This is a genomic window from Psychrobacter sp. 1U1, from assembly GCF_051847535.1.
In the GTDB taxonomy this organism is placed as follows: domain Bacteria; phylum Pseudomonadota; class Gammaproteobacteria; order Pseudomonadales; family Moraxellaceae; genus Psychrobacter; species Psychrobacter saeujeotis.
On sequence record NZ_JBPYDD010000001.1, the window covers coordinates 403,699 to 461,369 of the forward strand.

The following is a 57,671-nucleotide window of genomic DNA, read 5'->3' on the forward strand; positions in this document are numbered from 1 at the left end:
ACAGATTTTTATTGGTTTAGGGATAGTTATGGCAGGTAATAGTATTGGTCAGGTTTTCACCGTCACCACTTGCGGTGAGTCACATGGTGCAGGTTTGTTGGCTATCGTTGATGGCGTACCTCCAGGTTTAGTATTATCTGCAGAAGATTTACAGGTAGATTTAGACCGCCGCAAACCAGGCACCTCTAAGTATTCAACCCAGCGCCGTGAGTCTGATGAAGTTGAGATTATCTCCGGTGTGTTTGAAGGTAAAACCACGGGTACGTCCATCGGTCTGCTTATTCGTAATACCAATCAAAAATCAAAAGACTATAGTGAGATTAAAGATACTTTTCGTCCTGGTCATGCTGATTATACTTATAGTATGAAGTATGGCTTTCGCGACTATCGCGGCGGCGGTCGCTCATCAGCCCGTGAGACAGCGATGCGAGTCGCGGCTGGTGCTATCGCTAAGAAGTATCTCCAAGAGCGCTTGGGTGTGCAAATCCGTGGTCATGTCACCCAAATTGGTAATGAATATAGTAACGTCACAGACCCAAGCCAGATCGATTGGGATTTTGTGAATAGTAATCCGTTCTTCACTGCTGACAAAGAGGCGGTTGGTCGCTTTGAGACATTAATAGATAGCCTACGCCGAGAAGGTACTAGCTGCGGGGCGAAGTTAGAAGTTATTGCCAGTGGCGTACCAGTCGGACTTGGAGAGCCTGTCTTTGATCGTTTAGACGCTGATATTGCCCATGCGATGATGAGCATCAATGCCGTCAAAGGGGTAGAGATTGGCGATGGTATGGCTGTTGCTGGGCAGTTTGGTCATCGTTCACGCGATGAGCTGACTCCAGATGGGTTTACTGCCAATCATGCTGGCGGTATCCTAGGTGGTATCTCGTCAGGTCAGAATGTTAGCGTCAGTATCGCGCTTAAACCGACTTCTAGCATTACTACCCCTGGTAAGAGCATAAATACAGATGGTGAAGCAATTGATATGCTAACTAAAGGTCGTCATGACCCTTGTGTGGGGGTACGTGCCACGCCCATTGCAGAAGCCATGCTAGCGATTGTATTGCTCGATCATTATCTGCGTCATCGTGGTCAAAATGGGGATGTTGAGCCACCGGTAGAGTCGATTACATAACGTCGTCTCAACGTACACTGCAAAACTATCTGCTCTGTATCATGTTTAATGAAATATTATTAGATATGATACAGGGCTTTTTTGTGGACTCTCAAAGAGTAGTTAATCAGTTCATGATATGCTCTAGTTGGTAGGTTAATAGAGGTCTTAAACTGCCAATTGATAGTCATTAATAGTCACACATTGCTGATGACGAAAAACCAATAACAACCGTTGACTGGGAATGGCTAACCAATGACCGAATTCGATACTGTCGATACCTTGGTTTGATAAAGTCTGTATGCAATGATGGCGGTTCTGACCTAACAAGCTGTTAATAACAATATGTTGCATATAATTTCTCTCTTAAGTTTTATTTACGCATTTGAATAGCGCTATCGTAAAACAAGAAGATAGAAAGCATGTGTAGGAATGATGGAAAGTTGATGAACTGTAATAAATACTCGTCCTTTTTAATCTTTAGCTAAGGGTAGGGTAATGCTTACCATCACGCCAGAACTTTGTCTTATATTAGTATCATTAGCGCTACCATCAATATTACGAATGCTCACATGGCCTCCATGATGCTCAATCACCTGTTTGACCAAGGTTAGACCAAGACCAGTGCCTTTTTTTAGAGCGCCGCTAGACATAGAGGTATGCTCATTTTGACTTTGATGTGATAGGCTAAAATAACGGTCAAAAGCTTTATTAATCGCATAATCAGGTAATAATTTTCCGTCATTGAAGATATCGATGATTACAGTTTGCGTTGTGTTGTGAATATGAATACTGACAATGCTGTCAGCAAAATGAATGGCATTGTCTAACACGTTTTGTAGTACCTGCACCAACCAAAACTGATCAGCGAAAATACTGGTAGTTGCCAATATATCTGCTGATAAAGCAGTGGCTTTTGACATATCTTTATCATCAATATAAATGCTAATAGGCGAGAGCTGCTGCTGTTGTAACTTTGCCGCATTGTCTTTTGCTAAGCTCTGTAGCAATGGTAATAAAGGAGTCAGTTGTCGATTCAGCTTAAAGGTCGGTTGCTCAGTTTTGGCAAGCAGGAGCAGACGATCGATCAGCTGCTGCATTTTGATGCTCTGTTCCCCAACGGCTTGAACGAGCATCTGCCGATCCTCAGTATCTAGTTCGTCATCCTCTAACAGTTCGCTACTGGCACGAATTGCTGTCAAAGGGCTTTTGAGCTCATGAGTTAGGGTATGGACATAGTCAGTGACATACGCTCTATTTTCTAAGCGATGCTTCATGGTCTCAATCGTGTCTGTTAGGCTGTTGAGCTCATGACCTAAATAAAAATAAGGCTTTTTAGTATCCTCTGCTAAAGCCCCAGTGTATTGAGTAACTAAGGTAATACTCTGCTTCAGCCACCATGCCACCAGTCCTGCTAAAATAAGGGCGACGATACTAATGAGCAAGACCGTGAGAAGCATGCGATTGCGTGTATTGTCCAGATAAGGCAGCACGCTATCGACAGGCTTACCAACACTCACCGCCCCGATAATATTGCCTATCTCATCTTTGATAGGCTGTGCCACATACATAATTGAGCTACCACGCGTGCTATTAATATCTGGAGTACTTCTAACCCCGTATAGTCCTTTCAAGGTGAGATAAATATCATTCCAGCGGCTATAATCTTCACCTTCAGCATTTTTAGATGTTGGCAATGAGTCATAAATAACCTTACCATCACCATCTGTCACATAGATGCGAAAGCTGCTACCACTTTTATTTTTATCCGCTGGTTTTATAGGTTTATCAATGGCTGGTACGTCGATAAAAGCAGCATCAAGTTTGGCATGATAGGCATCATCGTATAGTTGCCCTGACGTTAATGGCACTTGTAAGCTTGCTGCGAGCAATTTACTGGTATCTAATAAAGTATCTTCGATGACTTGCTGCGCTGTCGGTTTGACATAACCAAATAGCTGAGTAAACACTACCACACCGCAAAAGATAAGTACTAAAGCAACCGCTAGCCAAATCCTGAAAAAAATACTCAAATTCAGTAATCGTTTAGGTTCAGTCGTTTGTTGATCAACGCCAATAGGATGCAGTTTTGCATACCAATTACTTTGATCAGTATGGACGCTTTTATTGGTATGGCTATTAACGTCTTCTTTAGCTTTAGGGTTCATATAGTTGGAAGCGCTATTTAAAGTTGTGAAATGCCATTATTAAGTAAGATATAGCTAAGCAGGGCACAATGCATAACCCAGTCCGCGATGCGTATGGATGACATCAATGCTTGGGTCGATGGTTGCCAGCTGCTTGCGAATCGACTTGACATGGCTGTCTATCGTCCGCGCTAGACGATGATCTGGATAATCGCTCACCGCATTTAACAGCTGTTCACGGCTAAAGACTTGATTGGGTGCTTGTAATAAGGTTAATAAAATTTTGCGTTCAGTATTGCTAAGCTCAAGTTTTTGCTGTTGCCACTTTAAAGAGTAATTGAGTGGTTGGTAATGCCAGATACCAGACTGGCATTTAAACGTTAATGCTTGCCCTGACATGTTATGAGAAGAGACTGTACTAGTTGAGGGGCTAAGTGAAGTGTCGTCAGTCGCATTATCTGTTGCTGTTGTATGAGCAGCAGTTTGCTCGTATAGTAACTGCTCACGTCGCCAGATGGCTTTTAGACGGGCGACTAATTCTCGCGGACTAAAAGGCTTGGCGCAATAATCATCACCGCCCATCTCTAAACCCAAAATACGATCGACTTCATCACTACGTGCGGTCAAAAACACCACAGGCACATCTCTTAACGTACCGATATCAGGCGTATGGCGTATTTGTTGGCATAAACTCAAACCATCACCGTCCGGCAACCCAACATCCAAAATAATAGCTGATAAGTCTTGCGCCTCATTACTATATAGCATGGGCAACACGCTACTGGCATTGTCTAGCCAAGTGATTTTCCAGTTTTCACGCTTACAAGTCACTTTGAGAGACATAGCAATAGCAGGGTCATCTTCTACCAATAAAATATGGGTCATAGGCTTTATATCGTTATATGAGAAAAAGTAATTTATGGTGAATTGGTGTAAATAACGCTCATATATATATGAACATTGAAAAATAATAATAGGGCGTCATAAAGTAGCTAGCACGCCACGTCAAAATTATTAAATTATCGTAGCATAAAAGCATGGTTATATTTTGCCATCTCCTATCAAACGATGTGAAAAATTGATGGAAATTGGATTGGTTAATCTATGAGTTTTTGATTAGCAGTTTCGGCTAAAGGCTGTAAAATAACGGGCATTATGATAATAAAGAAGAAACTAGAGGCATGGCAAATACCTCTACTATTGGAAGTATGAGTTTTTTAAATATGTGGTTTTCTATAAAAGGAATACAGAAAATATGAGTAATTATTTAGATGCGGTCATTGTTGAACATAACCCATCACAAAAGAATATAGACAAAGCAGTGATTTGGCTGCATGGATTGGGCGCTAGCGGCAATGACTTTGAGCCAGTGGTACCGCAGTTAGGCTTAGCGAATGACATGGCTGTACGCTTTATCTTTCCGCATGCTCCCAAGCGTCCAGTGACAGTAAACGGTGGTATGGTGATGCCAGCATGGTATGATATTTTAGAGATGAGCCTTGAGCGCAAAGTCGATCTGGCTCAGATAGAGACATCTTCTCAGCAAATCCATGACTTGATTTGTCGTGAGATTGAACGCGGCGTCAAACCTGAACATATCGTTATCGCAGGATTTTCGCAGGGCGGGGCAGTGGCTTATCATGTCGCGCTTGGCTATCCTGAGCGGCTGGCGGGATTGATGACCTTATCTACGTATTTGGCAACCGATGATCACATTGACTATAGCACTGCTAATAAAGAGATACCGATATTGATCGAACACGGTACTCACGATCCAGTCGTTCCTGTAATTTTGGGTCAGCAAGCACAGCAATTGTTATCAGACAAGGGATATGACGTTGAATATAATACTTATCCAATGGCGCATCAGGTCTGTATGCCGCAAATACAAAATATTGGTAAATGGCTAAATGAAGTCTTGGCTTAAAGGCCAAAAAGCAACAAAATATCAAAGCCAGTCAGGTAATTTGACTGGTTCTCCCTATAGTCATTGTGAGCTTGTGATTAATGAATTGGGCGAGCAACGTTACGATTGTATTAGCTCAAGTCATCGCGATGGTAGACTGCGACGTAAGACGATTTATATGGAGCCTAGCCACTGGGTGTTGATTCCAGTTATGTGTGATATTGACTATGCCATACGTTGGTTCAACAAACGTAAAAGCCTTAAATACGACTATTTGGCTTTGATTAGAACTATAATTCCAGGGTTTTATAATCCTGAGTACCGATTGTTCTATTCTGAAGCATGCGCTGATATGTTAGAGCTGGTCGATCCAGCAAGTTATGGTCTTAAAAAGCTCTATCGATGGGCAGTAGATAATCAACCTCTAAGATCAAAACCTATCAAAATTGTGTCATAAAAAAAGCCAACCACCTAAATGATTGACTTAATTTAATATATTTGGTGGAGATGGCGGGAGTTGAACCCGCGTCCGCCAGCATTACGCTCATGACTCTACATGTTTAGATTCTGTCTTTGATTTTAGTCCGCACCGATCCGACAGGCAGGATGGATTGGACGATTCTCTACTTTTGAACCCAAGCGATTGAGACAATCCCTTGTGGCGAACCTATATACGGACGCTTCAACTGGGCTGGTCAACTATAGGTAATCGGCAGCGCAGTAAGCAGGGTTTAAGCTGCTAGAGCGTAAGTTTCGTCGTTTGCGACTATAACAATATATGTTTGATTTACGAGAGGACATACACTCTCGACATGCATCATTGAGTTTCATCACCAGCGTCGAAGCCAGAACATCCCCAATAGAACGACGTATTATAATATATAATGGTGGTTTTGGCAATGGTCTTATATACGGACATTACACTTAATAACATACTATATTATACTAGCCTGATGAACACTATTGTTCGTTCATAGACCTATTATATGGGGCGTTTTTACGATAAATAAAGAGAGGTTGTCTACTTTCCTATTAATTCAAGAAGATGAATTGCTAAACCATAAATTCTCATGCAACTTACCATTTTTATGAGGCGTGGCAATATTAAGCGCGGTTTTAGCGAATATATCATGCGATGCCTTTGAAAAAGCCTGCCATTCAGCCCAGCGCTTTAGCACATAAACGGTCTTAGGTACATGCTCATCGAGACTATCGGTAGTCGCTTGCAAGGTCTGTAGCCACCAAGCTTTGTCATCATCACTTAGTTGATGGTTGTTAGATGTATTTTTATCTGCTTGCCACCTTTTAATAATAGCTAGCGTGTTTTTATGGTTAGGACGGTCTTGAATGATGAACGTTGCCACCAAGGCGCGAAACCAATAACCCAATGCATCGCGCTGTGCTAACTCGTTGAGATGGGGTAGTACGCATAAAACGCTGTGCAAACTGGTTAATCCATGAATGATAAAAAATTCATTATCACTACCGTACACTATGCTTGCTGCCATCACGGTTAGCGCTTCGATAGAGTTAGTCAAATTATTGCCAGTCTCAGGTAGCTTTAGTACAACCTTATCATTAAGAAACTGTGCCATTGGCTCATTAGGGTTATCGAAGGTAATTAAACGCTGCTGGAAGCCGCCTCTATTCAATTGCTTATAATCTTCAGTTTGACTCAGCTGAACAGCTCTTTTGGTTAATTGAGATAGGCTATCGTCAGCTAAAATTTGCTCAAGCATGTCAATAGGGTGCGGCGCATCAGGTGACCATAACTGATACAAGCTATGATGTGCGCCCGTCGCTAAGGGCTGGAAGGCAGTTGCCATATAGGCCAGTCCTTCCGCTGCCATATTATCGGACTCAACATCGACCGCCCAACCTGTATGTATTACTGGATGCATTGCCGCTCCTGCCATACCCTCTGATAACGCAGGGTAGTAGCGTTTTAAGCAAGTATTTAACCCAAGCTTTGCTATTTTCTTATCAAAAAAGTCACGATAGGCTTCAAATGCGATACGTGTAGACTGTATATTGTATAGCCAATTGACATCCGTTATCGCTGTGTAGTCAAGCGCATTTTGGCGCGGCGGCACAAGCATTTCAGACCCTTTTGCCGTACTTGTAGCACCTTTATCTATGACATTGTTAATATATACGTCTTGCCACCATTGCATTTTATTTTGACTGACACCTGCAGCATCAAGCGCAATCCAATTATGGGTAATATGATTGGACAGATAGTCGTCATATTCGATATGCCAATTGCGGCCACGTTTAAGCCAATCGTGTAAGTGCTTTGAATAATTTGGCTTTGAATAATATGTCATATGAACGTCTCAGTGCTTAGATCTATTTAGAGTAATGATTTATAAGATATAAGTTATACCATACTACGATAAGAACCAAACTGCTAAAGATTGTTCGTTATGATGGAGATGGCGGGAGTTGAACCCGCGTCTCCTAAACAAAAAAAGAGCCAGCAACTTAAAGTCACTGGCTCTTTTTGATCTAAACGAGATATTCTAAAACTTACTCTTCAGAGTAATCTTCGCTCTCGTCTTGTGTCTCATCATCTTCTACTGCAATGTTTTCTTCATCACCATCTTCAGAAAGAATGGTTACTAAAATGCTAGCAGTAACGTCATGATGTAGCTGAATATCAACATTATATTCGCCAACTTGACGCAGAGTGCCTTCAGGCAGCTTGATTTCAGCACGGTCAACTTCTAGACCTGAGTTAGTCAATGCTTCGGCGATATCGCGAGTACCGATAGAGCCGAATAGCTTGCCTTCGTCACCAGATTTTGCACGCATGATCACATTAACGTCAGTTAGTGCATCAGCACGCTCTTGAGCAACAGCGATCTCTTTTGCTTCTTCAGCTTCAAGCTCAGCACGACGTGCTTCGAACTTTTCAATGTTAGCTTTAGTAGCAGGTAGTGCTTTGCCCTGAGGGATAAGAAAGTTACGTCCGTAACCTGGTTTTACATCGACAGTTTCACCGAGTTTACCAAGGTTGACGATACGCTGTAACAAAATAATTTGCATGAGTCATTCCTAGTTAACGGTTAAATTACTGATGGTTGTCAGTATACGGAAGTAGCGATAAATAGCGAGCCTGCTTGATAGCAGTGGCTAGTTGACGCTGATATTTAGTAGATGTACCGGTAATACGGCTAGGTACAATCTTGCCATTGTCACTGATATACTGTTTTAGCAACTCAACATCTTTATAGTCAATGTGAGTGATGCCTTCAGCAGTGAAACGGCAGAATTTGCGACGGCGATAGAAACGTGCCATAAGTATTCTCCTTTAATTAGTCTTCACTGTTGTCGTTGTCGTCGTTTTCACGACTGTCTGGACGACGAGTAGTTGCTTTACGTGCACGTTTTTCATCGGCATTTTTAGCTAACTGTGACTCTTCAGTGATAGCATCGTCACGGCGCATAACTAGACTACGAATGATCGCGTCGTTATAACGGAATAACTCTTCAAGCTCAGCCAAAGTCTCACCGTCAGTTTCGATATTGAAAAGAACGTAATGAGCTTTGTGAATCTTGTTGATTGGGTAAGCCAGTTGACGACGGCCCCAATCTTCTAAACGATGAATAACACCACCGTTGTCTTGAACCAACTTAATATAGCGTTCAACCATGCCGACCACTTGGTCGCTTTGGTCTGGGTGTACGATTAACACCAGCTCGTAATGTCTCATTTGGACTCCTTACGGATTAGTAGCTATTAACCCTATGTTAATAGCAAGGAGATTTATAAGGTAAGCTGCCTCTCAAACAAATCATTAAAGAAAAGTTGAAAATAAGCTTAGGATATAAAGCGCCGTATTATAGCAGTAGTCGAGTCTTAACACAAAGGTTAATACTGTTGTCTGCCGATAAATAAAAAAGCAACGACTAAGCGCTGCTTTTAGTGAGTCTATATAGTTTTAAGTGGCTAAATATATTTATTTTACTACAGGTTGCTTAGCCAATTGGCTACTATCAGCTTTAACTACCAAAGTTTTAGCAATCTTATCATGCCACCCTATATTTTCAGGGCTTTTAGATGCTATAAAGTAGTGAACAGCAATGACGACAAATCCTAAGAAACTTGTAAATGAAAATAATAGGTTGTAGATAATAAAGAGTAGCAAGGTTCGCATACCGATAAGCTTAAGAAAAGAGGGTATACGATGTGTGGTTTGATCGACAACACGAATGCCAGTGATAAGCTTACCAAGCGACTGTCCACGTAATGTAATAAATACCAGTTGTAGCGCAAACAGTCCAAACACCATCACTTGTGACATCATTAAAGTAGAGCTAGGTAAGCTCTCCATGAGTGTCATTGAGTACTGGTATGCAGCGTCCATGTTTTGAATATCTTGAAACTTTGAATAGTCTATGTCCATTTTGGTTAATGCCAGTACCAGCGGAAAAATCGCTAATACATACAATAGGCCATTAAGCGCAGTGGCTAATACTCGTGACATGATAGGTGCCAAGACGACATTACCAATAACTTTATCTTTTTGAGACCCAGTCTTATTGACAGTTGACTTATTTAGTGACACGTTACTATGAGGCGTGTGATGACGGTTGGTTGTCATATCCGCTTTTGTGTTTTTGGCGGTATCTTTTGAGCGTTCAGGCTTACCATATAATCTATCTAGCGATACCGATTTACTACTTTGGGGGTTACTAGCATTGTCTTCTGGAAAGACTGTCACATTGTTGACAATAGAGTCGTTAGAAGGAGAAGAGATATCAGCAGGACGATAAGAATATTGGTTACCTGTTAAGTCACCAATACGTTGCCATTTATCTAAACCTTCATGCCATACCAAATCATCCAATACTACTTCACCAGATGTCAGCATAATATTTAACTGATCCAATGTATATGGACCTGCTTGTACGTTGTCTCGAGCAAGGAAAATCTGCATAGTTGCCTACATAATTAGTCATATCTTAAATCATTATATTAGGGTCTATTCGAAAAAATCAAATAGACCCTAATCAAAGTAACTTTAATGACTGTGTGAATTACTGCGGTGACTGAATACTGCAGTTTATTGTGCTTCTTCACCCGCTAAAAAGAACCAAGTGTCAAGGACTGAATCAGGGTTTAGTGATACAGAGCTGATACCTTGCTCCATGAGCCAAAACGCAAGGTCTGGATGATCTGATGGACCTTGACCACAGATACCGATGTATTTATCCGCTTTACGGCAAGCTTCAATCGCCATAGACAATAGTTTCTTAACTGCAGGATCACGCTCATCAAACAAATGTGAGACGATACCTGAGTCACGATCAAGACCAAGCGTTAACTGAGTCAAGTCGTTTGAACCGATTGAGAAACCATCAAAGTGCTCTAGGAATTCTTCTGCTAGTAAGGCGTTGGTAGGTAGCTCACACATCATAATAACGCGTAGACCATTTTCGCCACGTTTTAAACCATTTTTCTCAAGCAACTCGATGACTTCTGCTGCTTCACCAACGGTACGTACGAAAGGAATCATAATCTCGACGTTAGTCAAACCCATCTCATCACGTACGCGTTTTAGTGCTTTACACTCAAGCTCAAAGCAGTCACGGAAGTTGTCAGACACGTAACGACTGGCGCCGCGGAAGCCCAACATTGGGTTTTCTTCTGATGGCTCATATAATTTACCACCAAGCAAGTTAGCATATTCGTTTGATTTGAAATCTGACATACGAACGATAACGGGTTGATCCACGAAGGCAACAGCGAGCGTTGAGATACCTTCGACCAATTTATCGACATAAAAATCAACAGGTGATGCATAGCCTGCAATACGCTCATTGATCGCTTGTGATATCTCACGTGGCAAGCTATTCATGTTAAGCAGTGCTTTTGGATGCACGCCGATCATACGGTTGATGATAAATTCAAGACGTGCAAGGCCGATACCTTCGTTTGGCATTTGGGTAAATGAGAAAGCACGGTCTGGGTTACCCACGTTCATCATGACTTTAAATGCAAGTTCTGGCATAGATTCAATAGAGTTGGTCTGGATTTCAAAATCAATTTGACTCTCATAAATAAAGCCTGTGTCACCTTCAGCACAAGAGACAGTCACGTCTTGACCGTCGACCAGTAATTCAGTAGCGTTACCACAGCCAACGATGGCTGGGACACCAAGCTCACGCGCAATAATAGCAGCGTGACAAGTACGGCCACCGCGGTTAGTAATGATAGCTGAAGCACGCTTCATGACTGGTTCCCAATCTGGGTCTGTCATGTCTGATACTAAAACATCACCGTCTTGGACTTTGTCCATCTCGTTTAGATTGCTCACGATACGTACTTTACCAGCGCCAATACGTTGACCGATTGAGCGACCTTCACACAATACTTTAGCACCAGCTGTATCAATGACATAGCGCTCCATAACAGTACTGTCTTGACGACTTTTTACCGTTTCAGGACGAGCTTGTACGATAAATATCTCATTAGTATCGCCATCTTTTGCCCACTCAATATCCATCGCTTGACCATAATGCTTTTCGATAGTCATGGCTTGTTTGGCAAGATCAGTCAGCTCTTCAGTAGATAACGAGAACTGCATACGTTCTTGCTTTTCGACATCGACTGTTTTGACAGATTTGGTTGTGCTACCTTCATCACCGTAAATCATTTTCTTGTGCTTGCTACCAAGGTTACGGCGAATAATTGCAGGTTTACCATCCGTGAGTAGGCGTTTTGATAAATAAAACTCATCAGGGTTAACAGCACCTTGAACGACCATCTCACCCAAGCCATAGCTCGATGTGATAAACACTACTTTATCAAAACCACTTTCTGTATCTAACGTAAACATAACGCCAGCTGCGCCTGTTTCTGAGCGTACCATACGTTGTACAGCAGCAGAGAGGGCAACGCCTTCGTGCTCAAAACCTTTGTGTACACGATAAGAGATAGCACGGTCGTTGTATAAAGAAGCAAATACCTCTTTAATAGCGAGTAGCACGTTATCAATACCACGAATGTTCAAGAAAGTCTCTTGCTGACCGGCAAATGACGCGTCTGGCAAATCTTCAGCAGTTGCAGAAGAACGTACCGCCACAGCAATGTCTTTACCATCGCTCATCTCTTCAAATGATTGGCGAACCTCTTTTTCAAGATCTTCTGGCAATTCTTGTTCGATAATCCAATTACGGATTTTTTTACCTGTGGCAGTTAGCTTATTTACATCGTCTACATCGAGCGCTTTAAGTTCACTATTGATTTTATCAAGCAAACCTGTTTCAGTCAGAAAACGATTGAAAGCATTTGAAGTTGTAGCAAAACCGCCTGGGACGCTAACGCCCAGATCGGACAGATGACTGATCATCTCGCCAAGCGAGGCATTCTTACCACCGACCATATCAATGTCGTTTTTTCCTAACTGATCAAGATTGATCACAAGTGCTGTAGATTGCGCTGCCATGATAACTCCAGAAAATAAGGTTATTTAGTAAAGATTATAACGGTGAATTATACCGCTATATTTGGACAATTTCGAGGGGTTAGACCGAAAAACTTATGAAAAAGATACAAATTATAGAGTCTAGCAATAATTTGTGAGTAAATAATCGAACTATTGTCTCACTTATCCGAATATAAAGCAGCCAACTTGAGATAAATATTTTCGTAAATGATATGTATTTCTGTCATCTGCAACGTTTAATGTGCTCAAATCCACATAAAGGATTGTATTAAATGTCTGTCATTTAGATTTTATAGTTGTGCTAACTTTGATTCCTATTAAGTGTCTATTATGAGTATAATGTAGGACATAAAGTAACAAGCGTATAAGACCCTAATGGCAGCTAGTAAATTCATTAGAGACACAACTATCAGTGTACTAAATAAGTTGCCTATTTATATATACGTTATTACCATTCACCATATATTTGCCACATAGCGATTCAGTTTTAAAAATTGACACACTAAATATCATGAGTCGATTAAAGCTTACTATTGAGGTTTACACTAAGGTTTTCAAGTTATGTATTCAAACAGTCTGTCTGAGCAAGATAAAACGACTATTCAAAACCGTCATGCTTTAGGTTTGGACAATTCACAGGCGATAAGAAGCGCGTTCTTTATCTCTGATGGTACCGCCATTACAGCCGAAACGTTGGGCCGTTCTATATTGAGTCAATTTGCCTCAGTGCCATTCGAAACTCGAGTATTGCCCTATGTCGATAGTATCGAACGTGCTGAAAACGCAGTTGAGCAAATCAACATCGCTTATCAACGCGATGGATTATTGCCGTTAGTATTTGATACTATTGTCAGTCCAGAAATTCGCGAAAAGATTAATTCTGCTCATAGCTGTAATTTAGATATGTACGAAGGTTTGATCGGCCGTATCGCGGAAGAAACTGGTATAGAGCCAGATGCTCATTCTGGTCATGCTCACGATAACGTCGACTCTGAGACTTATAAAGAGCGTATCGATGCGGTACATTTTGCTTTGGATAATGATGATGGAGCACGTACGCGTCATTACAATATGGCAGATATCATATTAATTGGCGTATCACGTTCAGGTAAAACGCCAACCTCACTGTATTTGGCTTTACAGTTTGGTATTCGCGCCGCTAACTACCCATTGACTGAAGATGATCTATACGACAATCAGCTACCAAAAGCATTGCGCGAGCATAAAGACAAGCTGTTTGGTTTGTTGATTGATACGGATCGTCTAGTAAAAATCCGCCAAGAACGCCGCGCAGGTAGTCGCTATTCTAGCTATCAGCAGTGTCAGCAAGAGCAGCGCGCTATACAAGGTATCTATACTTCACAAGGTATTCAAAGCCTTGATGTCTCCGAGATGTCTGTTGAAGAGATTGCCACTCGCATTTTGCAAATGACGGGCCTAAAACGTCGCATTGGTTAATCTGATACATGTGTTTATAGTCGACCATTATTATCACTATATACTACATTTTATATAAGTATCGCTATACATTTATCACCACATAGAGAGTGTTATGAGTCTATCCCATCAACCTAAAACATCGCCCTTGTTTTTGTTAGGCCTGCTATGCAGTGTCACGTTACTTAGTGCTTGTCAAACGTCACCTTTTGCGCGCAAGCCTGTACCCGAGCCGCGCTATATACCTACTATCGTCTTAGGTGACGCGCAAACGTTAACCGTTATGCCAAACCGCGTGGCCTGTGCCTCAGCATTACCGATGCAGTGTCTGCTAGCCAAGTCCAATAAAGATGGTTCGGTATTTCAAATCCCCTATGATTGGATTGATGACTTTACGCCAAGTCTTGGTACAGAGTATGTGATTAGTGCGCGTCCGCAGGTTGATGAGGGGCGTCAGAGCCTAAATGGGCATTGGACATTGCAAAATATTTTGTCACAACGTATGGTGGGCACGCCATAATACTGGCTATTAACGCATGAATGTATTGATTCACGTATAGATGGCTTCATAACAGTATGAGTAGATTGACAGACAAGTCAGTAAATAAATAATTAAAGAGGTTATCATGGGAAGCAAACGCAAAGATGATGCAACTAACGATACTGGTCGTGATAAAAAGACTGAAGTATCAAACAAAGACAGCGGTGCTGCACCTGCTACATCTCCTGAGCAGACCAAAGAAAAGAATAAACAAGAACAAATCGAGCAAACCCACGAACAAGTCACAGAAGATGTTATGCATCATCCCGATTTAGTCAATCCGTTAGATGATACGCGTATCGATATCAAATCAGGCTTTACTAAAGATTCGCAGCGTATAAAAAGCGATCAGCATAATTTTGAATACGATGCAGTTGTGCTAGGCGCAGGTCCTGCTGGCGAGGCTGCAGCGATGAAGCTGGCTAAGTCTGGTAAAAAGGTAGCGGTCATTGATCCACGCGATCAGGTCGGTGGTAACTCTACTCACGTCGGTACGATTCCTAGTAAAGCGCTGCGTCAATCCGTATTTAATTTGATCAATTTTCGCCGAGATCCTATGTTTACCAAAGCGCTTGAATATGAGCAAGTGCCACTAAACAAGGTGCTGGCCAATGCTCGTCGCGTGATACGTAGCCAAGTGAGTACTCATACGCGCTTTTATGAGCGTAACCGTATTGAGGTCATTCATGGCTGGGCAAGTTTTGTAGATGCCAATACCTTGCGTGTTGAAACTGACGAAAATATCTTTGAGACCTTTACTTTTAATAAGGCGATTATCACGGTTGGCAGCAGACCTTATCGTCCTGAGATTTTAGATTTTGATCATCCGCGCGTTTTTGATTCTGATAAAATTTTGCAAATGGATTATGTGGTCAAAAAAATCATCATTTATGGTGCAGGTGTCATCGGCTGTGAATATGCTTCCATCTTCACCGGTCTTGGCTACAAAGTTGACTTAATCAATAACCAAAATCAGCTACTAAGCTACCTTGATAGTGAAATCAGTGATGCCATCGCGCATGACTTTAGACAGTTCGGTGTCCTTATTCGTAGTAATGAAGAGATCGACCATCTTGAGACTCACGACGATTGTGTGATTTTACATCTCAAAAGTGGTAAAAAAATCAAGTCTGATGCAATTTTATGGTCAAATGGGCGCTCAGGTAATACTGAGGGCTTAAATTTAGAAGCTATAGGTTTAGAGGCTAATAGCCGTGGACAGCTCAAAGTAGATGATACTTACTGTACAGGGGTTAAAAACATTTATGCAGCTGGAGACGTTATAGGCTGGCCATCTCTTGCTTCTGCAGCTTATGACCAAGGACGCTGCGCTGCTGCCTTTATGGTCGGTGATAGAGATGCCGAACCAGTATCAAGTGTACCGACTGGTATCTATACCATTCCTGAAATCTCGAGTATCGGTAAAACTGAGCAAGAGCTGACAGACGAAAAGGTTCCTTATGAAGTGGGCCAGGCGTTTTTTAAACATTTGGCGCGTGCGCAGATTATCGGCGAGCGCTCTGGTGTATTAAAGATATTGTTTCATCGTGAAACGCTTGAAATCTTGGGTATCCATTGTTACGGCAATCATGCGTCAGAGATCATCCATATCGGACAGGCCGTGATGAAGTGTAATAATACCCTTGAGTATTTCGTCAATACGACGTTTAACTATCCAACGATGGCAGAAGCTTATCGGGTAGCGGCGTTAAATGGACTCAACCGAGTGTTTTAGATTTTGAGAAAAGACATAAAAAAGCGCTTGTTATTGATGTAACAAGTGTTTTTTTTGGCAAAGTGTTTTTAACTTTGTTTTTCTAAATGAGTATTGCTTCATTAAATACTTTTGGGTCAAGGGCATTTAAAAGTAGATTGTTTTGATTGTGTGCGCTTACGCATAAATAGAAGCAAGATAAAGTAAAACAGCCATAAACCAAACAAGGCATAAAACCCTATAGCGACTTGCGAGAGGCTGGCGCCCATCTGATTGAGCTGTACTGAAGTATTGATCGCAGGGGTAGTAGGTATTAGCCAACGTAAAATTTGTAGTATTTCTGGCAACTGATTAGCAGGCCAAGGATAACCACTCATAAAAAACATCGGCAGTGAGCTGAAAATCAAGATTTGCATACTGCGTTCACGCAAGCGAAACCACAAGCCAAACACACAACCAAGCGTCGCTACTGTCGGACAAAAAATCATCAGAAATAGCAAACTACCAAGCATGTTTTGTCCGCGCGGATAATGATGCAGCTCAAAGGTCCAGCCATAATAAAAGCAGCCAACTGTAAAGCTAAGTATACTCATGGCTGCAATCCGGCCGAGCCAGCCGCGAATACTGGTACTATGACGACGCTGCTCGTACCAAGTACTAATCAGCATTGCCGTGGCTATCAATAAAGTCTGTTGTAAAATAATAATAGACACTGCTGGTACCACATAAGCACCATAACCCTCAGTTTGATTATACAAAGGCATAATCTGTAATGGTACGGCTTGAGTATTTTGTACAGCAGTAGGCGCATAAGCCCCTTGAGCGACGTTTTTTTTGACTTCTATACCTGCAGATACTGTACTGACCGCCTGTAAGAATCCCATCTGCACGTTTTTATTTAATAAAAAGTAACCACCATTACCGAGTACGCTGACGCTGGCGGCTTTGTCTGATAACACTTGCTGCTCAAGTCCGCTTGGGATAATCATGTAGCCTGCAATCTGGTCTGTCCAAATGGCTTCTTTGGCTGCTTGCTCATTTAAAAAACGTTTGGTGTTTAGTTGCGGACTGGCACTGCTATAACGCACAATGGTACGCGATAAGTCGCTGTTATCATAATCAATAATACCGACCGGCACATGATTGACTACCTCAGATGAATAGGGCCATGGATAAAAAAAACCATAAATAATAGGCGCTATAACCAACATTAAGAGCACGCCTTTATCGGTAAACACGTCTTTAAACGTTTGGGTAAAGTTTGTCCAAAATGACTGTGGCACTGATGGTTTCTTTAAGGAGATTGGTGTTTTTATAGCATTGGTTTTAGATGGCTTTGACATTAGCGGGCTCCCCAGCGCTCAGGATGCGACAAGGCACGTTTGGTCAAAAAAACCATCAATATCAGCGCAATGATGGTTGCTAAAAGTAGGCCGTAGACAATGGGCAGTGATACCGCAACCGGAGCTTGCATTTGTAGCTGCGCAATGTGCAGCTGTAGATAATGCGTCAATGGTAGTGCATCCGCCCAATATTTGGCGCTGTCGGTAATGGCGATATAAGGATAGGTCACGCCTGCGAACGCATAGGAAGGTACGGAGATGAATCCCGTCGCAGATAATCCCATACGTAATGAAAACGAGCCGAGCGTAAACACGGCACCAAGCCAAAATGACAACATCATTAGTAATACTAGACTGATATAAGTGACTATCAAGGACTCTATGGCTACACCTTGTTGCGGTGTGGCAAGCCATAATGCCAATGCAGACCAGATGCTATAGGCCAGTATGGGCCAAAAATACTTACCTAATAATCCTGCAAATAATACAGCTAAGCTTGATTTTCTGACGTCAGCTATAGGTTTAGTAGGTTTAATATTTGGTACACTACTTAGCTCGTGTTGAGTATCTGTCACAGATTTACTGTGTTCGTTATATTGGTTGCTATCGCTGGTTGACTTTAAATAAGGTAAATCAGGCGTACCTGTATCAATAAAGCGAGACCAATGTCCAAGCTGCTTATCGCGCAGCTCGCGGCCAATTGTCGTTGCGCCAATCACCATTGCTAAAATATGTAATAGTGCAGGAATCACCGTCGATGCCAAAAACTGCTGATAATTATTGATGGTATTAAATAGACTGGTACGCTGAATGGCGATAGGAGAGTAGTTGATTGCTGCCTGCGAAGGTGCCATCCCTTGCTTGACCATACGCTGTATCTCAACGCCTGCTGATAAAGTACCGACGACTGCTTGTACACTGGTCTGAATGATGCCTGAATGCGTACCATACTGAGCATTCACTTGCAGAATGACTGGTGCTGGTTTACTAGATGAGATATTGCGTGAAAAGTTCTCAGGTATGACGACGACCGCATAAACATCCAGTTGCAATATAGCCGCTTCGACATCGGCTGGCGAGTGGTACTGTTGATAGATGCTTAGCTCAGGACTGGCTTCTAAATAGCGCACCAGCGTATTGGCAATAGGGCCGTTATCTTGATCAACCACACCAATAGGCAAATCTTTGATTTGGGTTTGCGAAAATATCCACCAAACCAGCAATACCGTCGCTAATGGTATCCAGACTACCATTGCCAAATCCCATGGGTTTTTGGCTAAAAACCGCCGCTCGTACGCAGCACTACGTATGAATGCTTTTGACAGACGCATGCTTTACTCTTGAGCCTGAATAACAGCGGCCGAGTCAATCTGTACAATAACACTCATACCAGAGCGAATCCGGCTGTTTGGGTTTGAAGGTCTGGCCTTGATTTCAAAAGTGCGTACATCAAAGCCGTCATTATTGTTGGTTGGTCGCCAAGTAGCGAAATCAGACAGTGTTGAAGTCGCATAAACTGTAAACTCTTTAGTAAAAGGCTTATCTGTAGACGATAGCGCTGGGATAGTACCCGTAAAATGCTGTCCAATGGCGAATTGGTTTAAATAATTTTCGGTGACGTTTAACACAACCCATTGATCGTCCGTATTGACTAAGGTCAGTATTGGTACACCTTGTCCAATGACTTCACCTGCGCTGACGATGACATCATCCACAATACCAGCAATCGGGCTTTTGAGGTTGGCTTCTTGTTTTGCCACTAGTGCTTCATCTAGCTTTGCATCGACTTGCGCGACTTGTGCAGTGGCAGCAGACTTATCTTCGCTACGTGCGCCTTCTAATGCTAGATCATACTGCAAACGCGCCGCTTCAGTTTGGTCTTGCGTAGCCAGATACTGCGCATAGGCTTCATCACGCTTCTGCCTTGCCATAAGTCCTTCTTCATAAAGGCGATCGACACGTTGGTAGGTGTTTTGTGCCAAATCAGAAGCCGCTTTATTGGCTTGCCAAGCGGCTTTTGCTTGCGCGATCTCTTGCGGGCGCGCGCCATTTTCTGCTTTATCTAATTGGCTTTGAGCCATATCTTTACCGGCACGAGCTTGAGCAATCTTTGCGTTGATTTCAGGTGAGTCCATCTCAATCAGTTGCTGACCGACTTCAACCTTATTGCCTTCTGTGACCAGAATCTGTGCGATACGCCCGGGTACTTTCGCTGCGATGGACGTTTGCTGCATTTGCATCTGTCCTTGTAGTGTCATGACTTGCGGCTTGCTCTGCCCAGTACTTTTGTACAAGCCATAAGCAATGACGCCAATGATGATGAGCAACACTATAGTAAGCAGCACTTTTTTTATCATGGCCGAGTCATTTGCTTTCGGCTTATTGTGATGATAATTGGGCGTAGCCTGTTCTTGTTTTGCATCTGACATATCCTCTATAGGCTCAGCAGCCAGCGCCGACTCATCAGAATCAGTTGGCTTGCGTGAGTCGTCTGATTCGTTTGGAAGTTTAGTCATGATGGTGATATTCCTAAAGCAACTAAGTTGAGGATAAAGGGGTTTATTACTAGGGGTGCTCTAATACACTCGAATAGTACAAGGTTTGTCGTTTCTTATGGCTTTAGAATTAAAAATAGCACCAAAGGCGACAACAAATGCGGAATAATAAAGCCACAGCATAATGACCACAGCTGCTGACAACGCTCCAAACTCGGCACTATAATTATTAAAGTTTTGCACATAAATCGAGAACAGCACAGACAATACAATCCAGAGAACGGTTGCAAGAACTGCGCCTGGTACCAGTTTCTTTAATGCTACAGCATCACGGTTTGGCGCTAGACGATAAAGACTTAGAAAGCTTAAAAATATGATACCTGCCAATATCGGCCATCTGCTCCAAAGCGCAATCGTCTTGGCTACTTGAGGGAAGGGAAAATAAGCCGCTCCTAAAGGAATTATAGCGATAGAAGAGATCGCTATAATTAAAATCACCACTGCTCCAAAGGTCAAACTGATGGCTCGAATCGTACCTTGTATAAAGCTGCGTTCTTGCGTGATATGGAAGGCAAGATTGATAAGAATAATCAATGACTTGATACCTTTAGAGCCAACATAGAGGGCGAGCAAAGTCGATACAATAAGACTGAAAGTTAATGTAGATGTGGTGCTAGAGACCAATTCGCTTAAACGCGAGTTGAGGACTTCATATACTGTGTCAGGTATAAATGGACGCAAAATTAAAATCTGCTCTTGAATCTCAGTCGGTGAAAACGCGAGTCCATAAACTAGCACAAACACAGCCATTACTGGAAAAATCGATAAAAAACCAAAAAATCCTACGTTTGCACAATGTGCCCAAACATTAGAATTGTTCGCGGTACGCCATGTCTGTAGTAAAATCTGCAGCCAACTACTGGTCGATTTAGAAGTCATTTCTTTCATAAAAAATTGGTTCACAATAGGATTGGTGATGGAATGGTTATGAGATTATCTACAGTCATGAGTCCAAAAGGCTATCAACGTAGCTTATTACTTTTAGTCATAAATCACTGTTTAGTATACAAAGTTGGCAATCGAATATCAGCCACATTCAGATAAGCGTTAAAAGCGAATGGCGTACCACTACTTTGCATTAAGGCAGCTAGCCCTTGTACATAATCGTTTGCTGCTTGTGCTTGTTCGGTGCGAGCTTTAAGGGCCTGAGTTTGCGCTTGTACCACTTCGATAGTGGTATTCACGCCTTCTTGCAATCCAAGACGACGTAAACGTAGCACCTCTGTGGCTAAGTCAACATTGCTTTGTAATGCTTGATAACGCGACTGGGCATTATTAACATCGTTCCAGTTTTTTTCCACCAGTAGTAGTAGATTGTCACTGACTTCAATTTCGGATAGATCAGCTTGGCGAATTTTGGCATTACTGGATGCTAGTGATGCTGTTTTATCAAGCCCGCCCCATAGCTTCCAACTGGCTGATATACCCGCAATCCAGCTGGGATCTTTTTCAACTTGTCCATAGCCATACAGCATAACGGTTGGTTTATAACCAGTATCAGATAGCTCATGTAGTTGTTGGGCCTGCGCGCGTTTAGCAGCGACTTTCTGTAAGCCAGGATGATGGTTGAGTGCTAAGTTTTGAAAGTAGCTTACATCTGGCAGAGGACGGCTGGAGACAAATAAGGGGGTAGTAGGTTTGATACGATAGTCAGTACGTAACAGACGTTGCAACGCAATCATAGCAAGGCGGGCGTCATTATTTGCGTTGACTGCTTCACTTCTTGCATCTGCTAATGCTGATTGCGCCTCCAATCTATCAACACGTGAGATAAAACCCTCTTCATATAAGCGCTTAGCCATATGATCGGTCTGTTGCAGCGTGTCATAAGCGTCTTCACGCAAGTAAGCGGCAATAATCGCCAGTTGCGCCTTAAAGTAACGCTCAATCAACGTGTTATAAAGCGCATTTTTATCAAGTACGCTGTCTGCCACTGCCTCTTGAGTGCGCGCATCTGATGCACCAGTGAGTGCTGAAGTGCGTCCAGCAGTATAAACAGGCCAAGCAAAACCAAGACCTGCCCCTGCTGTAGAGCCTGAGCGCTTAAAGTCATAGGAGTCAGGGATACGATCACCAATCATCTCACCAAAGTTTGGCAAATCTGGTACAGATGGCATCGGAGGAATAACGTCACCAGTATTAGCACCAGCATTATTTACACCGTTTTTGAGCGTTGATAAGTCAATATCTTCTTGTACATTGTAGGCATTGGCCGATAACTGCGCGAATACAAAAGGATTGTCTATTGTTTTAAGAGCATCGGTTTGATATTCATTGGCTACAATGGCAGCTTGATTGGCAGCAAGTTTGGGTGAAACTTGTAATAAGATTTCTTGTGCTTGCTCAAGACTTAAAAAGCTAGATACATCTAATGGATAGCTGTTAGCGACTTCTTTATGAGTAATAGGGTCAATGAGAGTGTCTAAAGTAGGGCTACTTGATGGCTGCAGTAAAACCGAGTGAACTGGTTTAGGATGAGTTTTATTCATTGAAACAAGTTTTTGGCCATCATCTGTACTTACAGTATGGTCGTTCGCTGTGCTATGAGTTGATACTCCTACTAGCATAATAGTTGCAATCGTACATGGCAGAGATAAGATGGCAGATTTCATGAAATATAAACCGTCAATCAAGAAGCAAATGGTCGTCGTATAATAAGGTATTGCGATACAGAATACTTAAGTAAAAAACAATTGAACCCACTGTCACCTATAGTAGAAGCTTTAATACAGGTAGCAAGGCGTATACTGTAGAGATACAACTGTAACAGGTCAATGCTTATTACTTACTTATCGTTCATTCAGTGTTGAGGTTTTATATAATATGCATCAAGAGATAGGGGCATTATAATACTATACCGCTATAAATTTTGTAGAATGATGGTGTATGCTTTATTTTAGGGACTATCATAAAAACAGACAACTATATAACTGGCTTTAATACGGTTGGTCTTAAAAACATCGGGTAAGTAGAGCCAAAGATATTGCTTGATAAAGTTGAGGAGTAAAAAATGGCAGGATATATAGTGGCATTGGATCAAGGAACAACATCGAGCCGCGCGATTTTGTATGATGATCGTGCGCGTCCTATCGAGATTGCCCAGCAGCCCACTACGTTACACACGCCAAAAGCTGGCTATGTAGAGCAAGATGCGCGGCAAATCTGGCAAACTCAAATTAGCTGTGCGCACGATGTCATTAATCAAGCGGGGTTACTGGCAACTGATGTCACTAGTATTGCTATTACCAACCAGCGTGAATCTATTGTCGTTTGGGACAAACAAACAGGTACACCGCTAGCGCCAGCGATTATTTGGCAAGATAGGCGTACGACAAGCTACTGTAAAAACTTGGCCAGAGATAGTGTTGATGATGTAGCGATGCACATTCAACAGATTACAGGCCTGCGCTTAGATGCCTACTTTAGTGCCAGTAAGATTGCTTGGCTGCTTGAACATAATCCCAAGATTAAAGCGCGCGCTGCCAGCGGTCAGTTAGCGGTAGGTACCATCGACAGCTGGCTAATTTATCAGCTGACTGGTGGCGAGCATGTTATCGATATCACCAATGCTTCACGCACACTATTATATGATATTCATAAGCTGGCATGGTCAGAAGATCTGTGCGCGCGCTTTGATATTCCAATGAATATATTACCGAAAGTACTGCCATCAGATGGTGAGTTTGGCAAGACCAAAAAAGGCTTGTTTGCCAAACAAATTCCTATTCATGCCGTGCTAGGAGATCAGCAAGCAGCGTTATTCGGACAAGGTTGTCTTAAGCCTGGCATGGCCAAAAATACTTACGGTACTGGGTGTTTTATGCTGATGAATATTGGTCAGATACCCAAACTTAGTGAGCACCAACTACTGACTACGATAGCTTGGCAGCGTAAAGCTCCTATTAATCGTGTAGATAACCTATCTATCAGTGACATTGTGCAGTCTGGTAAACGTATGATACAAGCGCCCGCTTCTTTCTTTGGTCGCGAAGTTACTTACGCGCTAGAAGGTAGCGTCTTTATGGCAGGCGCTATCGTCCAGTGGCTACGTGATAATCTTGGCATGATCAAACAAAGCTGCGATGTTGAAGATTTAGCGCGGCAGGTAGACAGCAGCGAAGATGTCGTATTGCTTCCAGCCTTCACTGGGCTTGGCACCCCTTATTGGCGCTCGGATATACATGCTAGCATTAGCGGTATGAGCCGCGGTACTACTAAAGCACATATCGCTCGTGCCGCACTCGAAGCAATTGCCTTTCAAACTTATGATGTGCTGATTGCTATGCAAAAAGACAGTCCGCATTCATTAACGGAGCTAAGAGTCGATGGTGGTGCGGCAAACAATGATTTACTTATGCAGTTTCAAGCAGATTTACTCAATGTCCCTGTTTTACGACCTAAAGACACTGAAATTACCGCTAAAGGAGCAGCATTATTGGCTGGTCTAAAGAATGGTTTATATGACGATCAAACAATTAAGGAGTCGTGGAAAGTCGACCAGATTTTTGAGCCTCAAATGCCTTCTGATAGACGAGCGCAGCACATTGATAAATGGCAACAAGTGATTGCTAAAGCGCTAATGGAAGTTTGAGAGATATACAAATATAAGATGCCTTTGTTTAACATTCTTAATATAAGGTTTATATGGCTGACTAACAATTATACATCCTGTAACCTAAGGTCATCATGACATCGACATATTTTACATAAACGTTCTATCGATAAGTGTTGATGATTTTTATACTTTAATTGTGGTTAACCAAGAATAGTAGCCAATTAGAAGTTTGGCTTATCAATCTAAATTTATAAATAATAACCAATTTAAGGATAAAATTATGAGTAATAAAAATATAAATCGTAGCGACCGTGTGATTTTAGAAGATGAACACATAAATGACTATCAAAATAATAAAACTTTTGCTGGTGACCCATTAGTTAGTACCGATGGTTCTATCATAGAAGATCCCAACTCACATCCCTCTACTCATATTAGTGACCAGTTAGTTAGTACAGATGGGCACATTGTCACTGATGATGATTTAGGAATCTCTGATAAAGAGCGTATCATTGCTGACAATGCCCGTAGAACGGCCGATCCTGAAGTGGTCGACAGAAAAGTAGTTACTAATGATCGAGACAACATTGATCGGACTGAAGTAAAAAATATGTCTAAAGAGACAAAGAAAGATCTTAATGCAGATCCTATTACTGGCAAGCCAGGATCTCATCCGGTAGGTACAGGTGTCGGTGGTGTTGGTGGCGCAGCTGCAGGAGCAGCAATTGGTACAATGGCAGGACCACTTGGTACCTTAATCGGTGGTGCTATCGGTGCAGTTGTTGGTGGCGGCGCAGGACATGCAGCAGCAGAAGCGATAGATCCAACTCGCGAAGAAGCTTACTGGCGTGCAGAACATGCCAATACTAGCTATTATCAGCAAGGCCATGATTTTGAGCGTGACTTACACCCAGCTTATGCAGTAGGTTATGCCAACAGAGCACGTTATCCTGCTGATGCACGTTTTGAAGATCATGAGCACGACCTAAGACGTTCTTGGGAAGAGGTGAAAGGTGATTCACGTTTGGCATGGGATGATGCCCGCCTTGCATCACGTGATGCATGGAACCGTGTTAGCTAGTAATTACTGTTAGTAAGTTACATGTCGTCTAACAGCGTAGGTTTACAAATAGTTTAAGTTGTATACATTATTACTACTTAAAAGTAAAGGGCGGTAATTATTGTGTATAAGATATTGCTGGTTTGTGAGTCACAAGGGAACAAATGTATATGCAGTATAACGAATATACCCAACTAATGTAATTTGTGCTATGTTGAAGCTTCCAAAGGTAACTTTGGAGGCTTTTTTGTTTGCTTTTATTTAGTATCAATAAATATTGAGCAATAATGGATCGAAACACAATATTTAAAACAGTCATTTAAAGCCATATAAAAATAAAAATAGGTAATCTATGGATCGTCATACAGGTAAAAATGAACAAAGGCAATTTTATATAGCGACTGCTAATTTACTCAATTTTGCCAATCCAAATCGAATTTATTATGAGAATGCGCCAGCTTACAATCAAAAGACCTATCAAGATAAATTGCAAGGAATAACTGAATTACTCACCAAGGCTCATGCAGATATTATCGCAGTACAAGAAGTATGGGACAGTGAGGCGTTGGAAGCGCTGGCAGTATCACTGGGATTTAAAGCAGAACATGCGATCATTCCACTTGCTAGTAACGATAGCTCTAGTAAACATACCTACGGTCAAGGCGCACAAAAGACGCCAGCTGTTGGTTTTATTAGCCGTTTTGCTCAGTTAGAGAGCACACTATTGACAGATATAGTGTCCGAAGCTGTCATTGATATTCCTGATGTTGGAGCTTATCGTCAATTTAATCGCCCACCACTGTTATTACGGGTTGATGTGCATGGTCAGCCAATGACAATCATCACGGCCCACCTTAAAAGTAAACGTGCATACTTTTTAAGAGATGAGTCTGGTGATTTGTTAGAAGATATGGATGATCCTAATATTCGTGTGCGCGCTAAGTTACGCAGTTTATGTATGCGAGCGGCAGAAGCTGCATCGATACGTATGTCTATCATTCAGCGATTACAGCATACCCGTGAACCGTTGATATTGTTAGGTGATATGAACGATGTCACTGGTAGTGTGACTACGCAGTTAATGTCTGAGACAGGAGAGGTGAACTATGACAAAAGTATGCGTGACACAGCCTTGTTCGATGCGGCGCGTATTCAGGCTCGTTATGGTTGGATGAAAGACGTGGCATATACACATATTCATCAGGGCATGCCAGAAGTTATCGACCAATTATTTGTTTCAGAAGAGTTTTTGCTTGACAGTAAGTTTTCGCTAGGCCATGTAGAACGTGTGGATTATTTTAATGATCACTTAAAGTGGGATTATGATGATAGAGTCACTGACCATGGTATTGTTCGAGCAAAGATAAGACTTCACAATTAACCGTACAACATAACGAGTCAAATTATCAATAGGTACATTATCATCTAATCTATTCACGCCCCTTGTTTGATAATGTGCAAGTGTTTATGATGCTCCCTCATCGAATTTAGTAGCAACAATACTTACTATTAAATTGACATTAGTATGCTGGTTTAATGTTAGTGTTATTCGATGAAGATCATATCTATAAATAATAGGGCGTAATAACAAGAGGTTCATAATGAGTGATCATAAAGACGACAAAATAGAAGACATATTGGTCGATTCAGAATTGGCTAAGAAGTTGGTACCAAACAAGTTCAAGTTTACAAGCCAGCAAGGTCGAGTACGCCGTCAAAAACTGCTGATGGGCGCAAAAAAACTGAGTGAGACTCGCTCTATTAATGATATTAGCTTGGCTGATGTGTGTGAAGAAGCGGGTATTCCGCGAGCCTCTGCTTATCATTTTTTTCCAAACATTGAAGCGATATTTTTAGCATTACGCTTTTTGAATGCAATCGAGATTTTAGAAATACTAACCACGGTTGAGACCGTAGATTATGATAGATGGCAGGGTTATCTAACGGCTCTTATCCAGCGCTGCGTAAGTATCTTCCATGATGACCAGACCAAAGCCAAATTGATCTATGATACCAATACACCAGATTTTGAAGGTGATGGTTTTGGTGAAGACATGGATCATCAAATTGTTGAGCTAGTGTATAAGCGTCTATCAGAACGCTATGAGATGCCAAAGTTTGAAGACATACAAGATATACTATTAGTAACTTACAGTATTATCAATGGTGTATTTACTTTGTCTTATCGTCGTCATGAACGAATCACAGATAACTATCTACAAGAAGCTACCACAGCGTCTATTGCTTATCTACGTTGCTATTTACCAGAGAAGCTTCCTCGTAAAAACCGTTAAGACTCGGTTGTACTCATTTAAGCTTTATTTCATCATAGATAATACCGTTTACTATGAATAAATAACGAAACAACTGATATTGAAAAGCCGACATAATGTCGGCTTTTTTTGTTTTACAGATCTCTATAGAGCCATAACTTAGTTGATGAGATGTTTTATGGTGTTATGACCAATACTATATTTGGCAGTTGGCATAGTCATATTTAGTGTTATAGACTGAGTTAAAGACGAGTTTTTAACGTCATTAATGTTTGATGTATGGGAGGTCAAAGACAATGATTGACCACGACAAATATCATCTTGCGGATCTAATGGTACGTATTGCTTATAGTAATCGACGATTGAGTTCTCAAGTGCTACGTTGGTCTTTGAATCATGAGCGTTAACGTAGGCTTCACGTGCCTGCTCTAACCAACGCTCAGCCATCCGAAAATGCGTACCAGACTCACGTCTACCATGCGCACATTGATCAGCTGCTGCCCAAATGAGAGCGACTTCACTAAATGCTAACTCACGTGGAGCAATGATTTTGTTATCACTGTTTGTTGAAGCGCTACCTTTCAAGGCACTTATTATTGCCCACAGATCAGGCCTCATCAAAGCAGATGTCGATGGAATATCAGTTGTTAAACGTAGCTCCTCATCGGCATTACTTTGTAGCTTTTGTAAAATAGTAGCGGCAGCTTCTAATGCTTGTCTGCCAGCAGATGAGTGGCTTTTTATACTGTTCTCATAAGAAGCGTAGTTTAGCCAAGCTTGGGCTTTATAAGCAAAGTATTGCTGGCGTGCGGTTAGAGGGTTTTGTTGGTATGAAGCAAGCTCGGTCAGCATACAATCAATAGTTTGCGGCTCAGACAGCTGATACTGTAAGCGAGCATTTGGTTTTACTTCATTATCATAGCAATAGTTAATTGTACTGGGGTTGTCTTTAGCTGGGTTCTTGTTGTGACGATTACTATCTGCAGCCTCTGCCAAAGGCAAAAATGCTATTAGCGTCATTGCAGATAGTGCAGTACGTTTGCAAAGCTTGTAGACAGATACTATCGTCGTCAAGTCTGAAGTATTTAACATAGTGCAAGCCTTGTTGTATGTCGACTCATGCATATGCATGAGCCAACTTATAATTTTTACAAAATATCGTTATATATGAAGCTATTTTATCAACAAACATGCTCTCAACAATAGGTTTTTTTAGGTCTTAGGCTTAGCGCTTATATGTTTGTTTTTACGTGGGTCGGTACGTTCAAATAAGTCTTCATCAAACTTAAAGCGTAACCTAAAGTAAGCGCCTTCTTGGGTGCTGTCATCATAGGCGATATCTTCGTCTTCAAAGCCCATAAAGTTATAACCAAGTGATAACCATAAGTTGGTCATTGGACTATAACCAACCTCCGCACCAAGCATATAAGCTAAATCATTGGCTTGATTGTTCCAGTAGGTGCCTGCTTGTAAGCCAATATCCCAACGCTCACTAATATCGTATAGACCACGTACATAAGCAGCATGAGCTGTGTTTTCGCTTTCTAAATTATCAGCTTCGTATTGGTTATATTTACCCGCATAATGTCCAGATAATGTTAATGGACGGGTTGGATGGTAGTTGCCACTCCATGACCATATCAGTGAGTCTTTTTGATATGGATCTGTTCCAGTACTGTTATCGTCTAAGCGATACTCAAGCTTTGCGAGCATATCTAACTGGTTGCTATCATAATCACGATACGCTGCACCCAGCTGGAAGCGGTTGATAGTACGATGACCATCATCATAGTCTACTCGTGAGTAGATGTCTTTTGCCAGTAGGGTAATGTCATCAGTATAGCGATAGGCGATACCGGCACTACCTAATAATGTATCACTAGAATTGCCCCAACGTTTCTCTAAGCGACCTGATGCTTTGTAGTTTTCTTGAGCCAAGTATTCAACACCAAAGCCAGCAGCGGTTGCCGTGCTGTCCTCTTCGCCTTCAAGCGATTCAACCCGCTCAAATAAAGTATTTAGGGTTAGACCTTCTTGGACATACCATTTGTTTTTCAAACCAATAGCCGCTTCGGCTTCACGTGCGCTAATGGCATCGCGGGCACGGTATTCACTATAGACTTTACCGTCTTTCATATAGGTCGCATCAAAACCTACAACAGTACGTTGACGCTCATCGGTATCATCAAGACCGTAGCTACCTGATAAGCTATTGATTAGGTCATGACGCGCATAAAGACGACCTAGATTACCTAGTGGAGTTTCACCGCCGATAGACGTTGCGTTACGTGCACTGTGCTCAACATCTTGCTCATATTCAGCAAATACCAAGGCTTTATTGAGCTTAGGTAGGCGAGCAGTGATACGGGCGCGGGCTGTCATGCCTTCTATATCTTTTTCTAAAGTATTCACGCCGTTGAGTGCTGACTGGTTAATCAAACTGTCATTAAATATTGGATTCTCATTTTGATCGACGATATCAGTGTCTACGACGTCGGTCGCTGCTTGCGTATTACGTGAGGCAGCAGTCGCTTCTTGTTTATAATAACGTAGTCCAATTTCACCAACGATGTTTTGGCTTAAGCGCTGCTCAATACTCGCCTGTACGCCTTCGCGACTGGCATTGGTAGTATGGTCTTCGGTACGTATACCTTCAAACGTTAGTACAGTTGTTTTGTTTTTAAATTTATGATTGGCTTCTATCCCAGATTCAGTACGTCCAGCGGTTAGAGGAGAGGCACCTGTAACGAAGCCTTCATCAGCTTTATTATAATAAGCTTTAGCGCGCGTGCGGTTTTTGTCGTCGTAATTTAGCTCGATACGTAGGGCATCGCCATCAGTATTGTCGCCTTCTAATAACTCTGCATTGATCTGATTGCTAGGTTCATAATTAGGATTTTCAGCTTTGTTCTTGGCATACTCTGCGACCAGATTCAAATTGTTGTTAAATTTGATGACACTGTTAATGCTGGCAAGCTCTTCTTTGTTTAGTGGATCATCACTATTGATATAGCTACCACCGACAGAGATTTTGCCAGTTAGCTGCTGTTTGGCTGCTACGCCGCCGACCCAGTAGTTTTCGCCGCCTTCGTCTACTTCAACAGTGACGCGCAGGTAGATAGGATTGCCATCAATATCTTGGCTAGCAATAGGAGCTTTGAGATATAGGCTGCGACTAATAGGATCGATCTCATAGTCAGCAAAGCGCGTTAATGTCTCACGGCGCACGATCAAGCCAGGATTGTTTGCATCGCGGGTGATGACTTCGATGGTTTCAGAATTTTCGAGTACCGCGTCAAAGTCGCCAGCGAGTGGATAGGGGCCTGAAATACCGAGACCACGAGTTTCATTTACACGTTGTGATGAGCTGGTTTCAGCAATGAAAGTCGTAACACGAGTATCTGCATCCTCATATTGGGCTTTAACACCCGTTAAGGTACGGTTGTATTGACCAAGCTTGATACCTTCGTCATTGTCGATCTGAGTTTTTAGGTCGCCGTACATAGCAAATGAGCGGCCTTTATCTAAGCGGATATATAGCTTGCTCGTAGATTGAGCGTCGAAACCTTTGGCGGATGAATCGCCATATACTGGGTAGTATTCACCTGGATCGATATCACGAAATAGACGCTCACCTTTTTTGTCGCTGTCATAAGCTAGGGTCAACAGATAATCACCACGTACTTTCCCTTTTAAAAACATTGCCGCGCGAACAGATGCTGCATAGTCGTCACTGCCTGCAAATTCATGCAGCTCTTGTTCAAATGCGCCTTGAGCATCAGTGATACTGCCGCTATCAAAGTCTTTTAGTGATATAGCGCCTTCTACAATACCTACCGCGATAAGCGGACGTAGTTTTGCGGTAAACTGCAGCGGAATCACTTGCTTGCTGCTACCAGTATCAATAATTAGCTCACCTTTACCAGGAGCATTTGGCGCAATTACTGGAATCAGTAGCTCGCCACCGTCTACGCTAAACTGGGTGCCAGCTTGATCTTTGTTGTTGTCTTTTAGATTGATACGGCCAATATTGGTATCAATAGTAATAGGTGTCGATGAGATATAAGGAAGATTGTTACGATCTTTTAGGCTAATGACGACTTGGTATTCGCTCACACCATCAGCTTCGATCAAACGCTCTTGAGTACGATAATTAATCGCCTGCAAGCTATCGGGCGCGATGACTTCGATAGTTTGCTCTGAGATAACCTTACCTGTGACGTCAGTTGCGACGCCGCGTAGAGTATTGCTACCACGCTTAAAATCAACGGCATAATAATCAAAAGCTGTGACATTTTGGTTTGCTTGTTCGGCTGTCTTTCCGATTTTCTCTTCTGGTACCGCTTTACCATTCGCATATAGAGTAAAGTTTGAGCCTAGTGGCGCTTGAACTTGAACCAATTGCTTGTACGAGTTTATCTGTTGACCTGCACTTAAGTTAATAAATGCTACATCGTTGTTGGCTACTTTTTTAAGATATTTTTCAAGCTCTGTTTGTTTGGGCGGTACGACAGTATTGACTGTTAGGTTAATACGTTCGTCAGTAGGGTTAGCCATATCGGCAACGATCGCTGAATCACACTGAATACCACGATCTAATTCATCATTAGACTTACAGCCACTGGCATCGACATTGTCGTCATTATTAAGGTCGTAATCAGGCTCCAAAGCTAACTCGCTCTTGACGGCTTGCTCAAGAGCGTCATTTTTGGCACTAATGCTTTTACTACGCGTCATAAGCTCTTGGTTTAGGCGCTCAGTACTATCGCCCATGCCGCCCACTAGCGCAAAATCCGCACGATGCATCTCGCCATATTTTAGGTCGACAAAACGGCTGCCCGCATCGCCTGCGTTACGGTTGCTTTGAGTAATGAGCTCGGTACCATTCGGTAAAGTCGTGCGATCGACTTTTAGTACGTGGGTCTTGGCGCTGATACCGTAGAAGTTATATTTACCTTCAGGATCTGTAACGATATAGTTGCCGTCTTCCATATAGATGCGGACACCAGCGACACCAAGCTCACCATTGTCTTTTTGCTGGATACCGTCGCGGTTGATGTCATGATAAATTTTACCAACGATAATACCATCGGTATTCATGACGCCGCGGCTTACATCAATTTTCCATTGTGCTTCTCTAGAGACTAATACTTGGTCGTTTTCATTACGACCTTGAGCGATAGCTCTATTAATACCGTCACCACCTAATGCCGATGAGCCAATCAACACGCGATAGTTGATGCTTCTGCTCTCACCAATGGCCATATCGCCCAAACCTAAAACTTGATATTTTCCCTCAGTTTTAAACTCAGTGATTTGGCTGTTATCAACGCGTAGACTGCCGGTCACATAATCGAAACCACGTGGTAGCGCATCTTTTAATTGGACGTCATAAGCAGTCGCTGCACCATCGTTTTTTACGGTAATACTATAGTTAACATAATCACCAAGCTCGGCAGATTTGACATCACCTTCTTTAGTCACCTGTAAGTTAGGAGACTCATTGATGATGGCGATATCACTGCTGATTTGCTCATCAATATAGCTAAAATGAGACGCATTAGGTTGCTCATCTAACCCAACTTTTTTGTCAATACAAGCAACCAATTTGGCTTGTAGCGTATCGCCCTTTAATGTTTGGATGATATTGTCATTGAGTGCATTGGCATTATTTTGTGTTGGTGCTGACAAACGGTACTTACCCGTATTGTCACCCGTTTCGACAGCTTTAAGAGAGTAGGTGTCTCCCGTTTTCGGTGAAGTAATAGTCACCCAGGTTTGATCTGGCTTATCAGGCTGTACATTACACTGTGCGTAACCGGCCTCAACATAAATATCGCTACCAATTTGCGAGTTTCTTTTACCACCAGTAAAGTTCCAAGACATAAAGTTAATACTAGGCTCGACAATGACGAGGCTGTCGGACACTGCTGCCTTTACTGACTCATCTTCAACGACGACTGCGCCGATCTTAATGTCAGCAGTATCGCCATCTTGCGCGTTTCTGTCAGTAAGGGCTTGTACGATGAGCTGGATACTCTCACCTTGTCCGATTTTGATTGAATTAACATTAGTAATTAATAAATCATCTGAATCAATCAGACCGTCTTTATTGATATCTTGATAGACTTTAAAGTTGGATAGACTGCTTGGGATATCATAGCTTAGCGCGATAGTTTCATCACTATAACTGTTATTAGTCAGCACGTTTTTCCATATCACTTCACTACCAGACGCTACAGTCTGTAATGGTGATTGGCTTAGGCGAAGGTCATACTTCTCTAACGCTGATGCTTGGACTTTTACTTGGTTTGAGGTGCTGGTCAGTAATACGTCTTTATCGTTATTGACATAATATTGAGCATTGGCAATATTATCAATGATGCTAAGTACATCAGACGTAGCTGCCATAGCGGAATTTGATTGCATAATCAGTATAGCCGCAGTTAATGCAGATAATTTGGCTGCTTTAGCCGATAGACGAGTAGACTGAGTGATACAGTGAAGTGTCATATTACGTGATTATCCAATCAAATCCAAAAACATAGGGATTGTCTTTGCTTACTTGTAGAGTAATCTAAGCAAAGACAATTTTTGCGTTATCTATAATCTAATTACAGATAACGGTATATAAAAATAAATAATTTACACAATGTTAAATTGAGCCAGGAGCAGCGCCGTCAGGATTAATTTTTACTGAAAATATAAGTGCTGCATACTTCTGTGGGTCTAAGCTTGGTACCGTACCGCTAATAGCAGTAGAGCCTGCCGCTGCACCATAAGTGTTGTTTGCAGGTGAGTCATTTGCATCGTCTACTTCAGCAAGTTTGACTGCAAAAGCAGGAGTAGTGCTAGAGGTCAGTACTTGAGCCTTGTTATTAAAGCGAGCAGTAGTATCCGTTATGATCAGATCGGTGAAGTTAAATCGTGCATCCGACGCTGCAAAGTTATTAAACGCTGTGATCTTATAAACGATACAGTCGCCAGGCTTAGCACCGACATCAGCCTGCGTAAAGACTAGCGACGCATTAGCATCGCAAGTCTCATTTAATGCTTGTTGTTTCACCAGTTTGAGACCTTTGACTACAGTCGTGTTTTCAACAGAGCGCGCACCTGTAGAAGGAGCGTCTTGCCCGCCAACGACTAACGTAACTGTGGTTTTTTCGGTTGAGTCAATAACGGCTTGTGTAGACTCTACTTTATAGTTGATGGTGACACTTGAGTTCGGAGCCATACCAGTCCATGCTGCTCCGCCATTTTTAGGGACGGCCGTACTGAGATCATAATCACCGTTACCGTCTTTTGTGACAGTGTAGGTAACATTAGCAGTGGCTGGGTTATCGTCAGCGTCGTATACCACTTCTACCGTGTTCGGTATTTGAGTGATTTGGTCATTGGCACCTTCAGTGATGGTAAACTTAATCTCACCGAGTTGATCGCCTTCGGTCTCTCTACCTGTATTTCTGATGACAGCTGAATGTGTGACTTGTGTGGTGTCGTCAGTAGTAGTTGGAATACCTCTGGTAGTAGGTGCTGTTATGCTAACAGCACGCTGGTTTGCGACTAAGGGGGCCGCTGAGTCACTACCAGTAGTTGTGCTAACAGTACCGTTCGTGACTTCGCTATCATCAGCAGCTGGATAGAAGTTGGCAGTGTTTTGCTTGGTGTCAGTGCTATCTGTCGTGTCGTAGATGGTCTGGTTTTCACCAAGATTGAGGGTGACAGAAGCATGATTAATGATGTTTTTTGGGTCAGCAAGTGGTTCGGCTTGATCTTTTTGCACATCGAACGTGATAGTGGCTGTTTCACCTGGCGCTAAATTCAGGAGAGTAACTCTGATACTATCGTTTGAATCACTAGTACCTTTACCTTCATTACCCGGTACGATAGTCGCATTATTACTCACACTTAGATTTGGCTGATCTGCTAAACGTAAGCCTTCTGGTAAGCCATCAAAGACAACAATGTTGTTGGCAGCGGCAGCGTAAGGAGCAGTATCGTCATTACGAACCGTTACGGTATAAGTAACCTTAGAGCTTGGATCATTCAAGTTTAGGGTACTGTTTACCTTACTGGTGATTTTGAACACAGCTACTTTAGTAATACTGTTGTCAATGTTCGTCAGTGTCGCTTTGGTAGTATCAGCACCTGTAAAGAATTCACTGGTTGCTGATAATGTTAGATTCTGTGAGTCACCACCGACGTTTCCAGCTGTTTTTGCTGCGATTGAAATGTCAGCATGTTCATTAGGTTTAAGAGTAATATTGGTGTCTTGAAACACAGTGCCAGTAACAGTGGTTGTGCTCTTTAAAGAGTCATCTGCATTATAGATAGTGTAGGTAACATTAGTCGTGTCCAAATCGTATGAGCTGGCATCTTGCGGGCTACCTGGAATAGTACCGCCTTGAGCCAAGTTAAGCTTAAAAGTGTCCTCTACGTTACCTGTGTTGGTTAACGTATGGCTAAAAGTCACTCGACCTTTAGGCGTTACGGGCAAGTCACGGTTATAGTCATCGGCGCTATTACCATCATCGTTTTTAGCCGTTAAACTAAAAGCTGCACTTTGTGTGATGTTGACAGTTACTGGATTGGACTGAACGGCCGTTTGCGCGACAGTGCCTATCTTATACGTTGCACTTGCTACGTTTTTAATAGTAGGGGTCGATGCAGCTGTGGATTCAGCGGCATTAGCGACATTAGTTATGCCAAAAGCTGCTGCAATACCGACTGTTAATACTGAGTATTTAAAGATACTGGATTCCATCCAGAGATTCTCCTGAGTAAAAAAATGAAAAGCTAAGGTCAAAGGGTTTATTTAACGGAGGTATTAAGTGATACGTCAGCTGACTTATTTGCAGGAAGTAATTTGATATTCCAGCGCAGGGCTTTGTATTCAGATAATGGAACCTTGACGACTTTGCCATCTACTTTACGCATAAGCGGCATATCAGCATAATTTTTGCCATCGATAGTCGCTTGTGCACTGTTTGGTTTTGCATCACCAGTGAATGTCATGCTGGCAGGGATAGGCAGGGTTACAGCGACATCACTAATAGGCTGATCGATGATATTGGTATAAGTGGCGCGGTATTGAACGGTTTCACCTTTCTGAGCATTTGACGCTGCGATATAGTTGAACTTACCATCAGCGGTTTTGACAACTTTATTAGCCTGTAACTCCATCTTTAGTGCATCCGCTGCATAAGATATATTGATTAGACATGCAGACACCGTAGTGGCAACAAGAGCATGGCGTAAAAATTGAAATGATTTCATATCATGTTCCTCGTTTGGATAATATCTACATGCAATATTCTTGCCAACTTATAAAAATATAAGTAAAAACAATTGTTTACTATAAGTGCTAGCGGCTTTTTCTACATTTTTATTCTTACAAAAAATTTATAAGTAAACACTAAAGAACCGATAAACGACGTTTATCGGTTCTTTAATGGATATAAGAGAATATTTAACAAGCTATAGCTTTAGTTTTCCAAAGTAGTAATCGATAAAAGCTTATTTATGGGGTTGTATTTTTGGCGCCATATTTGGTGTTGAAATATAAAGTAGCTTTGGTCGGCTCTGTCGAGGATGCAGACGTTTTTAATAAATTAAAACTATCAGATATGATGGTGCCGTTTTGGCCCATAGGCGCTGACGTATTGGTACTTTTAAATACTGATGAAGGGTTCCCTAGCGGTTTGGGTAGATTAAAGATTGACTCAACAGGAGTGCGCTGTAAAGAGTCGTTGATACTAACCTCATTTAAGTCAACGTGACCACGGTTATACGCTTCCAATTTATAAGCGATACAGTTACCTGGCTCGACATCATTGGCAGAATTGGTGCTAAATCCTGTCGTTGGTTGATTGGTAGTGGCAACATTGGGATAGCTGAGCGCGCTGTCACAAGTGTGCACGTATTGAGATTTTTTAAGTACCAGCGCGGTGTTGTCTGCTTTTACTTCACCAAAATCAAGATTGCGTGTGATATTGCCTGAGCTGTCCTTTTCGGTTTTGTAATTATAAACATTGGTGACTAGTGCAACTTCTTTAGTATTCACAGTCGTATCTTCACTATATTCCCAAGAGCTTGGCTCAGTTTCGATTAAGCACACTTTTGATCTACCCACTAGCGCATTTGGACTAACACTGAAACTATACCTACCAGTATTGGCTGCTGCACTTGAAACCGTTTGTGGATTTGGTGAGGTAGATACGATATTGTTGCTATTGCAGTCAGTCAGCCTGATTCGTAAACCACTGTCAAAAATACCTGATTCATTGTTGTCAAAGACACCATTGTAGTAATTGCTATTACTCGTAAAAGTAGTCGAAATGTCTTGCTTGGTATTGGCGTTAGCGATGATGCCACCATTGTCATTAAAAACGATACCTGCAAATGTATAACTCAACGGAACAGATGGACTATTGGTGATAGTACAAGTAATCTCGTCGCCATAAGCGGCATTAGCAAGGGTAAATGACCGCGTTTTTGCCGCTGCGTTGTAGTTCATCGCGGTCGTGGGCATGATAGTTGTGCTGCCAGTCGTTGCATTACTACACGTATAAGCTGCGTTATAAGTGACGATATCGCCGTTGTTTAGATTGTTTGTGACCCGCTCAGTAATGGTATAAGTATTATTGGTTGCCAGATCTACGACGCCACTATTATCATTAGTAACGACTTGTCCTGAGCCAGTCGTTTCAAACGTTTTTAGTGATGTGGCACTATTGTCGACACTGATAGAAAACTGATCACGATTGATATTAGTGTCGTTAACGCGATTGCCATCAAGCTGTTTTTTGACAATAAGTTTGGGAGGCGCTAGGCAGAAGTAAAAGTCTGAATAGCCAATAGCATGAGGGCTATTTCTTTGCGTGAACGTATTGCTATGCTTTAGATTGAGAAGAGCATCAGCAATGTTATAATTCCAAGCAGCGTCAATAGTACATTCTCCACTACCACAGTTCAGTCCTTCGCGCGCTCTTACGATATTATTGGCAGTATTAATATTGTGAAAATTGGCATTAGCAGTCAGTTGTCCTTTATTAGCAGAGACATCGACTTGTTCGATATAGGGCACTTGACCAGAGCTGCCAGTTGAATCCAAATCTTGTATTTTATAACCGATTTTACTCACTGACCGATTAACGCTAATATCTAAAGTATGATTAATTCTGGTAGCAGGGGAGTTGTGAATCAAATTAATTGCTGAGGTGGTAGCACCGTTAAGAGATCCATAAATCGGAGGCGTGCCGCCATAGTTACTATTTAAATCTAAAAGCAGCGGAAAATTGATCAAAAAAGTCTTATTACCAGATGATTCTACAAAGGTAAAAGTATTGGAAGGATTGCCCGTCGTCCAATTAAGGGTTTGCGAATTAATCGGACTATACGCTGGTGGGTTTGCGCCAATGTAATACATCTTATGATTCGAAGGACAGCTACCTACTGCGGAGTTTGGAGTCGTTGTCGGCAAAAAGGGATTGGCCTGTACGTTCTGACTGTGTGCGCTTAGCCCTATGAACAGCATGGTAGATGTCGTTAAACCAAGCGCTATTCGAGCACTGATGTATGTTCTATAAATAGTATGGCTGCTTTCTTGCATCTTATTCTCTCGAGGCTAAATTCACTTTAAACATCGTAATACTGAATGATCAAAGTGTTTGTGTCGTAGACGGTAGATTGGCAATTATTAAAGGCAAAAAGTCGCCAAATTCAAATAACTTATGCAAGATATAGGTGCAAGATATATGCCATAAACTAAATATTGACTTAAGTTGACATTAACGACGGTTAGCCTAACTAAATAAGCTAAATTAAATTTAGAAATATAAAGTTAAGTAGAATTACAGTAGTTTGTTTGCTGAAAATTGGCACGTTACGCAAAATCGGTTACGCAAACCTGAAATGTGAGCTTATATTCTGAAAAGAGTATATGTATAACAAAGTGATAGGTTATAAGTACCGATAAAAGCTAGGTAGGAGATTGTGGTTGAAAAACGGACGTTAAAAAATAGGAGTCAGGAAACTAAAGTTGGCGCTACCTTAATATGCGATTAAGGTAGCGCTTTGAGTCTTAAATATAATATGTCTTAGATACAATATATGAGAATTGAGTTAAGGTTGGTTAGTACCTGTCTGAGATATTTTGGCAGAGAAATAAATAGTGCCTGTTTCATTTGCAGCTAAGTTATCGAATGTAGCGACTAAGTTTGGCTTACTATAAGTTGCTGTAGCTTCAAGTGAACTTCCTGATGTCTCAGAACTAAAGTCTTTTTCATACTCGATTTTAGGTGTCTCTAACGTGTCTGTTACTATTAGACCGCTAATCACGTTAGTTGCATCGGTAAAAGTGTTTTCTGCAGTAATTTTATAATAAACGCAGTTGCCAGGCTTGGCTTCACCACCACTGATAGGGTCACTTGTCCAGCTAAGGGTAGTCAAATCTGCTTTACAGGCGGCTACTGCCTGATACTTGAGTAGACTGACGCCTTTCATAGTAGTAGTCGAGCTCACACTGGTGTTAGCAGGGGCAGGGGTGCCAGCAACTGGGCCTTGCGGCAATACAGTAATAGCCATGGTTTCAGAGTCATCTATATTATTTGTGCCACTTACAAGGTTGCTACCTGAACCATTTGTATTTACTGTTACACCGATCTTTACAAACTCATCAGGCGCTAGGCCAGACTTGGCTGCTTCATTAAGATCATACCCCTTATCCGTTTTGGTCAAAACAGTTTCGTCGCTATCATAGCTACCATTATCATTGGCATCGACAAACACTTCTGCTTCATTGATAGTAATGTTGGCATCATCAACAGTTGGGACAACTGTAAAGTAAACTTTATCAGGACTAGCAGCTTCGGTGATATCTGTCCCTTTGTTGGTAATAGTATAGATATAAGTATTGTTTTGGCTGATGAGGGCAACTTCTTTGTCTAGAGTATTGCTCTTAACCGTCAAATTACGAGTCTGGCTACTGGTAGTAATAGTAGCGTTAGAGTTGCTATCTTTACCTTTGTAATTAGTAGCAGTGGTATCTTCGTAGGTTTTTTCAGAGACTGACGTATCTGCAGCATCACCTGAGCTGTCGACAAGATCAAAAGAACCATTGTCATCAACATCATCTTCAACGAGTGCATAATTGGTGATATTGGTACCAGTAGCCGGCGTAGTCGTATCTTTCTTTGCACGGAAAGTCACGGTAATGGTCTCATTCATTTTGATATCTTGACCAATAACAGTTATCTCTTTGCCAGTGGTTGAAATATTTGCATCTTTAGCTGTACTTGTACCAGAGGCGACTACGGTAGGCGCTATATAGTTGTCTTCTCCAGTCTTTATAGCCACCAAACCTGCAGGTAGGGTGTCAGTAATTTTGACTGCTGTACCATCAATATTACCTTCGTTTTTTATAGTAATCGTATAGTCAACATAGGCGTTGGCATTGTTGGTATCGAATATCTTATTGTTAAGATTGGTGGTCGCAGACTTAGTAATGGCATAAACAGGGGTAGTCGTAATAGCGTTATTGGTATTGGTCGCTCTTTTATCTGCTGTCGTCTGACCTTTATCTGTAAGATATTTACTGGCCGCGATTACCATAAAGGAGGTATTATGACCAATAACCCGATCACTATTTGATGTGGCAGTGATAGTAATATCAGCAGTTTGGCCTGGTTTAAGCGTTATCTTACCACCGATTGCAATGGTCTCAGAGTTACCAACATTGGTGGTACCTTCTTTTATTTGGTATTTAATGATAACGCTAACAGGCAAATTGTCTGATGGTTTAAATAGGTAGATGGTATAGGTATCAGAGATATTACCGTCGTTACTGAGCGTATGGCTAAAGTCCACAGAAGAGCCAGAGCTGGGGGTCGCTTCAATATTTTCATTTATATTGTCACCAATGATACCATCATCGTTTTTGGCAACTAAGCTAAACGCGCCTGTTTCAGTTACATTGATGACGACTTCATTTGACTCCGCCTTTTGCTCAGTAGCATTGTCAGCGACAGTATAAGTAGCTGTTGCCTTGTTCGTCACAGAAAAAGCATTCTCTTCGTCATATACTACATCAGCAGCGTTTGCAGCAGTCATACTCATAGCGGCTACAATACCAGCTGTTAATACTGAACGTTTGAACATAGTGGTTTTCATATAAAGAATCTCCTAAAAGTATTGCAAAAAGTGGTTAAAATTATTAATTGATAATAGTATTGAGGGACACGTCTGCCAGTTTGTTGGCAGGAAGCCATTTAATATTCCAGCGTAATGCTTTATATTCGGTCAATGGTACCCTGACGGCTTTGCCATCTACTTTGCGTATGAGTGGTATATCTGCATAGTTTTTACCGTCGATAGTCGCTTGCGCACTTTTTGGTTGTGCTTCACCAGTAAAGGTCATATTGGCAGGAATAGGCAGGGTTACAGCGACATTACTAATTGGCTGACTGATAGTATTGGTATAGGTGGCACGGTATTGTACGGTCTCACCCTTTTGAGCGTGTGATGCAACGACATAACGAGCTTTGCCATCAGCTTTTTTTATAATTTTAGTAGCTTGTAGTTCCATTTTTAATGCATCAGCTGCTTGAGCGGTATGAAAGAACGCTGTAGATACTATCGTGGTTGTCATTAGTATTTTTAAATAACGTTTGGCAGCTATAATCATAATTAACTCCTTTCTCGACTTATTGATATCGGCATTACAAAAGCCTTGATATGGTGTAAATCTAGCTTTTCTGAAAATACGAATAACTTTATGGCCTTTCTACAGACAAAAGGTATACGTACATTTCATGTTGTAAAATGTATATTTATATTAATAAGACTCGTTAAGTGTCTTTATATAGTTAATAAAGAATATAAACGCAAATTACTGCTATTGCGCCCGAAATCAGATGGATGGAGTTTTGGACTTGTTAAGCGGTAGCGGTTAAAAATCAACCTTATTTAAGTTTTTATTATCAATATTGGGTTCATAGTTCGTTAAACAAAATGATAAAAAGTAAAAACTTAGTTGGATTAAATATAGCTCCTACATTTTTTTTTGAATAATGCTACAACCGTTTGCCGCTTGCTCTTTGTTCGATACTAAGGCAGCATTGTTGGCTATAACCCCATCAAATCATTGCTGGTTGATTCGACACGATGAAAGTTCCGGCAACTATAGAATAAATACAGTCGATGTCTAAGCGTCATTAAAATATAGATACAAGGAACAAAACATATATTTTGCTAACATTTTAAAAAAAACTAATCGCTATTTATTTACAAAATACTTGTTATGTTGTCATTTCTCTACAGCCATAAACATTTAAGTAATAAGCGCTTATAATGGATGCCTATAATTATTTTATGATCATACCTATAGACATTTTGAGTATGGTTGACAACTGATTTTAACAATCAAAGTAAATATATGATCGATATTGTATTTGTGCTTATTGGTTGTTCAATTACAAAGAAAATTTTTCATATACTTGCATAGGACAATGGAGTGCTTGAGCGCAGCAAGGACGTCGTAAAGTAACCCATCTCTCATCACATATTATTTAATAACCCCCTACCATAAGGTGGGAATGACTGATATAAAAGGACAAACAAAGATGAATTATTATAAGGATGCTGATAGCACCGAAACGCAAGAATGGTTGGATGCGTTTGAGTCCGTCATCAAGCACGCTGATAAAGACCGTGCCCAATTTTTGTTAAAAGCGTTGTATAACATGGGCGTACAAGAAGGCCTGCCATTTAATCGCCTTGATACTGCTTATATCAACACCATTGCGGTTGAAGACGAGCCCATGTATCCCGGCGATTTAAGTATTGAGCGTAAGATTCGCGCCTTGATTCGTTACAATGCCTTGGCAATGGTAATGCGCGCTAATAAAAACGATGACGATTTGGGTGGTCACTTGGCCTCATTTGCGTCTAGTGCGACGCTTTATGAGACTGGTTTTAACCATTTCTTTCGCGCTGCTAGTGACCACTTCGGTGGTGATATGATTTACTATCAAGGTCACTCAGCACCTGGTATTTATGCCCGCTCTTATTTAGAAGGTCGTCTGACTGAAGAGCAACTTGATAACTTTCGCCGCGAAGTAGGTGGCAAAGGTCTATCTAGCTATCCACATCCATATTTGATGCCGGACTACTGGCAGTTCCCAACCGTCTCGATGGGTCTGGGTCCGATCATGTCAATTTATCATGCGCATGTGCATCGCTATATGGAAAACCGTAAATTGCTTGAAAAAGAAGGCCGTAAGATTTGGGCATTCTTAGGCGATGGTGAAACCGATGAGCCAGAAAGCTTGGGTGCCATCTCACTTGCTGGCCGTGAAAAGCTTGATAATCTGATTTGGGTCGTCAACTGTAACTTACAGCGTCTTGATGGTCCGGTACGTGGTAACGGCAAAATCATCCAAGAGCTAGAGTCTGTATTCCGCGGTGCTGGCTGGCGAGTGATTAAGGTTATCTGGGGTGGTAATTGGGATAGTCTACTTGCTAATGATGATACTGGTGTGCTGAAACATCGTATGGAAGAAGCAGTTGATGGCGAATATCAGCTTTACGAAGCACGTACGCCTGACTTCACTCGCGAACATTTCTTTAATAAATATCCTGAATTAAAAGAAATGGCAGATGAATTAACGGATGAGGATCTTTCACGTTTGAACCGTGGTGGTCACGATCCTATGAAAGTGTATGCTGCATTTAGTGAAGCCATGAAAACCAAAGGTCAGCCAACCGTTGTATTGGTTAAGACAGTCAAAGGTTATGGTTTATCCACCACCCAAGCGGTCAATAAATCACATCAAGTTAAGAAGCTTGATCAAGAAGCGTTGGTGTATTTCCGTGATCGTTTTGATTTGCCATTTACCGATGAGCAACTAGAGACCCTACCATTTTATCGCCCTGAAGAAGGTTCAGCGGAGATGAAGTATCTCAAAGGTCGCCGTGAAGCGTTGGGTGGTCATTTGCCAAATCGCCGTAGTGGTCACATCCCGCTTAATATTCCTGAGTTATCGATTTTTGATCGTGTGCTACAAGGCAGTAAAGGTAAAGAGCAATCGACTACCATGGTATTTGTACGTCTATTATCAGCAATGTTAAAGAATAAAGACATTCAAGACCGTGTAGTGCCAATCGTACCTGATGAAGCGCGTACCTTTGGTTTAGAGGGTATGTTCCGTCAATTGGGCATTTACTCTGCCGTTGGACAAAAGTACACGCCAGAAGATAGTGAAGCCTTGATGGGCTATAAAGAAGCCATCGATGGTCATATGTTAGAAGAAGGTATCAATGAAGCGGGTGCGATGAGTGCATGGATTGCTTTGGCAACCAGTTATTCTGTCAATGCGCTGCCGATGATTCCGATGTATATTTACTACTCAATGTTTGGTTTCCAACGCATTGGTGATTTGGCTTGGGCGGCAGGCGATTGTCAGGCTCAGGGCTTCTTATTAGGTGCAACTGCTGGCCGTACTACCTTAAACGGTGAAGGTTTGCAGCATCAAGATGGCCATTCGCAGTTACTATTTAATGTGGTACCTAATTGTGTGACTTATGATCCTTGCTTTGGTTATGAGCTGGCAGTAGTGATGCATGATGGCCTGCGCCGAATGTATGGCGAAGGTGAGCGTGTTTATTATTACTTGACCTTAATGAATGAGAACTATGAGCAACCTGCGATGCCTGAAGGAAGTGAGGAAGGTATTAAACGTGGCATGTACTTGCTTGAAGACAATGGTTCAACCCAAGTTCAGCTGTTAGGTTCTGGTGTGATCTTGCGTGAAGTCCAAAAAGCATCAAAAATACTAAAAGATGAGTTTAATATCACATCTAACGTATGGAGTGTGACCAGCTTTAATGAGCTGACTCGTGATGGTATGGCTTGTGATGATTACAACCGTTTGCACCCTATGGAAGAAGAAAAAGTCTCATGGGTAACAGAGCAGCTTGCGCCGCACGAAGGTATCGTAGTCGCTGCAACTGATTATATGCGTAATTATTCAGAGCAAATCCGTGCATGGTTACCAGATAACCGTCCTTACACCACGCTTGGTACAGATGGATTTGGACGTTCAGACACGCGTGAGCAACTACGTAGTTTCTTCCACGTTGATGCAGCCCACATTGTAGTAGCTACACTTAAATGCTTAGCAGATGAGGGCGAAGTTGAGATGCGTTTGGTAAAAGATGCTATTTCAAGCTTTGGTATTGAAGTAGATCAGCCGCCAGCATGGCAGCAACAGCCTTATTATGATCATTTCCCAGATGCACCAGCTCCAGCATCTGATAATGTCCACCCGAAACCTGTACCTGAGTTTGTCGGTGAAGACGATGACGAAATCAGTAATGAAGGCCGTGCTGAAGATCAAGCCGATGCCAATTTACTCAATGATGGTGACGTCAAAGAATAATACCTATAGACAAGGAGAGAAAGGATGGAAATTAAAGCCCCCGATTTGGGTGTCGATAGTGCCGAAGTCAGTGAAATTATGGTACAGGTTGGCGACATCATTGAAAAAGACGATAATATCGTTTTATTAGAATCAGACAAGGCCTCGGTAGAAGTACCGAGCTCTGCTGCTGGTAAAGTGACTAAGGTTAGTGTTGCTGTCGGTGATCAAGTTAGCGAAGGTATGGTACTTATCGAGCTTGAAAGTGATGCGGCAGACGCAACAGATAATAACAGCCAAGACAAATCTGACTCAAATAAAGATAGTGAGGCAAGTAAAGATAGCGATGAAGGTAGTAAAGAGCCAGAAGCTAAGCCTACTGTTGAGGAATCAAGTAAGTCTGAAAGTAATGATAAACCTGCAGCTACAGCGTCAGGATCGGCGTCTACCTATCAATTACCAGACTTAGGCGTTGATGAAGCACAAGTAGCTGAAATTATGGTTAGTGTGGGCGATACGGTCACCGCTGATCAGTCAATATTATTAATTGAGTCTGATAAAGCCTCGGTCGAAGTGCCAGCACCAGAAGATGGTAAGATTGAAAAAATCTTGGTACAAGCGGGTGACATGGTCGCCAATGGTCAAGACTTTATTATCATTGTTGGTAGTGGCACGAGTGATAGTAGTGACGAGCCTAAAGTCGCTGCGTCAACGACTTCTGAAACGGCAAGTCCAAATAATCAAGCTTCGCAAACGTCAGGTGAACCTAAGCAAGCGCCGGTTAAAGCAGATGCTGATAAAGCGAGTGCTGCTACAAATACAGAAAGCAACAAGTTAAGTGAAGCTGAAGTTAACGAAAAATCAGCAGAAGTATATGCCGGACCTGCTGTTCGCAAGCTTGCTCGCGAACTGGGTGTAGACATTACCAACGTAACTGGTACTGCGCTAAACGATCGTATCTTAAAAGAAGATCTGTTCGCACATGTCAATAAGCTGATGACCAACAAACAGCAGGTCGCATCAGCTAGTGGTGGTAGTACGCGTGCAAGTTTGCCTGCACTGCCAGACATGAGTAATACTGAAATTTGGGGCGAGACTGAAATACAAGACCTTACTCGTCTACAAAAGGTCTCGATACCGCAGCTTAATTACAATACCTACCTGCCGCAGGTTACTCAGTTTGATGTATCAGATATTACAGAGACTGAAAATCTACGTGGCGAGCTAAAAGGCGGTATGAAAAAAGAAGGTATTGGTCTGACTATTTTAGCCTTCATCGTTAAAGCAACTGCCTATGCGCTTACTCAGCATCCGCGTTTTAACAGTCATCTAAGTGATGATAATACGCAAATTATCTTGCGTAAAAGTGTCAATATGGGTATTGCAGTAGCGACTGACGACGGTCTGATTGTGCCAGTGATTAAAAATGCGCAAGACAAAGGCATCAAGCAAATTGCGATTGAGATCGGCGAGCTGGCTGTAAAAGCGCGTGATAAAAAGCTTAGCACCAAGGACTTGCAAGGGGCTAGCTTTACGATTTCGAGCCAAGGTGTTTTGGGTGGAACGTCATTTACGCCATTGGTCAATTGGCCACAAGTAGGTATATTGGGTGCTTCTGAAGCAACAATGCAGCCACGCTGGAATGCGGATAAGCAGACCTTTGAGCCACGCTTGATGCTACCATTATCATTATCTTATGATCATCGCGTGATTAATGGTGCTGATGCGGCCGTATTTACTCGTTATGTTGCAAGTTTATTGGCTGATCCGCGTCGTATCTTGCTATAGAAAAGCTCATTGAGTAGTATGTTTAAAAGATCGTCTACGGGCGGTCTTTTTTATGGTATTGATATTTTTACACCAATCATCAGACACAAAAAAGCCAGCAATCAAGCTGGCTTTTAAGGTGTATCTTTATCTTATGGCTGCGCTAATTTAGAACTGTTTAACGAAAGCTACGCCATATACCCAAGGACTGATGTCTACTTCACCAATGTCAGTGCCGTTTAAGCTAGCATCTGTTTTAATATCCATGTAACGAGCGTCAATACGGAAAGACTCTGTCTCTGCAAATGGAATATCAAGACCAATATGACCGGCGATACCAACGCTATCATCTAACTCTAAATCGTTGCCATTACCAAGATAGATTCTTTCTTTAAAGAAAGTCGTGTAGTTAACACCAACACCAACAAATGGTTTTACGTTCATTGGCATGTTATAGCCATCGAAGTGATACTGTACAGATAGAGTAGGCGGTAAATGCTGAGTTTTACCTTCAATTTCATTATCATTAGCATCAGTTAAAGTGATGTCATGATGAAACGGAACAGCAGCTAGCAATTCAACCCCGATATTGTTTGCAACAAAGTACTCGCCGCTGACCGTTGGACGAATATCGCTGTCTACATCTACAGAGTAGGCATCATTTAATACTGTACCGTTATCGCTTTTTGGATCAACCATATGGGCGCCAGCAGCAACGGTCCAAGTACCAGCAGGGACAGCAAAAGCAGTAGTCATGGTAAGTGCAGTAGCAGTTGCTAAAACTAGGGATTGTAGTTTCATCGGGTGGTTCCTTGAACTAATAAATGATGGAAAGTAAGTATTCAATGAGGGATTACATTAATTACTTATAAGGAATAATCACACTTATTTTATAAAATGTAACTAACTTGTTTCATTATAATACATATCCCTTACTAAGAGTAGGGCTGTGAAGCGTAATAAGCAAAATACCTGATATATGGTAGTAAATAAGTCTTTAATAGTGAATAACGTCTATTATCTAACCAATAGTATCCAAATATTATTTATAACGTGAAAAGTTAGAAGTAGAATAAGTCTTTAGGATTTATGCAAATTATCTGTGGTAACAGATAAAAGAGTGTTATAGGCTATATATATTGATTTTAGTCGTTATTCTATATTCTTATCTAATATAGATAAGAACATTTTAGACAACGAAAAGATCTATTAAAGTATTTTTATAAAGTAGTACAAGTGACAGGAGCGACAATATATTTATGACTGGCTATTGTAGTAATTCTCCTATGCGTTGTACAAACGCATATTCATTGATTATATTGAATCAAGCTGATAACAGCTGTTCTGAATGCGGGTTATCACTGGTGCCTGCAGCAAGCTCGAGTAGTAGCTCTCGGATGGAACTACAGTTTTTGCATATAAGTTTGGCTATTACTATTATGTTACTACTGGCTTTGATATATATATCGTATGCAAATTTTGTATGATTGATTCGTTTATTGTAGAAGCGACCTTATTCTTCTATACGTAAAATACGTATGTCTGTTCGCTCGTTTAATAAATTAACGATTATATTTTTTACTTTTTATTCATTCAATCACGGTATTTTACCGCATAGGGACGGCATGCTATTCCAATCTATACGGCGCCTGCGTCACTTTGTATATGATGTCTTGCAAAATGATGATCACGATACCTTATTTAGTCGTTATGTTGATTATTTTTTAATTTTTTTGATCATGACCAACGTTGCAGCAGTGATTGCTGAGTCTGTTGATCAATGGTATTACCCTTATCAAGAATACTTTACGTTGTTTGAAAATTTCTCAATTGTGGTGTTCTCTATTGAGTATTTATTACGTTTTTGGAGTGTGGCTGAAGCCAAGCCAGATAATACTACTTGGCGTCAACGCTGGGAGTGGATAAAAAGTCCATCAGCTTTGATCGATTTGATAGCGATTGTTCCTGCATTTTTAAACTTCTTTGTCAGCTTCGATCTGCGTTTTCTTAGAATCCTACGTCTGTTTAGAATCCTAAAGCTCACACGTTATTTTGCCTCAATGCGTATCTTACTAGTTGTTATTAGTAAAGAAAAAGGCTCATTCCAAGCCGTCATTTTTATTTTGATAATTATGATTGTAACGGCATCTAGCGGTATTTATTTAGTAGAAAACCATGCACAGCCAGAAGAGTTTGAATCGATACCCAAAGCGATGTGGTGGGCTGTTGTCACACTTACAACTGTCGGTTATGGCGATGTGACGCCAATTACCAATGCAGGTAAGATATTAGGGGCAATCATTACTATTTTAGGTGTGGGTCTGGCAGCATTACCAGCTGGTATTTTGGCAACAGGTCTCGCCAATGAGCTTGCCCAGCGACGAGATGAGCTTGAGCAACACTTTCGCGAACAGCTAGTAGATGGTGATTTTGACTTAGTGCAAAACCAAGTGATGATTGATAAGATTCGCCGTGAGCTTGGATTGGATAAAGAGCAAGCACAAGATATTGTGTTGCAAGTCCTACGTGAACAAGAGCTTGAGCGCCGCGAACAAGAAGTGCGCAAAAAGAATTTTTGTCCTAATTGCGGAGAGCCATTGGAATAGCGTTTTTCTTGATAACATTGTGAGCTTTAATTGGTGGTATGCAGTGCTGGGATGGGCAAAGCACGTGCAAGCTCATGTGCAACTTGTTGAGCTGCTTTTTGTAGGTCAGTTTCAGAGAGTGGAAGATTTTGTAAGGTTAAGTGCCAATCATCAATATCACGGCGCAAACCTGCGACCCAAACTGCACTGCAATCACGTGGCAGTTGCTTGAGATTGACCTTAAAAGCGTAGTTGCCTTCGTCGTCGCTTAGATGGATCTCACCGGCCTCTATCTTGCCAAAAGGTTCGCCATGATATGAGCTTGCAAGCAACCCTATATGACTGATATGAGATGGAACCTTATCTAGATACAGACGGATCTGTTCTTGATCCATTGGCGCATTGTACAACGCTTGCTCACCACGATCTTTGCCATTGAGACTATCGCCTTGATGACGGATAGACTCAGCTTTATCGCGCAGTTGTTTAAACCAGACCATATCACTGATCGTACAATTCTCGTCGTATAGTATGCAAGCAATATCGATATCCATTGCGCTTTGACTCTTTTTAAAGCGCTTCATTATACCTTTGGATTCGGTTTTAGTAAATTCGTAATTGAGCGAAAAAAACAACATATCGGCAGTCAAGCCCAACGTGCTTAAGCTTTTTGAAAGTAGGGGTGATGAGGCGGTAGATGACATGGTATTCCTTTTTTTTACTCAAACTTTTATTGATTATTTTGTTACTCATTGTCTGATGTTTTGTCCAAGACTACTTGATAAAGAAGCGGCGGCTTGGCCTCTAATAAGCCTTTTCCAAAACCGCGCAGCCACCAAACCAGTTGTGAGGTCAGATTAACGGTCGCATGAATCGTTAAAGTCTCATCGTCATTAAACACCACGATTTGATCGTCACTCAGCTTACTTTCTGTTAGACTTTTGCCAGCCCTTTTGGTAAAGCGCAGTTCAATAGGGGTATTTTTACCTCGATCAGGCAGCTGACTCAATAGGGGATGTGTAAAGCCCATGCTACCGGCGTCCAGATAACTGTCTAAGTGAAAATCATTTGGTGTTACTGCAGTGCTATCTAGTATTTCAACACTAGCAAATCGATGCAGCGCAAAGGTACGGATAATGGCTTTTGGATCATCAGTTCGAGTGGCGAGCAAATAAATAATCACGCCACGTTGAATGATAGCAATAGGATTTAAGACATACTCACTGGCCTCTGACTTGTTACTGCGTGTATAACAGGCTTTAATCTGTAGTTGATAAAACAGCGCATGATAAATATTGTCTTTACTGTCCAAATCAATATGCGGCGCAATTAATGGCTGAGTTGCTGTTTCAATGCGTACGCGATCTATCCATGAGTGCGTGACTTTGCTATTTTTAAGCTGTCGCCGTGCCAGATCAAACCATGGGAATAGCTCATCTAAAATAGCTGGCGGAAGTAGCTGAGTAAGATTTGCTTCCACCATATTAAAGGCAACCGCTTGCGATAAATTCATATGTGGTAAGCTTTGCAGCGGAGCGTCGTCTTTCCAGCGCCAGCCTTGCGGGTTGGCATTATTTTTTTCAATTGGAAAACGTTTGGCCAAAGCGTTCAAATCTCTTTGTACTGTACGTAAGCTGATATCGAACCCAGCAAGCTTGAGCTGCTCATAAATATGTGTCGTGCCCACCCAGCGGTTGCGCTGGAGCTGTGACAACACTTGCCATTGCCGCGCAGTAGTCGCCGCTCCATGACGGCTAGCCGCTGTATCGTTCGCTACATTCTCCGTTTCTTCGGTAGCTGATAAAACAGGCTGTACTGTCTGCTCATCAGGAGCGTTAGAGGTAGAGAGTTCTGTTGCGTTAGCGTTTTGCGCAGTCATTGAGAGATAACCTATATAGAGTCTGTCATAAACAGTAACATGTTAAAACATAGCCTGCTTGGCATAAAAGACGTTTATCATCGCAGAAAATAGCTTAAGCGTCTAGAAGGTTTAAGTTTGGCTTTTGAAGATTGTCATCCAGCAATCTTCTGAATGATTTTAGCGAAAGAGTTTTAACACAAAGTATGAATGCAAATGATTGCCGAAGAGGACGATACTCGGTTTGCGTCATCATTGACCGTCATCAGCGTTCTCGCTTTTACGCTGTTTTTGTTTATCCTTTTTCTTACGACGTTTAGATTTACGTTTCTTGTTGGCTTTCTTTTTAGATTCTTTTTCTTCAATAGGCTCACCTGTATCTTGATTGTCGTCCCATATCATCAATCGGCGCAAGACTTTACCAAATAAAGTATCTTTACGATAACGACCTTTTTTATTCATTGTATCGATAGGCAAGCATGTCATCAGTGTCAAGGCTTCACTAATTGTATGCACGCCATAAATAGAAAAGCTGCCTGCCTTGACCGCAGCAATAATATCGTCTCGCAACATCAATTGGCTGACATTGGCCATTGGTATTACTACCCCTTGTTGACCTGTCATACCTTGCTCGCGACAAGCATCAAAAAATCCTGCAATTTTGGCATTTATGCCGCCGACGGCCTGCACCTCACCCAACTGATTCATAGAGCCTGTAATAGCAAAGGATTGGTTGATAGGTACATTCGCTAAAGCTGAGAGGAGCGCACAAGCTTCACTGACTGTCGCGCTATCGCCATCAATATGAGCGTAGCTTTGTTCAAAGGCTAGGGAGGCACTAAAATTTAGCGCATGATGTTGGCTAAATAGCGCACGCAAATAGCTGGTCATAATCAACATACCTTTAGCATGTAAACTACCGCCCAAATCGACATCACGCTCGATATCGAGAATCTCACCAGTACCAATGTTGGGTTGAATCAAAGCAGTAAGACGTGCTGGCATGCCAAACTCACTATCAGCATAGCTGACAACAGTAAGGGCGTTGACTTGACCGACAGCCTCTCCTTGAGTATTGATGAGCTGTTGGCCGTTTTTTAGCTCATCCCAGTATAGATCACGCAAGTATCCTGAGCGCTCATCCATATCACTGATGGCTTGGACGACATGACTGGCATCGACGATGCTCTTTTCATTGAGGCGTGCATGACGGTTCGACTCGTGTAAGAGCTTGATGAGGCGGTCACTGTGCAGGCTAAGACGGTCTTGATCTTCAGCTTGTAAGCTTAAATGCTCAAGAAGAGTAGTTTGTGCGCTATTGTCAAAAGGATATAGGTTGGCATAATCGATAATATCCGCCATTTTGGCGACCAACGCTAGCTCATGCTCAGCTGTACGTGTCACATCATCATGGAAGTCAGCACGAACTTTGAACACAGCATCAAATTCTGGCTCTAGCTCCAGTAGTTCATAATATAAATCTGCTTCTCCAAGCAAAATCACTTTAACATCAAGATCGATTGGCATCGGTGCTAGTGATAAACTGCCTGTTAAAGTCAGCATTTGCTCAAGACTAGACAACTTGATTTTACGTGATTGTAGAGCGCGTTTTAGACCTTGCCAAGCATAGGGGTGCTCAAGTACGTGACTGGCCTCAAGCAGCAGGTAACCGCCATTTGCTCGGTGTAGTGCGCCAGCTCTTATCATACTGACATCGGTAGTCACTGTGCCCAATTGGGTAATTTGCTCGACATGTCCCAATAAATTAAGATGAGTAGGCAGATCTTCAAAGATGACTGGCACGCCGCTTTCAGGCTCATGATTTACCATGACATTGACAGCGTATCGGCTAGGGGTAGTCGCTAGTACAGCAGGAGTAAACTCTTCATCATCGCCATTAACAATATGTTCGACATGGGTCACCATATCATCGAATATCGCATTAAGATAATTCATAACAGCTGGTAGGTTAGCAAACTGCTCCTGTATGGGAGCAAATAAGGGTTGTAACGCACGGCGAGCAATACTACGATGTAACGCTTCTATTGCGTCATTCGCTTCATCTTCTAGCTTTTCTAAAGCGATAGTGAGCTGGCTAAGACGCTTTTGCATGTGATTTTTTTGTGTAAAGCCATGCAGCTCAGACTCATAATCACTTTGTGTGGCAGTATTTCTTGGCTCAGTCGTCTCGGTGGATGTGGATTTAGAGGTAGTAGATGTCGTTTTATCATTTTCCTCTATAGGCAATTGGCTTGGATGCACAAACATCGCTTTATTATCAACTGCGCGAAACGTCAACGCCAAGTCGTATTGTTTACCTTCAGCATTTAGGGCGTCGTAAGCAAGACTCTCCTTTTGGTGCGTGTCGTTTTTTATCGCCTCGATCTTACTTTGATATTGGTCACTACGAAAACGTTGACTGAGACGTTTTTTTGCCTGTGTCCATAAGTCGCTAATTTGCTGTTGTAGTAATACCGCTTGTCCAGCAGGCAACCGTATCGCTAGAGGGGTACGAGGGTCAGTAAAATTGTGCACGTAGACCCAGTCGTCTGGTGTGGGTGCATCCATAGCGATATGCTGTAAGAAACGGCTGATAATGGTACGTTTACCAAGCCCATTTTCGCCAGCGGCAAAGACGTGATAGCCACTGGCTTTTATATCCAGCGCAGTGTGCAAGGCTTTGAGCGCCCGTTTTTGACCAAAACCAATGTCCAAATCGGGCGCAGTACGGGTGTCAGTAGGCAGGATATCAGCAGCACTATAACGTTTCAATTGCTTGGCGGCGATAAGACAGCGTTGATCAACTGCTCTAAATATCGGATGAGGTAATGAAGTATCTTGTTTGTCATCTGTGTACTTTGCTTTTACTGATATAGGATCTGTCACAACAGTAGGGGTTGTTATCAGGTCAATATCGTCTGAAAGTTGCATTGTAGAGGCAATCGGCTGTTCGGTCATAGGCGTGTGGTCATTCATCATATAATAGTTTAAAAGGTGATAAGTTTTAATAACGATATCTTACAAGATATCTTAGTATTTTGAGTCATACGAACATAATATTAAAGTAGGTAATAACAAAACGGCAATTCTATATAAAGACATAAAAAATAAAAAGATAAGGGAATAACCCTCTAATCTTAGCGCTGATAGTATAAGATGATGGACATTAGCGCAATCTGCAACTATTCAATATGTGGCCTGCATGATAAAATAGAAGGTTCACGTGCCAAAACTGGATGATTCGCCATATGTCAGCTTCTGCTAAAACCTCTTTACCTTCTACGAGCATAAGTAATACAAGTATAGATGCTGCTGGTTTTACAAAACTTGGTAAGCAGTTGCCATTGCTTGCTGATATTTTGGCTCAAGCAGTGCAAGAGCTTGGTCTAACGTTGAGCCAAACGCAGCAGCGCACGTTATTATTGTACTTAGATCAGCTTTTACTATGGAATAAAGCGTATAATCTGACCGCGATTACGGATCCAGTCGAAGCCTTAATTAAGCACGTCATTGATTGTCTGGCTATTATACCGCATTTGCCTCAAGGGTCGCTGCTAGATATCGGTACAGGAGCGGGGTTGCCTGCAGTTATTATCGCGATTTGTCAGCCTGAACGCTCATGTACTGCACTCGATAGCAATCAGAAAAAGATTCGTTTTATCAAGCAAATTAGTAGTGAGCTTGGTTTGAGTAACGTGCAACCAATTGCTGCACGTATTGAAGCACATGAAACGACTTATGAAGTGGTCACTTCTAGGGCGTTTGCAAGTTTAACAGACTTTGTTGAAGTGGCGCAGCCGCGATTGGCGAATGGTGGTCGTTTGTGCGCTATGAAAGGCAAAACGCCAACGGATGATGAGCTACAAGTTTTAGAAGAAAAATGGCAAATCAAAACCATTATTCTTGATGTGCCACGTTTACATGATAGTCGTCATTTGATTGAATTGTCTGCCAAAAATGACTAAGCTATGAGCACGTTGATAACTGGGCGACATTTAGTATGGTCAGCTCGGTGTATATTTAACACAATGGCTAAAACGTGAGACCTTAATCTTAAGGTTTTCGTGTGATATTTTGCGTAAATTATAATAAAATTACGAACAGATTTTTTGTGAAACATGACAATAAGAATGTAAAACAAAAGTTTATTAAAGCGAAAACGAGTAACAGACCTTAATCAAATTGAGTAAGTGTATGGAAATCATAGCAATTGCAAATCAAAAGGGTGGCGTTGGTAAAACGACCACGGCGGTAAATTTGACTGCCAGTTTGGCGGCGAAGCGTAAGCGCGTACTGCTGATTGATTTGGATCCACAAGGTAATGCTACTAGTGGTACTGGTATTGATAAAAATGATTTAGAATTGACAATAGCAGATGTGCTACTTGATGATGTCTCATTACAAGATGCGACTGTTATGAGTCCGGCAGGTTTTGATGTGATTGGAGCCAATCGTGAGTTGGCAGGTATGGATGTCACATTAATGGGGCAAACCAACAGTCATGAGCTATTGCAGACTGCAATGACCAATTTAGTAGAGGCTCAGTCCAGCTCTAAAGAAGGACCCTACGATTATGTCATTATGGATTGCGCGCCAAGTTTAAACCTGTTAACAATCAATGCTTTGGTAGCCACTGATGGCGTCATTATTCCGATGCAATGCGAGTATTATGCATTAGAAGGTTTGGCTGATTTATCGCAAACGATTGAACGCTTAACCGAGCTCAACCCTAAACTGTATATTCGAGGGGTGGTAAGAACGTTGTTTGATGCACGCAACACGTTAGCGCGCGATGTGTCTGCCGAACTCGAAGCTCACTTTGGCGACATTATGTACAAAACTCATATCCCAAGAAACATTCGCTTGGCCGAAGCGCCTGCGCATGGACTACCAGTGATTGCCTATGAGAGATGGTCAAAAGGGGCGCGCGCGTACCAAAAACTGGCAGC

40 protein-coding genes and 1 other RNA gene (1 of these 41 running past the window's edge) are annotated in these 57,671 nt (G+C 41.9%); 15 read left to right on the forward strand and 26 right to left on the reverse strand.

Annotated features, from left to right (window positions below; genetic code table 11):
* Positions 1–28 precede the first annotated feature (28 nt).
* Positions 29–1,132, forward strand: a complete 1,104-nt coding sequence (gene aroC, locus ACS8FB_RS01635; protein WP_439260702.1) for a chorismate synthase — start codon at positions 29–31, stop codon at positions 1,130–1,132.
* Positions 1,133–1,279: 147 nt separating this feature from the next.
* On the opposite strand, the gene ACS8FB_RS01640 is transcribed toward aroC, so the two are convergent.
* From ACS8FB_RS01640 to ACS8FB_RS01650, 3 genes are all read right to left on the reverse strand, one after another.
* Positions 1,280–1,465: a hypothetical protein gene (locus tag ACS8FB_RS01640; protein WP_439260703.1), complete on the reverse strand. Its 186-nt coding sequence runs from the start codon at positions 1,463–1,465 to the stop codon at positions 1,280–1,282.
* 119 nt (positions 1,466–1,584) lie between these two features.
* Positions 1,585–3,279 (reverse strand): two-component system sensor histidine kinase CreC, encoded by a 1,695-nt coding sequence (gene creC / locus ACS8FB_RS01645; protein ID WP_439260704.1) that lies wholly within the window; start codon positions 3,277–3,279, stop codon positions 1,585–1,587.
* Between the two features lie 54 nt (positions 3,280–3,333).
* Complete coding sequence (locus ACS8FB_RS01650; RefSeq protein WP_439260705.1) at positions 3,334–4,143, reverse strand: response regulator; 810 nt, start codon at positions 4,141–4,143, stop codon at positions 3,334–3,336.
* Between the two features lie 370 nt (positions 4,144–4,513).
* Here ACS8FB_RS01650 and ACS8FB_RS01655 point away from each other — a divergent pair, with 370 nt between their 5' ends.
* Entirely contained in the window at positions 4,514–5,185 is a 672-nt protein-coding gene (locus tag ACS8FB_RS01655) for an alpha/beta hydrolase (RefSeq protein WP_439260706.1), read from the forward strand.
* Entirely contained in the window at positions 5,169–5,621 is a 453-nt protein-coding gene (locus tag ACS8FB_RS01660; RefSeq protein ID WP_439260707.1) for a hypothetical protein, read from the forward strand. The genes ACS8FB_RS01655 and ACS8FB_RS01660 overlap by 17 nt, the downstream gene beginning before the upstream one ends.
* A gap of 42 nt (positions 5,622–5,663) precedes the next feature.
* On the opposite strand, the gene ssrA is transcribed toward ACS8FB_RS01660, so the two are convergent.
* The 7 genes from ssrA to ppsA all read right to left on the reverse strand — a co-directional run bounded on the left by ssrA (position 5,664) and on the right by ppsA (position 12,618).
* Positions 5,664–6,022, reverse strand: a transfer-messenger RNA (tmRNA) gene (gene ssrA / locus ACS8FB_RS01665).
* 179 nt (positions 6,023–6,201) lie between these two features.
* On the reverse strand, positions 6,202–7,491 hold the full coding sequence (locus tag ACS8FB_RS01670) for a questin oxidase family protein (protein WP_439260708.1): 1,290 nt from the start codon (positions 7,489–7,491) through the stop codon (positions 6,202–6,204).
* A gap of 202 nt (positions 7,492–7,693) precedes the next feature.
* Positions 7,694–8,212 carry a 50S ribosomal protein L9 gene (rplI, locus tag ACS8FB_RS01675; RefSeq protein WP_439260709.1) on the reverse strand — a complete coding sequence of 173 codons (519 nt, stop codon included), beginning with the start codon at positions 8,210–8,212 and terminating at the stop codon, positions 7,694–7,696.
* Between the two features lie 25 nt (positions 8,213–8,237).
* Positions 8,238–8,465, reverse strand: coding sequence for a 30S ribosomal protein S18 (rpsR, locus tag ACS8FB_RS01680; RefSeq protein WP_058368567.1), 228 nt, complete (start codon positions 8,463–8,465; stop codon positions 8,238–8,240).
* A 16-nt stretch (positions 8,466–8,481) separates the two neighbouring features.
* A complete protein-coding gene (gene rpsF, locus ACS8FB_RS01685) occupies positions 8,482–8,880 on the reverse strand; it encodes a 30S ribosomal protein S6 (RefSeq protein ID WP_439260710.1) in 399 nt (132 codons plus the stop codon).
* Positions 8,881–9,126: 246 nt separating this feature from the next.
* The gene (locus ACS8FB_RS01690; protein WP_439260711.1) at positions 9,127–10,107 is read right to left on the reverse strand and encodes an RDD family protein; all 981 of its coding nucleotides are present in this window, start codon (positions 10,105–10,107) and stop codon (positions 9,127–9,129) included.
* Between the two features lie 126 nt (positions 10,108–10,233).
* Positions 10,234–12,618, reverse strand: a complete 2,385-nt coding sequence (ppsA, locus tag ACS8FB_RS01695) for a phosphoenolpyruvate synthase (RefSeq protein WP_439260712.1) — start codon at positions 12,616–12,618, stop codon at positions 10,234–10,236.
* Between the two features lie 561 nt (positions 12,619–13,179).
* On the opposite strand from ppsA, the gene ppsR reads away from it, so the two are divergent.
* The 3 genes from ppsR (at position 13,180) to sthA (ending at position 16,331) form a co-directional block, all read left to right on the forward strand.
* A complete protein-coding gene (ppsR, locus tag ACS8FB_RS01700; protein WP_420884168.1) occupies positions 13,180–14,076 on the forward strand; it encodes a posphoenolpyruvate synthetase regulatory kinase/phosphorylase PpsR in 897 nt (298 codons plus the stop codon).
* A 94-nt stretch (positions 14,077–14,170) separates the two neighbouring features.
* Positions 14,171–14,575, forward strand: a complete 405-nt coding sequence (locus ACS8FB_RS01705; protein WP_439260713.1) for a DUF4377 domain-containing protein — start codon at positions 14,171–14,173, stop codon at positions 14,573–14,575.
* A gap of 106 nt (positions 14,576–14,681) precedes the next feature.
* Positions 14,682–16,331, forward strand: a complete 1,650-nt coding sequence (gene sthA, locus ACS8FB_RS01710) for a Si-specific NAD(P)(+) transhydrogenase (protein WP_439260714.1) — start codon at positions 14,682–14,684, stop codon at positions 16,329–16,331.
* 116 nt (positions 16,332–16,447) lie between these two features.
* On the opposite strand, the gene ACS8FB_RS01715 is transcribed toward sthA, so the two are convergent.
* The 5 genes from ACS8FB_RS01715 to ACS8FB_RS01735 form a co-directional block, all read right to left on the reverse strand.
* Positions 16,448–17,653: an ABC transporter permease gene (locus ACS8FB_RS01715; RefSeq protein ID WP_439260715.1), complete on the reverse strand. Its 1,206-nt coding sequence runs from the start codon at positions 17,651–17,653 to the stop codon at positions 16,448–16,450.
* Positions 17,653–18,984 carry an ABC transporter permease gene (locus ACS8FB_RS01720; protein ID WP_439260716.1) on the reverse strand — a complete coding sequence of 444 codons (1,332 nt, stop codon included), beginning with the start codon at positions 18,982–18,984 and terminating at the stop codon, positions 17,653–17,655. The genes ACS8FB_RS01715 and ACS8FB_RS01720 overlap by 1 nt, the downstream gene beginning before the upstream one ends.
* Before the next feature lie 3 nt (positions 18,985–18,987).
* Entirely contained in the window at positions 18,988–20,169 is a 1,182-nt protein-coding gene (locus ACS8FB_RS01725; RefSeq protein WP_439260717.1) for an HlyD family secretion protein, read from the reverse strand.
* Positions 20,170–20,229: 60 nt separating this feature from the next.
* Positions 20,230–21,096: a YihY/virulence factor BrkB family protein gene (locus ACS8FB_RS01730; protein WP_439260718.1), complete on the reverse strand. Its 867-nt coding sequence runs from the start codon at positions 21,094–21,096 to the stop codon at positions 20,230–20,232.
* A 104-nt stretch (positions 21,097–21,200) separates the two neighbouring features.
* Entirely contained in the window at positions 21,201–22,820 is a 1,620-nt protein-coding gene (locus ACS8FB_RS01735; protein ID WP_439260719.1) for a TolC family protein, read from the reverse strand.
* A gap of 398 nt (positions 22,821–23,218) precedes the next feature.
* Here ACS8FB_RS01735 and glpK point away from each other — a divergent pair, with 398 nt between their 5' ends.
* The 4 genes from glpK to ACS8FB_RS01755 all read left to right on the forward strand — a co-directional run bounded on the left by glpK (position 23,219) and on the right by ACS8FB_RS01755 (position 28,117).
* Positions 23,219–24,799 carry a glycerol kinase GlpK gene (glpK, locus tag ACS8FB_RS01740; protein ID WP_439260720.1) on the forward strand — a complete coding sequence of 527 codons (1,581 nt, stop codon included), beginning with the start codon at positions 23,219–23,221 and terminating at the stop codon, positions 24,797–24,799.
* A gap of 574 nt (positions 24,800–25,373) precedes the next feature.
* Positions 25,374–25,844: a hypothetical protein gene (locus tag ACS8FB_RS01745; RefSeq protein WP_299217962.1), complete on the forward strand. Its 471-nt coding sequence runs from the start codon at positions 25,374–25,376 to the stop codon at positions 25,842–25,844.
* 331 nt (positions 25,845–26,175) lie between these two features.
* Positions 26,176–27,204 carry an endonuclease/exonuclease/phosphatase family protein gene (locus tag ACS8FB_RS01750; RefSeq protein WP_439260721.1) on the forward strand — a complete coding sequence of 343 codons (1,029 nt, stop codon included), beginning with the start codon at positions 26,176–26,178 and terminating at the stop codon, positions 27,202–27,204.
* A gap of 220 nt (positions 27,205–27,424) precedes the next feature.
* Positions 27,425–28,117 carry a TetR/AcrR family transcriptional regulator gene (locus ACS8FB_RS01755; protein WP_299216147.1) on the forward strand — a complete coding sequence of 231 codons (693 nt, stop codon included), beginning with the start codon at positions 27,425–27,427 and terminating at the stop codon, positions 28,115–28,117.
* Between the two features lie 138 nt (positions 28,118–28,255).
* Here ACS8FB_RS01755 and ACS8FB_RS01760 read toward each other — a convergent pair whose 3' ends face one another.
* The 7 genes from ACS8FB_RS01760 to ACS8FB_RS01790 all read right to left on the reverse strand — a co-directional run bounded on the left by ACS8FB_RS01760 (position 28,256) and on the right by ACS8FB_RS01790 (position 42,779).
* Positions 28,256–29,188: a hypothetical protein gene (locus ACS8FB_RS01760; protein ID WP_439260722.1), complete on the reverse strand. Its 933-nt coding sequence runs from the start codon at positions 29,186–29,188 to the stop codon at positions 28,256–28,258.
* A 120-nt stretch (positions 29,189–29,308) separates the two neighbouring features.
* A complete protein-coding gene (locus ACS8FB_RS01765; protein WP_439260723.1) occupies positions 29,309–34,609 on the reverse strand; it encodes an SdrD B-like domain-containing protein in 5,301 nt (1,766 codons plus the stop codon).
* Between the two features lie 142 nt (positions 34,610–34,751).
* A complete protein-coding gene (locus ACS8FB_RS01770; RefSeq protein ID WP_439260724.1) occupies positions 34,752–36,860 on the reverse strand; it encodes a hypothetical protein in 2,109 nt (702 codons plus the stop codon).
* Positions 36,861–36,907: 47 nt separating this feature from the next.
* Positions 36,908–37,372 carry a hypothetical protein gene (locus tag ACS8FB_RS01775; RefSeq protein ID WP_299216135.1) on the reverse strand — a complete coding sequence of 155 codons (465 nt, stop codon included), beginning with the start codon at positions 37,370–37,372 and terminating at the stop codon, positions 36,908–36,910.
* A 244-nt stretch (positions 37,373–37,616) separates the two neighbouring features.
* Entirely contained in the window at positions 37,617–39,707 is a 2,091-nt protein-coding gene (locus ACS8FB_RS01780; protein WP_439260725.1) for a hypothetical protein, read from the reverse strand.
* Positions 39,708–40,219: 512 nt separating this feature from the next.
* Positions 40,220–42,265 carry a hypothetical protein gene (locus tag ACS8FB_RS01785; RefSeq protein WP_439260726.1) on the reverse strand — a complete coding sequence of 682 codons (2,046 nt, stop codon included), beginning with the start codon at positions 42,263–42,265 and terminating at the stop codon, positions 40,220–40,222.
* A 43-nt stretch (positions 42,266–42,308) separates the two neighbouring features.
* The gene (locus ACS8FB_RS01790; RefSeq protein ID WP_439260727.1) at positions 42,309–42,779 is read right to left on the reverse strand and encodes a hypothetical protein; all 471 of its coding nucleotides are present in this window, start codon (positions 42,777–42,779) and stop codon (positions 42,309–42,311) included.
* A gap of 937 nt (positions 42,780–43,716) precedes the next feature.
* Between ACS8FB_RS01790 and aceE the strand changes: the two genes are divergently transcribed.
* Positions 43,717–46,533: a pyruvate dehydrogenase (acetyl-transferring), homodimeric type gene (aceE, locus tag ACS8FB_RS01795; RefSeq protein ID WP_299216120.1), complete on the forward strand. Its 2,817-nt coding sequence runs from the start codon at positions 43,717–43,719 to the stop codon at positions 46,531–46,533.
* Between the two features lie 24 nt (positions 46,534–46,557).
* Positions 46,558–48,300 (forward strand): 2-oxo acid dehydrogenase subunit E2, encoded by a 1,743-nt coding sequence (locus ACS8FB_RS01800; protein WP_439260728.1) that lies wholly within the window; start codon positions 46,558–46,560, stop codon positions 48,298–48,300.
* Positions 48,301–48,447: 147 nt separating this feature from the next.
* Here the strand turns inward: ACS8FB_RS01800 and ACS8FB_RS01805 are convergent, their stop codons facing one another.
* On the reverse strand, positions 48,448–49,080 hold the full coding sequence (locus ACS8FB_RS01805) for an OmpW/AlkL family protein (RefSeq protein ID WP_439260729.1): 633 nt from the start codon (positions 49,078–49,080) through the stop codon (positions 48,448–48,450).
* Between the two features lie 824 nt (positions 49,081–49,904).
* On the opposite strand from ACS8FB_RS01805, the gene ACS8FB_RS01810 reads away from it, so the two are divergent.
* On the forward strand, positions 49,905–50,885 hold the full coding sequence (locus ACS8FB_RS01810; RefSeq protein WP_299216111.1) for an ion transporter: 981 nt from the start codon (positions 49,905–49,907) through the stop codon (positions 50,883–50,885).
* 26 nt (positions 50,886–50,911) lie between these two features.
* On the opposite strand, the gene ACS8FB_RS01815 is transcribed toward ACS8FB_RS01810, so the two are convergent.
* The 3 genes from ACS8FB_RS01815 to ACS8FB_RS01825 all read right to left on the reverse strand — a co-directional run bounded on the left by ACS8FB_RS01815 (position 50,912) and on the right by ACS8FB_RS01825 (position 55,680).
* Positions 50,912–51,568 (reverse strand): TerD family protein, encoded by a 657-nt coding sequence (locus ACS8FB_RS01815; RefSeq protein WP_439260730.1) that lies wholly within the window; start codon positions 51,566–51,568, stop codon positions 50,912–50,914.
* A 41-nt stretch (positions 51,569–51,609) separates the two neighbouring features.
* Positions 51,610–52,743, reverse strand: a complete 1,134-nt coding sequence (locus ACS8FB_RS01820) for a helix-turn-helix transcriptional regulator (protein ID WP_439260731.1) — start codon at positions 52,741–52,743, stop codon at positions 51,610–51,612.
* A 231-nt stretch (positions 52,744–52,974) separates the two neighbouring features.
* Positions 52,975–55,680 carry an AAA family ATPase gene (locus ACS8FB_RS01825; RefSeq protein WP_439260732.1) on the reverse strand — a complete coding sequence of 902 codons (2,706 nt, stop codon included), beginning with the start codon at positions 55,678–55,680 and terminating at the stop codon, positions 52,975–52,977.
* A 290-nt stretch (positions 55,681–55,970) separates the two neighbouring features.
* Here ACS8FB_RS01825 and rsmG point away from each other — a divergent pair, with 290 nt between their 5' ends.
* On the forward strand, positions 55,971–56,687 hold the full coding sequence (rsmG, locus tag ACS8FB_RS01830) for a 16S rRNA (guanine(527)-N(7))-methyltransferase RsmG (RefSeq protein WP_439260733.1): 717 nt from the start codon (positions 55,971–55,973) through the stop codon (positions 56,685–56,687).
* A 229-nt stretch (positions 56,688–56,916) separates the two neighbouring features.
* On the forward strand, positions 56,917–57,671 hold the 5' portion of the coding sequence (locus tag ACS8FB_RS01835; RefSeq protein ID WP_299216098.1) for a ParA family protein. 25 nt of this gene lie beyond the right edge of the window; 755 of the gene's 780 nt are visible here — the first part of the coding sequence; its start codon is at positions 56,917–56,919; its stop codon lies beyond the right edge, outside the window.

Coding starts and splice junctions, on each gene's coding strand:
- ACS8FB_RS01640 (WP_439260703.1), bottom strand. CDS start 1,465: ATGCAACATATTGTTATTAACAGCTTGTTAGGTCAGAACCGCCATCAT.
- ACS8FB_RS01785 (WP_439260726.1), bottom strand. CDS start 42,265: ATGAAAACCACTATGTTCAAACGTTCAGTATTAACAGCTGGTATTGTA.
- ACS8FB_RS01745 (WP_299217962.1), top strand. CDS start 25,374: ATGTCTAAAGAGACAAAGAAAGATCTTAATGCAGATCCTATTACTGGC.
- ACS8FB_RS01650 (WP_439260705.1), bottom strand. CDS start 4,143: ATGACCCATATTTTATTGGTAGAAGATGACCCTGCTATTGCTATGTCT.
- ACS8FB_RS01775 (WP_299216135.1), bottom strand. CDS start 37,372: ATGAAATCATTTCAATTTTTACGCCATGCTCTTGTTGCCACTACGGTG.
- ACS8FB_RS01800 (WP_439260728.1), top strand. CDS start 46,558: ATGGAAATTAAAGCCCCCGATTTGGGTGTCGATAGTGCCGAAGTCAGT.
- ACS8FB_RS01790 (WP_439260727.1), bottom strand. CDS start 42,779: ATGATTATAGCTGCCAAACGTTATTTAAAAATACTAATGACAACCACG.
- ACS8FB_RS01760 (WP_439260722.1), bottom strand. CDS start 29,188: ATGTTAAATACTTCAGACTTGACGACGATAGTATCTGTCTACAAGCTT.
- ACS8FB_RS01715 (WP_439260715.1), bottom strand. CDS start 17,653: ATGTCAAAGCCATCTAAAACCAATGCTATAAAAACACCAATCTCCTTA.
- ACS8FB_RS01750 (WP_439260721.1), top strand. CDS start 26,176: ATGGATCGTCATACAGGTAAAAATGAACAAAGGCAATTTTATATAGCG.
- ACS8FB_RS01780 (WP_439260725.1), bottom strand. CDS start 39,707: ATGCAAGAAAGCAGCCATACTATTTATAGAACATACATCAGTGCTCGA.
- ACS8FB_RS01755 (WP_299216147.1), top strand. CDS start 27,425: ATGAGTGATCATAAAGACGACAAAATAGAAGACATATTGGTCGATTCA.
- ACS8FB_RS01810 (WP_299216111.1), top strand. CDS start 49,905: ATGCTATTCCAATCTATACGGCGCCTGCGTCACTTTGTATATGATGTC.
- rsmG (WP_439260733.1), top strand. CDS start 55,971: ATGTCAGCTTCTGCTAAAACCTCTTTACCTTCTACGAGCATAAGTAAT.
- sthA (WP_439260714.1), top strand. CDS start 14,682: ATGGGAAGCAAACGCAAAGATGATGCAACTAACGATACTGGTCGTGAT.
- ACS8FB_RS01670 (WP_439260708.1), bottom strand. CDS start 7,491: ATGACATATTATTCAAAGCCAAATTATTCAAAGCACTTACACGATTGG.
- glpK (WP_439260720.1), top strand. CDS start 23,219: ATGGCAGGATATATAGTGGCATTGGATCAAGGAACAACATCGAGCCGC.
- rpsR (WP_058368567.1), bottom strand. CDS start 8,465: ATGGCACGTTTCTATCGCCGTCGCAAATTCTGCCGTTTCACTGCTGAA.
- ACS8FB_RS01690 (WP_439260711.1), bottom strand. CDS start 10,107: ATGCAGATTTTCCTTGCTCGAGACAACGTACAAGCAGGTCCATATACA.
- ACS8FB_RS01815 (WP_439260730.1), bottom strand. CDS start 51,568: ATGTCATCTACCGCCTCATCACCCCTACTTTCAAAAAGCTTAAGCACG.
- ACS8FB_RS01720 (WP_439260716.1), bottom strand. CDS start 18,984: ATGCGTCTGTCAAAAGCATTCATACGTAGTGCTGCGTACGAGCGGCGG.
- ACS8FB_RS01655 (WP_439260706.1), top strand. CDS start 4,514: ATGAGTAATTATTTAGATGCGGTCATTGTTGAACATAACCCATCACAA.
- creC (WP_439260704.1), bottom strand. CDS start 3,279: ATGAACCCTAAAGCTAAAGAAGACGTTAATAGCCATACCAATAAAAGC.
- ACS8FB_RS01705 (WP_439260713.1), top strand. CDS start 14,171: ATGAGTCTATCCCATCAACCTAAAACATCGCCCTTGTTTTTGTTAGGC.
- rplI (WP_439260709.1), bottom strand. CDS start 8,212: ATGCAAATTATTTTGTTACAGCGTATCGTCAACCTTGGTAAACTCGGT.
- ACS8FB_RS01725 (WP_439260717.1), bottom strand. CDS start 20,169: ATGACTAAACTTCCAAACGAATCAGACGACTCACGCAAGCCAACTGAT.
- ppsR (WP_420884168.1), top strand. CDS start 13,180: ATGTATTCAAACAGTCTGTCTGAGCAAGATAAAACGACTATTCAAAAC.
- ACS8FB_RS01730 (WP_439260718.1), bottom strand. CDS start 21,096: ATGAAAGAAATGACTTCTAAATCGACCAGTAGTTGGCTGCAGATTTTA.
- aroC (WP_439260702.1), top strand. CDS start 29: ATGGCAGGTAATAGTATTGGTCAGGTTTTCACCGTCACCACTTGCGGT.
- ACS8FB_RS01820 (WP_439260731.1), bottom strand. CDS start 52,743: ATGACTGCGCAAAACGCTAACGCAACAGAACTCTCTACCTCTAACGCT.
- ACS8FB_RS01770 (WP_439260724.1), bottom strand. CDS start 36,860: ATGGAATCCAGTATCTTTAAATACTCAGTATTAACAGTCGGTATTGCA.
- rpsF (WP_439260710.1), bottom strand. CDS start 8,880: ATGAGACATTACGAGCTGGTGTTAATCGTACACCCAGACCAAAGCGAC.
- ACS8FB_RS01660 (WP_439260707.1), top strand. CDS start 5,169: ATGAAGTCTTGGCTTAAAGGCCAAAAAGCAACAAAATATCAAAGCCAG.
- ACS8FB_RS01765 (WP_439260723.1), bottom strand. CDS start 34,609: ATGACACTTCACTGTATCACTCAGTCTACTCGTCTATCGGCTAAAGCA.
- ACS8FB_RS01735 (WP_439260719.1), bottom strand. CDS start 22,820: ATGAAATCTGCCATCTTATCTCTGCCATGTACGATTGCAACTATTATG.
- ppsA (WP_439260712.1), bottom strand. CDS start 12,618: ATGGCAGCGCAATCTACAGCACTTGTGATCAATCTTGATCAGTTAGGA.
- aceE (WP_299216120.1), top strand. CDS start 43,717: ATGAATTATTATAAGGATGCTGATAGCACCGAAACGCAAGAATGGTTG.
- ACS8FB_RS01825 (WP_439260732.1), bottom strand. CDS start 55,680: ATGACCGAACAGCCGATTGCCTCTACAATGCAACTTTCAGACGATATT.
- ACS8FB_RS01805 (WP_439260729.1), bottom strand. CDS start 49,080: ATGAAACTACAATCCCTAGTTTTAGCAACTGCTACTGCACTTACCATG.